55 protein-coding genes, 3 pseudogenes and 2 CRISPR repeat arrays (1 of these 60 running past the window's edge) are annotated in these 57,671 nt (G+C 38.4%); of the genes and pseudogenes, 26 read left to right on the forward strand and 32 right to left on the reverse strand.

Translation table 11 applies throughout. The features are described from left to right. From V514_RS0109805 to V514_RS0109815, 3 genes are all read right to left on the reverse strand, one after another. Window positions 1-363: EamA family transporter (locus V514_RS0109805; protein WP_407636649.1), on the reverse strand; the 363-nt coding region annotated here is incomplete at its 3' end. A 334-nt stretch (window positions 364-697) separates the two neighbouring features. After that, complete coding sequence (locus V514_RS0109810) at window positions 698-1,159, reverse strand: YrvL family regulatory protein (protein WP_029499778.1); 462 nt, start codon at window positions 1,157-1,159, stop codon at window positions 698-700. 126 nt (window positions 1,160-1,285) lie between these two features. Beyond that, window positions 1,286-2,413, reverse strand: coding sequence for an IS4 family transposase (locus V514_RS0109815; protein ID WP_029499779.1), 1,128 nt, complete (start codon window positions 2,411-2,413; stop codon window positions 1,286-1,288). Between the two features lie 253 nt (window positions 2,414-2,666). On the opposite strand from V514_RS0109815, the gene V514_RS0109820 reads away from it, so the two are divergent. Next, window positions 2,667-4,022 (forward strand): IS1182 family transposase, encoded by a 1,356-nt coding sequence (locus V514_RS0109820; RefSeq protein WP_029499780.1) that lies wholly within the window; start codon window positions 2,667-2,669, stop codon window positions 4,020-4,022. A gap of 577 nt (window positions 4,023-4,599) precedes the next feature. Here V514_RS0109820 and V514_RS0109830 read toward each other — a convergent pair. The 5 genes from V514_RS0109830 to V514_RS0109850 are packed head-to-tail and all read right to left on the reverse strand — an operon-like array spanning window position 4,600 to window position 9,942. Next, window positions 4,600-6,018 carry a phytoene desaturase family protein gene (locus tag V514_RS0109830; protein ID WP_029499781.1) on the reverse strand — a complete coding sequence of 473 codons (1,419 nt, stop codon included), beginning with the start codon at window positions 6,016-6,018 and terminating at the stop codon, window positions 4,600-4,602. Beyond that, a complete protein-coding gene (locus V514_RS0109835) occupies window positions 6,015-7,100 on the reverse strand; it encodes a glycosyltransferase (protein ID WP_029499782.1) in 1,086 nt (361 codons plus the stop codon). Before V514_RS0109835 ends, V514_RS0109830 begins: the two co-directional genes overlap by 4 nt. Next, window positions 7,094-7,696: a 1-acyl-sn-glycerol-3-phosphate acyltransferase gene (locus V514_RS0109840; RefSeq protein WP_029499783.1), complete on the reverse strand. Its 603-nt coding sequence runs from the start codon at window positions 7,694-7,696 to the stop codon at window positions 7,094-7,096. The genes V514_RS0109835 and V514_RS0109840 overlap by 7 nt, the downstream gene beginning before the upstream one ends. Further along, window positions 7,677-8,405 carry a carotenoid biosynthesis protein gene (locus V514_RS0109845; RefSeq protein WP_029499784.1) on the reverse strand — a complete coding sequence of 243 codons (729 nt, stop codon included), beginning with the start codon at window positions 8,403-8,405 and terminating at the stop codon, window positions 7,677-7,679. The genes V514_RS0109840 and V514_RS0109845 overlap by 20 nt, the downstream gene beginning before the upstream one ends. Continuing rightward, the gene (locus V514_RS0109850) at window positions 8,392-9,942 is read right to left on the reverse strand and encodes a phytoene desaturase family protein (RefSeq protein WP_029499785.1); all 1,551 of its coding nucleotides are present in this window, start codon (window positions 9,940-9,942) and stop codon (window positions 8,392-8,394) included. Before V514_RS0109850 ends, V514_RS0109845 begins: the two co-directional genes overlap by 14 nt. Window positions 9,943-10,115: 173 nt before the next feature. On the opposite strand from V514_RS0109850, the gene V514_RS0109855 reads away from it, so the two are divergent. After that, window positions 10,116-10,976, forward strand: coding sequence for a MerR family transcriptional regulator (locus V514_RS0109855; protein ID WP_029499786.1), 861 nt, complete (start codon window positions 10,116-10,118; stop codon window positions 10,974-10,976). 208 nt (window positions 10,977-11,184) lie between these two features. Here the strand turns inward: V514_RS0109855 and V514_RS0109860 are convergent. Both V514_RS0109860 and V514_RS20385 read right to left on the reverse strand, forming a co-directional pair. Continuing rightward, window positions 11,185-11,391: pseudogene (locus tag V514_RS0109860) on the reverse strand (hypothetical protein); the annotation flags it as partial. A gap of 11 nt (window positions 11,392-11,402) precedes the next feature. Beyond that, window positions 11,403-11,570: a hypothetical protein gene (locus tag V514_RS20385; RefSeq protein ID WP_161630187.1), complete on the reverse strand. Its 168-nt coding sequence runs from the start codon at window positions 11,568-11,570 to the stop codon at window positions 11,403-11,405. Window positions 11,571-11,989: 419 nt separating this feature from the next. Here V514_RS20385 and V514_RS18995 point away from each other — a divergent pair, with 419 nt between their 5' ends. Beyond that, window positions 11,990-12,190, forward strand: coding sequence for a hypothetical protein (locus V514_RS18995; protein WP_035944714.1), 201 nt, complete (start codon window positions 11,990-11,992; stop codon window positions 12,188-12,190). Window positions 12,191-12,220: 30 nt separating this feature from the next. Then, window positions 12,221-12,768: a CRISPR direct-repeat array (repeat unit 29 nt; unit sequence GTTTTATTTGAACATAGTGGGTTTTAAAG). A 903-nt stretch (window positions 12,769-13,671) separates the two neighbouring features. On the opposite strand, the gene V514_RS20210 is transcribed toward V514_RS18995, so the two are convergent. Continuing rightward, the gene (locus V514_RS20210; RefSeq protein WP_029499789.1) at window positions 13,672-15,057 is read right to left on the reverse strand and encodes an NAD-dependent succinate-semialdehyde dehydrogenase; all 1,386 of its coding nucleotides are present in this window, start codon (window positions 15,055-15,057) and stop codon (window positions 13,672-13,674) included. Between the two features lie 3 nt (window positions 15,058-15,060). Then, window positions 15,061-16,362, reverse strand: coding sequence for a 4-aminobutyrate--2-oxoglutarate transaminase (gene gabT, locus V514_RS20215; protein ID WP_029499790.1), 1,302 nt, complete (start codon window positions 16,360-16,362; stop codon window positions 15,061-15,063). Window positions 16,363-16,461: 99 nt separating this feature from the next. On the opposite strand from gabT, the gene gabR reads away from it, so the two are divergent. From gabR to V514_RS0109900, 3 genes are all read left to right on the forward strand, one after another. Next, window positions 16,462-17,874, forward strand: a complete 1,413-nt coding sequence (gene gabR, locus V514_RS0109890) for a MocR-like transcriptional regulator GabR (RefSeq protein ID WP_029499791.1) — start codon at window positions 16,462-16,464, stop codon at window positions 17,872-17,874. 244 nt (window positions 17,875-18,118) lie between these two features. Beyond that, window positions 18,119-19,048 carry a M23 family metallopeptidase gene (locus V514_RS19000; RefSeq protein WP_029499792.1) on the forward strand — a complete coding sequence of 310 codons (930 nt, stop codon included), beginning with the start codon at window positions 18,119-18,121 and terminating at the stop codon, window positions 19,046-19,048. A 37-nt stretch (window positions 19,049-19,085) separates the two neighbouring features. Then, a complete protein-coding gene (locus tag V514_RS0109900; protein ID WP_029499793.1) occupies window positions 19,086-19,499 on the forward strand; it encodes a hypothetical protein in 414 nt (137 codons plus the stop codon). Window positions 19,500-19,658: 159 nt separating this feature from the next. On the opposite strand, the gene V514_RS0109905 is transcribed toward V514_RS0109900, so the two are convergent. Further along, window positions 19,659-20,429 (reverse strand): sporulation protein, encoded by a 771-nt coding sequence (locus V514_RS0109905; RefSeq protein ID WP_029499794.1) that lies wholly within the window; start codon window positions 20,427-20,429, stop codon window positions 19,659-19,661. 97 nt (window positions 20,430-20,526) lie between these two features. Here V514_RS0109905 and V514_RS0109910 point away from each other — a divergent pair, with 97 nt between their 5' ends. The 4 genes from V514_RS0109910 (at window position 20,527) to V514_RS0109925 (ending at window position 24,235) form a co-directional block, all read left to right on the forward strand. Next, a complete protein-coding gene (locus V514_RS0109910; RefSeq protein ID WP_029499795.1) occupies window positions 20,527-20,970 on the forward strand; it encodes a GNAT family N-acetyltransferase in 444 nt (147 codons plus the stop codon). Between the two features lie 120 nt (window positions 20,971-21,090). Beyond that, window positions 21,091-21,903 (forward strand): hypothetical protein, encoded by an 813-nt coding sequence (locus tag V514_RS0109915; protein WP_029499796.1) that lies wholly within the window; start codon window positions 21,091-21,093, stop codon window positions 21,901-21,903. 401 nt (window positions 21,904-22,304) lie between these two features. Continuing rightward, window positions 22,305-22,691 (forward strand): DUF485 domain-containing protein, encoded by a 387-nt coding sequence (locus V514_RS19005; protein WP_029499797.1) that lies wholly within the window; start codon window positions 22,305-22,307, stop codon window positions 22,689-22,691. Then, complete coding sequence (locus V514_RS0109925; protein ID WP_029499798.1) at window positions 22,688-24,235, forward strand: solute symporter family protein; 1,548 nt, start codon at window positions 22,688-22,690, stop codon at window positions 24,233-24,235. Before V514_RS19005 ends, V514_RS0109925 begins: the two co-directional genes overlap by 4 nt. Before the next feature lie 44 nt (window positions 24,236-24,279). Here the strand turns inward: V514_RS0109925 and V514_RS0109930 are convergent, their stop codons facing one another. The 7 genes and pseudogenes from V514_RS0109930 to V514_RS0109955 all read right to left on the reverse strand — a co-directional run bounded on the left by V514_RS0109930 (window position 24,280) and on the right by V514_RS0109955 (window position 27,577). Next, window positions 24,280-25,695 (reverse strand): phospholipase D-like domain-containing protein, encoded by a 1,416-nt coding sequence (locus V514_RS0109930; RefSeq protein ID WP_029499799.1) that lies wholly within the window; start codon window positions 25,693-25,695, stop codon window positions 24,280-24,282. 151 nt (window positions 25,696-25,846) lie between these two features. After that, window positions 25,847-26,389: an SH3 domain-containing protein gene (locus V514_RS0109935; protein WP_029499800.1), complete on the reverse strand. Its 543-nt coding sequence runs from the start codon at window positions 26,387-26,389 to the stop codon at window positions 25,847-25,849. Between the two features lie 153 nt (window positions 26,390-26,542). Next, a complete protein-coding gene (locus V514_RS20905; RefSeq protein ID WP_029499801.1) occupies window positions 26,543-26,773 on the reverse strand; it encodes a DUF1697 domain-containing protein in 231 nt (76 codons plus the stop codon). After that, window positions 26,715-26,837 (reverse strand): annotated as a pseudogene (locus V514_RS20640) (GNAT family N-acetyltransferase); the annotation flags it as partial. The pseudogene V514_RS20640 and the gene V514_RS20905, both read right to left, overlap by 59 nt. Next, complete coding sequence (locus V514_RS20645; protein ID WP_235073254.1) at window positions 26,831-26,992, reverse strand: hypothetical protein; 162 nt, start codon at window positions 26,990-26,992, stop codon at window positions 26,831-26,833. The gene V514_RS20645 and the pseudogene V514_RS20640, both read right to left, overlap by 7 nt. Further along, window positions 26,993-27,235 (reverse strand): (4Fe-4S)-binding protein, encoded by a 243-nt coding sequence (locus V514_RS0109950; protein WP_029499802.1) that lies wholly within the window; start codon window positions 27,233-27,235, stop codon window positions 26,993-26,995. A 69-nt stretch (window positions 27,236-27,304) separates the two neighbouring features. Next, window positions 27,305-27,577 carry a GNAT family N-acetyltransferase gene (locus V514_RS0109955; RefSeq protein ID WP_029499803.1) on the reverse strand — a complete coding sequence of 91 codons (273 nt, stop codon included), beginning with the start codon at window positions 27,575-27,577 and terminating at the stop codon, window positions 27,305-27,307. Window positions 27,578-27,741: 164 nt separating this feature from the next. Here V514_RS0109955 and V514_RS0109960 point away from each other — a divergent pair, with 164 nt between their 5' ends. Both V514_RS0109960 and V514_RS0109965 read left to right on the forward strand, forming a co-directional pair. Continuing rightward, window positions 27,742-28,506, forward strand: coding sequence for an SH3 domain-containing protein (locus V514_RS0109960; protein ID WP_029499804.1), 765 nt, complete (start codon window positions 27,742-27,744; stop codon window positions 28,504-28,506). A 216-nt stretch (window positions 28,507-28,722) separates the two neighbouring features. Further along, window positions 28,723-29,646, forward strand: coding sequence for a DUF4097 family beta strand repeat-containing protein (locus V514_RS0109965; protein WP_029499805.1), 924 nt, complete (start codon window positions 28,723-28,725; stop codon window positions 29,644-29,646). A gap of 22 nt (window positions 29,647-29,668) precedes the next feature. Here V514_RS0109965 and V514_RS20845 read toward each other — a convergent pair. Further along, a pseudogene (locus V514_RS20845) lies at window positions 29,669-30,560 on the reverse strand (glutathionylspermidine synthase family protein). A gap of 136 nt (window positions 30,561-30,696) precedes the next feature. Here V514_RS20845 and V514_RS0109980 point away from each other — a divergent pair. The 3 genes from V514_RS0109980 (at window position 30,697) to V514_RS0109990 (ending at window position 33,198) form a co-directional block, all read left to right on the forward strand. Continuing rightward, window positions 30,697-31,551 (forward strand): hypothetical protein, encoded by an 855-nt coding sequence (locus tag V514_RS0109980; RefSeq protein ID WP_029499808.1) that lies wholly within the window; start codon window positions 30,697-30,699, stop codon window positions 31,549-31,551. Window positions 31,552-31,797: 246 nt separating this feature from the next. After that, on the forward strand, window positions 31,798-32,676 hold the full coding sequence (locus tag V514_RS0109985) for a hypothetical protein (protein WP_029499809.1): 879 nt from the start codon (window positions 31,798-31,800) through the stop codon (window positions 32,674-32,676). A gap of 93 nt (window positions 32,677-32,769) precedes the next feature. After that, window positions 32,770-33,198 (forward strand): GNAT family N-acetyltransferase, encoded by a 429-nt coding sequence (locus tag V514_RS0109990; RefSeq protein ID WP_029499810.1) that lies wholly within the window; start codon window positions 32,770-32,772, stop codon window positions 33,196-33,198. A gap of 176 nt (window positions 33,199-33,374) precedes the next feature. On the opposite strand, the gene V514_RS0109995 is transcribed toward V514_RS0109990, so the two are convergent. Next, a complete protein-coding gene (locus V514_RS0109995) occupies window positions 33,375-34,505 on the reverse strand; it encodes a hypothetical protein (protein ID WP_029499811.1) in 1,131 nt (376 codons plus the stop codon). A gap of 304 nt (window positions 34,506-34,809) precedes the next feature. Here V514_RS0109995 and V514_RS0110000 point away from each other — a divergent pair, with 304 nt between their 5' ends. The 5 genes from V514_RS0110000 to V514_RS0110020 all read left to right on the forward strand — a co-directional run bounded on the left by V514_RS0110000 (window position 34,810) and on the right by V514_RS0110020 (window position 37,745). Further along, window positions 34,810-35,214, forward strand: a complete 405-nt coding sequence (locus tag V514_RS0110000; protein WP_029499812.1) for a hypothetical protein — start codon at window positions 34,810-34,812, stop codon at window positions 35,212-35,214. A gap of 109 nt (window positions 35,215-35,323) precedes the next feature. Further along, entirely contained in the window at window positions 35,324-35,494 is a 171-nt protein-coding gene (locus tag V514_RS19990) for a helix-turn-helix domain-containing protein (RefSeq protein WP_035944722.1), read from the forward strand. A 33-nt stretch (window positions 35,495-35,527) separates the two neighbouring features. Then, the gene (locus tag V514_RS20910) at window positions 35,528-35,704 is read left to right on the forward strand and encodes an IS3 family transposase (protein ID WP_081715029.1); all 177 of its coding nucleotides are present in this window, start codon (window positions 35,528-35,530) and stop codon (window positions 35,702-35,704) included. A 283-nt stretch (window positions 35,705-35,987) separates the two neighbouring features. Beyond that, window positions 35,988-36,731 (forward strand): GNAT family N-acetyltransferase, encoded by a 744-nt coding sequence (locus V514_RS0110015; RefSeq protein WP_029499813.1) that lies wholly within the window; start codon window positions 35,988-35,990, stop codon window positions 36,729-36,731. Window positions 36,732-36,974: 243 nt separating this feature from the next. Further along, a complete protein-coding gene (locus tag V514_RS0110020) occupies window positions 36,975-37,745 on the forward strand; it encodes a hypothetical protein (RefSeq protein ID WP_161630189.1) in 771 nt (256 codons plus the stop codon). Window positions 37,746-37,851: 106 nt separating this feature from the next. Here V514_RS0110020 and V514_RS0110025 read toward each other — a convergent pair whose 3' ends face one another. The 4 genes from V514_RS0110025 to V514_RS0110040 all read right to left on the reverse strand — a co-directional run bounded on the left by V514_RS0110025 (window position 37,852) and on the right by V514_RS0110040 (window position 42,094). Next, window positions 37,852-38,397 (reverse strand): GNAT family N-acetyltransferase, encoded by a 546-nt coding sequence (locus V514_RS0110025; RefSeq protein WP_029499815.1) that lies wholly within the window; start codon window positions 38,395-38,397, stop codon window positions 37,852-37,854. 251 nt (window positions 38,398-38,648) lie between these two features. Further along, complete coding sequence (locus V514_RS0110030) at window positions 38,649-39,176, reverse strand: hypothetical protein (protein WP_029499816.1); 528 nt, start codon at window positions 39,174-39,176, stop codon at window positions 38,649-38,651. Between the two features lie 12 nt (window positions 39,177-39,188). Beyond that, the gene (locus V514_RS0110035; RefSeq protein ID WP_029499817.1) at window positions 39,189-40,379 is read right to left on the reverse strand and encodes a ParA family protein; all 1,191 of its coding nucleotides are present in this window, start codon (window positions 40,377-40,379) and stop codon (window positions 39,189-39,191) included. Window positions 40,380-40,579: 200 nt separating this feature from the next. Next, a complete protein-coding gene (locus V514_RS0110040; protein WP_029499818.1) occupies window positions 40,580-42,094 on the reverse strand; it encodes a primase C-terminal domain-containing protein in 1,515 nt (504 codons plus the stop codon). 752 nt (window positions 42,095-42,846) lie between these two features. Between V514_RS0110040 and V514_RS0110050 the strand changes: the two genes are divergently transcribed. Further along, window positions 42,847-44,700, forward strand: a complete 1,854-nt coding sequence (locus V514_RS0110050; protein ID WP_029499819.1) for a hypothetical protein — start codon at window positions 42,847-42,849, stop codon at window positions 44,698-44,700. A gap of 194 nt (window positions 44,701-44,894) precedes the next feature. On the opposite strand, the gene V514_RS0110055 is transcribed toward V514_RS0110050, so the two are convergent. From V514_RS0110055 to V514_RS0110080, 6 genes are all read right to left on the reverse strand, one after another. Beyond that, window positions 44,895-46,172 (reverse strand): ABC transporter permease, encoded by a 1,278-nt coding sequence (locus V514_RS0110055; protein ID WP_051392454.1) that lies wholly within the window; start codon window positions 46,170-46,172, stop codon window positions 44,895-44,897. Further along, a complete protein-coding gene (locus V514_RS0110060) occupies window positions 46,159-46,854 on the reverse strand; it encodes an ABC transporter ATP-binding protein (RefSeq protein WP_029499821.1) in 696 nt (231 codons plus the stop codon). The genes V514_RS0110055 and V514_RS0110060 overlap by 14 nt, the downstream gene beginning before the upstream one ends. Window positions 46,855-47,006: 152 nt before the next feature. Beyond that, entirely contained in the window at window positions 47,007-47,933 is a 927-nt protein-coding gene (locus V514_RS0110065) for an ABC transporter permease (RefSeq protein ID WP_029499822.1), read from the reverse strand. Continuing rightward, the gene (locus V514_RS0110070) at window positions 47,911-48,822 is read right to left on the reverse strand and encodes an ABC transporter ATP-binding protein (RefSeq protein WP_029499823.1); all 912 of its coding nucleotides are present in this window, start codon (window positions 48,820-48,822) and stop codon (window positions 47,911-47,913) included. The genes V514_RS0110065 and V514_RS0110070 overlap by 23 nt, the downstream gene beginning before the upstream one ends. Continuing rightward, window positions 48,823-49,521: an ATP-binding cassette domain-containing protein gene (locus V514_RS0110075; RefSeq protein ID WP_029499824.1), complete on the reverse strand. Its 699-nt coding sequence runs from the start codon at window positions 49,519-49,521 to the stop codon at window positions 48,823-48,825. It abuts the gene before it with no gap. 49 nt (window positions 49,522-49,570) lie between these two features. Beyond that, window positions 49,571-50,275, reverse strand: coding sequence for a hypothetical protein (locus V514_RS0110080; protein ID WP_152528963.1), 705 nt, complete (start codon window positions 50,273-50,275; stop codon window positions 49,571-49,573). A 381-nt stretch (window positions 50,276-50,656) separates the two neighbouring features. Here V514_RS0110080 and V514_RS0110085 point away from each other — a divergent pair, with 381 nt between their 5' ends. From V514_RS0110085 to V514_RS0110110, 5 genes are all read left to right on the forward strand, one after another. Next, a complete protein-coding gene (locus V514_RS0110085) occupies window positions 50,657-51,316 on the forward strand; it encodes an acetate uptake transporter (protein ID WP_029499826.1) in 660 nt (219 codons plus the stop codon). Window positions 51,317-51,486: 170 nt separating this feature from the next. After that, window positions 51,487-52,116 carry a stage II sporulation protein M gene (locus V514_RS0110090; protein ID WP_029499827.1) on the forward strand — a complete coding sequence of 210 codons (630 nt, stop codon included), beginning with the start codon at window positions 51,487-51,489 and terminating at the stop codon, window positions 52,114-52,116. Window positions 52,117-52,215: 99 nt separating this feature from the next. Continuing rightward, the gene (locus V514_RS0110095) at window positions 52,216-53,133 is read left to right on the forward strand and encodes an ABC transporter ATP-binding protein (protein WP_029499828.1); all 918 of its coding nucleotides are present in this window, start codon (window positions 52,216-52,218) and stop codon (window positions 53,131-53,133) included. Beyond that, window positions 53,108-54,337: an ABC transporter permease gene (locus V514_RS0110100; RefSeq protein ID WP_029499829.1), complete on the forward strand. Its 1,230-nt coding sequence runs from the start codon at window positions 53,108-53,110 to the stop codon at window positions 54,335-54,337. The genes V514_RS0110095 and V514_RS0110100 overlap by 26 nt, the downstream gene beginning before the upstream one ends. A gap of 1,027 nt (window positions 54,338-55,364) precedes the next feature. Next, window positions 55,365-56,682: direct repeats of the CRISPR family, unit length 33 nt; unit sequence GTCTCACTCTTCATTGAGTGAGTGGATTGAAAT. Between the two features lie 467 nt (window positions 56,683-57,149). Next, window positions 57,150-57,671 carry the beginning of a dynamin family protein gene (locus V514_RS0110110; protein WP_029499831.1) on the forward strand. It continues 1,566 nt past the right edge of the window, so 522 of the gene's 2,088 nt are visible here — the first part of the coding sequence; it begins with the start codon at window positions 57,150-57,152; its stop codon lies beyond the right edge, outside the window.

Below are 57,671 nucleotides of genomic sequence, written 5' to 3' on the forward strand. Positions count from 1 at the left end.
TAGTACGCCACCTATGTAGATTTTTTTCTGTAGCTCTGTTTTAAATACAATATTTAAAAAAATAGGCGTTATAATTGCTTTCAATGAGAAAATTAGTGTGACAAGTGCTGCTGTACTATAAATTGTTCCATAATAAAGTAATAAATAGCTGATTGCAAAATTACAAACGCCAAACCCAATAATCGTAAAGTAATTCATTTTTTCTTTCGTAAATTTCATCTTTTTAATTTTAAATAAAATATAGAAAAGAATAAATGCAATTGCAGAACGGTATAACAATGAAATTTCTAAAGGAGCTTCTGTCCCTTGTATTTTAACAGCAATAAAGTTAAGGCCCCATATTAGCATACAAACTATGTACATAAAATAATTCAATTAAATCAATTCCTTTATTAATAAAGTACTTTCTAAAATCTCGACCTTTGTTCCTGAATATTCAAATTATACTCCAATAATTGTTTAAATTAGATTGTTTTTATTAAAAAGATAATTTTATATTAATTAGCGAGCTTCTATCTATACAGTCTCATACAAAAAAACGTTCCCAAATCAAAGTTTGGGAATATACAAAGAAGTCATGAATCATTGATTTAATAATGATTCGTGGCTTTTCTAGTTAACATTATGATTTATGAAAGTACTCAAGAAAAAATGTTATCGGTAGTACAAAATGATACTAGTTTTGTATTGTAATTAATTATATATCTTTAAATTTTTTATCAAGATTATTATATTCTTTTGTGTCATAGTTAGGTGGTTCGGCATCATCTTGAATTGATAACCAACCAATTAAACCTGTTATAACTGAAAATACTAAGATACCAAATTGAGTTATAGATATAGAATCCATATATATATCTATTATGTTTAACAAAATAAAAGTACCTATAATATTTACCAAAAATCTCAAGAGACCTTTACTAGAATTAAGTATTTTAGTGGCCTTTAAGGCCTTCATTATAGATGAGAGAAATAAATTTAAAGGTATTTCTAAAAAACCATAAATTATTAAAAATAAAAATAAGTTACTTAGCGAATCATATTTTAATCCTAAAATTTTCAATGCTATAAACTCAAAAAAAGTAAACAAAATAATAATTGTGGATAATATGGATATGCATATAATAGATGTTTTTAACTTTTTAATTGATTTCCCCACCTTATTTAATAATTGAATTATAAATATTTATTTTCCCATTACCAAAGTATATGTCTTTTCCTGGATTTCCTATATCGATAGCGCCTCTGTTTAATATATCTTCTCACACGTGTTGATTAACCAAAATCACCCAATATCTAGTTGATAAAGTTCACGGTGGCATTCGACTATTTCTTTCAATCCAATTCGCCATTCAATCGGCAGGGTATCACAAAGAAGCTGGCGTGTGAAACCAGCGAAAGACAGGCGTTTACAGTGCTTTTTCTTGTGTCCTTCCGTTTGTAAAAATTTCAATAATACGTAGGCAATTAACGCCGCAAATAGTTGGCTATACACCGCATTTTCAGTCGTGCCAAATAAAACAGGCACATTTAAGTTCTGTTTGATCCAACGAAAGAACGATTCAATTGCCCAGCGCTCTTTATACATGCCAGCGATTTCTTCTGCTGTTACATCGCGAAGATTTGTCACAACACGCACAACATCTCCTTCGTAATCTGTAAATTCTACGATACGATGGCGTGCGACGGTTTGTTTTTGCGTTGTACCAAGGATACATGTAAAATCAGCGACTACATTGGAACCTGCGACAGGGGCTCTTTTTAACGATTTCTTTCGACTTACATGAATATTTTCCTTCAAACGAATGACGAAATCTTGTCCGGTTTGCGCGTAACGATCGACCTTATCCATTGAAAAATAAGCACGATCTGCCACGAGAATAAAACGCTTGTCCTCTAAGCTCACGCCAATCGGACCATCATGTTTTAAGCCCGTTGTTTCCACGACTTTCAAGGGCATCTCAGTCGTATTTGTGAAGCTAACGTGCAACTTGATGCCTGAGCGCTCACCATGATATAAAGCCCATGGTAAACGCGTTTTTCCAACGGTAATCGTTGTCGAATCAATCGCTAGTAAGTCTTTTTTAAGCTTTAATTTTCGTCGTGTCGCTCGGTTTAAACGTCTAACAATGACGTCAAAAATACGCTTCACAATATGGTGATTCAGCTCGCCTAAGCGTTTCGAAAGCGTAGAATAATCCACAGATTTCAAACCCTGTGCTGAAGCCACATCCGCTGCGTGACGTAACCTTTTCCATTCGAAAGCCGCTGCACCAACTAAATAAGCTAAAAGTGTAGGTACATCGCATTTACGAGCTGTATCTTCAAAACCATATTCAACAAGAATTTCGTTGATTTCTTCCTGTGAAATAAAGTTTTGAAGTAACATGAAAATCGTGGTATTCTTAGCCATGAGAGATTCCTCCTCGTAAATGTTGGTGTGGTAACTTACATTTTACATGGAATCTCTCTTTTTTATTGCATTTTATTGGTAAAAATTAGTTAATCAACAGACGTGATATCTTCTATTTCTTGTCTAGTTGAGTTAATTTCATAACTCCAATCCCTTGTCTCCCAAGGGTTTTAAAACAATAAAAAATGGGCACCTCCCCAAGATGGTATAATTTAAGTGACCAAACCAAAATTATCCAAGAGGTGAATGCCCTATGACTATTGTAAAACAAATGCGTCTATTTGACATCCATGAATTAATGGAAATGGAAAGTTCTCGTCGTTTCGATGCGATTTTAGCCACATTCGACTTACAACCGATCTTACAGCTATTTCGTAAAACGACGATGTATGGCGCACCACGAGAATTAAACTATGGTGCGATGGTGCAGTCACTTGTCATTCGGATTGTCGAACGTATTCCAACCGTGAAAGATTTGGTCAAACGGTTGAAGTATGACATTCTATTTCGTTTAGATTGTGGTTTTCTGCTCTCTGATTGTATTCCTTCAGAAGCCTCATATTCACGTATGGTCAGCGTGATTAGTGGTTCAGATGCCTTCGTTCAAATGAATGATAAGGTGATTCAAATAGCTTTCACAGAAGGTTTTTTAACGGATGAACATATCACAGAAGATGCCACACATTTCGAAGCACGCGACGCAGCGAAGCCGACAGAGAAAACGGAAAAAACACCGAAGAAACGCGGGCGCAAATCAAAGGAAGCGCGCGAAGCCTGGCTGTTAGAACAAGCTGAAATCGAGGCGAATCAATCGACCTACGAAAAGAAGATTGAAACGCAGCTCACTGTGCCAACTGCGACACTTTTACAAGAGATGCCGATTGAACCGCAGTGGGGCGTGAAGAAAAATAGTGACGGTAAAAACACGTTTTGGTTTGGCTATAAAGCGCATTTAGCTGTCTCCACGAAAAGTCAGTATATTGTCGCAGGCATGATGTCCTCTGGCAATTTAAGCGACAGTAAAGCCGCGATTCCATTACTCAAAAAGGTGGCAGAAGTCTTACCGAATCAGTTTACAACGGCTATTTTAGATAAAGGATACGACTATGAACCGATTTACCGTCAAATCTTAAATCAAGGGATGAACCCTGTGATTCCTTATGTGAAACGGCGTGAATCAGAACTACTTGGCTTTGACCAACACTTCCGTCCAACTTGTGTGAGAGAACATAGCTACTGTTACGATAGCTTTGACAAGAAGTATCAAAGTTTAAAATTCACACGCCCAAAGGAATGTGCAACCTGTCCATTACGTGACGATTCACTGTGTCAAAAAGTCTTTAAAATCAAGTGTGAAACCGACATTCGCAAGTATACGTATCCGGCAAGAGGCTCGGATTTATGGAAACAGCTTTATAAAGAACGCTCAGCTGTCGAACGTGTGAATGCCTATTTAAAAGAGTACTTTCAATTAGATAATGTCCGTCATCGTTCAGAAAAAAAAGCCAAGCTACACTTCCAAATGGTGATGTTTATTTATAATGCCTGCAAATTAGCAACAGATCGATTAAACGCGCAATTAAACGAACAACAACACACCGCAGCCTAATTTTTAAAAACGGAAATTTTGAAATAGGGTTCGTCTACGCTTTTGAAAAATGTGACTTATGAAATTGATTCATTTAAAAATGATTAAAAAACACCTATTCTTTCGGAACTAATTAAATTTTTGTGCACTTGAAACAAATGATAAAATATAATTTATTACATTTCTACCTAAAAGAAAGAGAAACGCTTCCTCAAGAACTGCCCTACAAAAATGAGACAGTGAAAAAAATTTCTTTTTAACTGAATTTGATAGACGCTTAAAAATGGGCTGTTCTCATCAATGCAACTCATCATCTTTCAACCATTTCATCCACTCATAAATTTGTGTTTCATTTTTAATCCCGCATCCATCCCTCATCTCTTTCGTCAGCACGTATGCTAACTTCATTTCAATCGCTTTTCTTTTAGTTTCATACGAAGCTACTTGTTTTTGCCCATGAAAAAACACCTCCAACGTTTTTATACGCCGAAAGTGTTTTTCTCTTTTTATGTTGTGTCCGTTCTTTAGGTTCGTTCTCCTCTACATTTGTATTTTTCATCTATCAAATGAGACAATTTACTTTTAAACACTTATTATATCAGTTTTTTATACAATTACTATTTTCTAAAATAATACGATTGGCTACTTCATACCCACCTTTTACAACAATTGGAGAGCCTCCGCCTGGATGCACAGTTCCCCCGACAAAGTATAAATTTTTTAACTGTCGGTCGCGATTAGCAGGTCTTAAAAAACTGCCACGTAAAGTGTTAGATGCTTGACCATAGATGGCTCCTTGCGCCACATTAAACGTCTGCGCGACGTAATCGGGGGGGATTACGTGTCGCCCGATGATTTGCGTCTCCTCAATCCCCCATATTTTTAGGGCACGTTCGACTTGATTTTTAGCTAAGGTCAAATCAATGGTTGTCGTCGCCGGGGCATTGATTAATACAAATAAGGCCGGTTTCTTTTGTTGATCCGCGGCAAAAGGATAGCAACTATACACGGTCGCCTCGTTTGGCAGCGTCCCTAATCGAAGCGCCTGAAATTCTGCTGGGTAATCTGAACTAAATTGTACGTTATGATAGTGAAGGGATACGGGCTCTTTTAGCGCGATTAATTCCACATAGGCAGACGTCGATAGTTCGTAGGTTACTTCATCTCGTCCCAATAACTGTTGCATCTTTGCATAATCGACATCGCTGATGACGATATCTGCGCCATAGCGTTGTTTTGTTGTCTCACAAAAGACAATACGCTGATCATCGATGGCTATTTTTTCAATAGACTCTTGTAAATGTAAGTGAACGTGCTGGCGCTTGAGTAATTTTTCAAATACATGCGCAATCATTGTAGCACCGCCTCGTAAATAATACGTCCCATCCACTAATTCAAAGTAGGCAATCAGTGCAAAGGTTGCTGGCGAAGCATATGGCGACGAGCCAATATAGGTCGCAAATCGGCCGAACAATTGGCGAACGGCTGGATGTGGGAAAAAAGATTTTAAAAAAGCATCCAATGTTTTCCATGGATGCGCTTGTAACAAACGATACGCAAGCGTTGGACTCACATAATCCTTTGCAGAGAAAAAGGTTTTTGTTAAAAATGCCTGCTCACTAATCTGAAAAAGGCGTGTCACTTCGGCCAAAAATGCTGGATAGTTTTGAGCACTCTTCTCGTCGATGACTGCAAGTTGTTGCTGCATTTTTTCGCGATTTGTCGTAAACGTCAGCTCATATTGAGCCCATTTATGATGCGTTGGATTTTGTAGCTTTTTAAATGGTAATTCTTTTTGGGCGTCACAAAACGGGGCAATGGTTTCCCAAAAATAGCGCGGCATCGTTAAGGTATTAGGTCCATAATCAAAATGGTGCGCTCCTAATTGAATGGCTTGCATTTTGCCACCTAACCAGTCATTTTTTTCAAATAAGTGAACCTCATAATACGGACTTAGCGTTAGTGCTGCTGCCATACCACCAAGCCCACCTCCTATCACAATGGCACGTTGTTTCATAACTTTCGTCCCTTCCAGTACATCGTTTTTTGCTGTGCTGTCTGCCACATCGTTACGCACATTAAGACACTATAGGCGAATGCACTTATAGGCATGAAAAAGCTCCATAGTGACTGTTGTTTTGCGGCATAATCGCTTAGCAGGCGCATAAGCGTAATCCCTATAAATGGTACGATATAACTCCATTGTTGTGTAATAATTCCGACAATTAAGCCGATAACAGGTCCAATAAAATAAATCATGTAAAACACAACGATAAACAGTCCTAACGTATACGAATGGTTGATTCCTCTGAAGCAATTTTTTTGAAACCCTCGCCACGTCTCCTTTGTATTATCATACATTGCACATGCTATAAAATCACTGACATTGTAAAGCATGGCTCGTTTACGATGTTTTTTTAACTCGCGAAATAAAGCAACATCTTCTACAACATGTTCTTTCACTGCCGCATGACCGCCGATTTCGTTATAAGCTGTGCGGCGAATCGCAATAAATGCTCCACTTGCTGCAGTTGCGGATGGCCACGTAGACGTATTTGCTAAATAAATCGGCAAGTGAAAATGAACAAAAAAATGAAGCAATGGTGTCAATAATTTTTCAAGCCAATTACGCATATAAAAACGTGGAAAGCCAGATAAAGCATCAATTGGCTTTTCAAACATATTGGCGATCGCATCTAACGTTTCATGATGCAATGTGACATCTGCATCAATCCAAACTAAAATATCGCCGGTTGCTCGGTCTGCAAGTTGTTGACAGGCATATGTTTTTCCGCGCCACGAGCCCTGTAATGCCGTTCCTTCTAAAAATTGAAATCGATGATCAAATGATAAACGCTGCTGTATAAGAAAAGCCGTTTGGTCGGTTGATTCGTCGTCATAAAAAAGAAACTGCGCCTTCTCATAAGTAACCCGATGCAGGGAGTCCATTAATGCCGGAATGTTTTTTGCTTCATTGCGGAGCGGAATCAATACGCTAATAGTTGGCTCACGGTGATTCCCTATTTTGATACGTTTTAGTGCCGCTAAATTAAGCATGAGCCATACCAGACCAATGATAAAAGGGAGCGCGATTACCATAATTGTACAAACCCTTTCATTTGGTTGTTGACTACAGCGTATTTTAACTGCTCCAACTCCTCTGTCATCACCTGCTCAATTGAAATAGGTTGTGTCTTTAAAGTGAGTCTGCAAGCGATTTCGCCCCGCAAACTGTCCGTAAAGGAATAATAAATAGAGACGACTAAAAGCGCATACGTTGGGAAGCGTGTCATAATGGTATCGATGCCACGCTGCAATGTAAGTGGCCGCCGTTCTTGGTGTTGTTCTACGCCTTGCGGGAAAAGCGCAAGCGTTTCGGTTTTGGCTAATTGTAGGAGCTGTTTATATTCAGACAGCTGAATGGGTTTTGAGATTGGCTGCACCCCTAATCCTTTAAAAAGAGGAACGGTTTTTAAACCGTGCGCACTCATCGCGACGACAGTATTTTTTGGCAAATACCCCTGTTGATACAACTCAAACAACACAAGCGCATCATAAAAACTACTATGATTGATGACAATGATGCATGGTTGTTTAATGATGCGCGCACTGACAGCCATCGTACGAAACATTCTCTTTAGCAGTAATTGTTGTCCGACGGAAAATAGCGCCATATTAAGTTTCTTTCGCTTCATTGTAAAATCTCCTTCCAAGCTGAAGTAGACAAAAGCCCGTGACGCTAACGATACAAGCTACATATAAATTGGCTAATAAAGCTAACCATAAAAATAAAATCACGATGGTCCAAAAAACGGTGGTCATTCGTCGAACGTGCTGTTTAGAAGGCCTATTTTTAATGCGTGGCAATAAAAGTTGCACAACAAACGCGACGAGAAACCACGCTAAAAAATTACTAAACGGAATACCATAGTAAGGGCTCGTACTTTCCCACAGCCAATATCCTTTTGCGACAAAGGCAACAGGATCGAGTACGGCGTCCAACAATACTACATAACAAGCAGCAAGCACAGCACTTACAAACCGCGACTGTATCGATAGCGTTAACGCATGACCCGCCATGATCATGACGACCCATGCAAAGCCAATGCCAATAGGCACACCGTAGAGGAGTGGTGGAAAGCGCTCGGTATAATCATAATGCCCAAAAAATATATCAAAATGCGCGCTCACTCCTTCGATAACGAACGTCGTTACGCCAATGAAGATGCTAATTACCATCCCCCTGACACGACCAAAAGTTGCCATTGCATATCCTGCTGCCACACAGCCTGCAAGCATTAAAAAAACACTATTTGCCCACTCAAGCCAACTCGGTATTAAATCGAAACCGACTAATATCATACCGACCGCAAACCAGATAATATAAAGCTTATAACAACGCATGGCTCAATTTCGTCACTGTATACTGTACATCAGTTGGCAATGGTTTAATTGGATATGTTTTTTTGCCATCGCGCGCTAGGATTAAATTAGCCGAAATGCGCGCCGATTCAATAATAATCGGCAAACCACTGCCAGGATGCGTGCCGCCACCTACTAACCAACAATTTTCGTAAGGGGCAAAGTGATTGTGCGGGCGGAATGTCATCATTTGATTTAATTGATGACCTAAATTAAAGGTTGCTCCTTGGTAAACATTCATTTTTTGTTCCCAATCAATGGGCGTAACAATTAATTCTTCTTCAATATGGGACGCTAAATCGGTTAACCCGAGACGCTTTTCTAATGTTTTAATGAGGAGTGTACGGTAATCCTCTTTGACATCATCCCAGGCAATTTCACTAAAATTATTAGGGACAGGGGCTAAGATATAGAGTGTAGATTTTCCTGGCGGAGCTAACGAGTCATCTGTCACTACCGGATTTTGGACATAAATCGACATATCGGTTGAGATTACTTTTGTTTTTGAAATTTGCTCCATATTTTTACGATAATCCTCAGCAAATAAAATCGTATGATGCTGCAAATCGTATTGCGTATCGATTCCTAAATAGAGCATAAAGGTTGAACACGAATACTGTTTCTTCTCGATTTTTTGCGGCGTCCACTGACGGTTTTTCGTATTTTTTAGTAGCTTTGTCATCGCATAACCCATATCAGCGTTAATGACAAGTTCATCACAATGCAACAATTCTCCATGTTCTAAGCGAATCCCTTCAATACGCTGTTTATGCTGGACGATTTCTTTAATCGGCGTATTTAAATGAATTGGCACGTTCATTTCCGCTAATACTGTAGCCATCGCTGTTGTTAATTGATGAATGCCGCCTTTTAGATGATAGATGCCATATGCCTGTTCAATATAGGACAAAATCGAAAATGCCCCTGGACAATTCCACGGAGACATTCCTAAATATTTTGATTGGAATGTAAACGCCAATTGGAGCTCTTCATCATCAAAATATTCTCCTAACTTATCCATTAATGATTTGCCTAGTTCTAGTTCTGGTAAGGCTTTTAATGCTTCTGGTGTAAACAAGTCTTTAATGCTGTCCATTTTTCGTTGTAACAACGGCGCCAATGCCTCTAATTTTTTATGCGTTTCTTGCAAGTAACGTGTATAACCCTGTTCATTCCCCGGAAACGTAGCAGCAATCGTCTCAATCATTTGGTCATAGTTGGACGTTACAGTAAACCGTTTATTGTGATAAACGAGTTCATAGAGTGGCGTTAACGCAACAGGTTCTACATAATCCTCCAATTTACGCCCAGTGAGTTCAAAGATTTCTCGAATTAAATACAGCATATTTAAAAAAGTAGGTCCCCGATCAAATGTATACTCACCAAGCTGGATAGCACTTGTACGGCCACCAACAAATGATTCTTTTTCAAAAATTTCCACCTCATACCCCGCATTCGCCAGTAGCATCGCCGTTGTCAGCCCACCGGGACCTGCCCCTATCACATAAATTTTTTTCACGTCGGTTCCTCCTCTTAATTATTCATACTCCAATGAATGATAATATCTAATTATTTAGACTTGTTAGTTAATTATCCTATACCGCTATTTTATTTATGTCAAACATTATTTTTAAAATATTGGACAAATAAAAAAATATCGTTATAATAGAGGCACCTAAAGGAGGAGATTGTATGAACAACGATTTAGCTTCTTTTACGATTGCAGATGTAGCAGCGATCACGGGCATTAAAAAAGACACTCTACGCAAATGGGAACAACGCTATGATTTTATCAATCCATTACGGCTCTCTAACGGTTATCGGCAATATTCCCAGCAACAAGTACAGTTTCTTTGCTTATTAAACAAACATCTTGCAGCAGGGATGTCATTAAAAAAAGCAATCGCTGAACTTGAACATACGCCAGTGGAGGCTACAGAAGCGCAGTCTTTTTTATTTCAACTGTTAGCTTACGGTGAACAATGCAACGAAAGAAAATTTTCCTATGTGTTGCATCAAGCACATCAAACATGTGGGTTATCTATCTATTTAACAGATATTGTCCAACCTTTTTTAAAAGAAGTTGGAAACAGATGGCAAACGAAGCAATGGTCAGAATATCAAGAAAAATTTGTCTCGACCTTCATTCAACATCACTTAATTACATTGCGCCATCAAATACCCGCTCCGCCTAATGCCAAGTTAGTTGTCGGTGCTTGCTTACCACATGAACAGCATGAACTTCCATTACACATTTTATTGCTTCAAATCTTATTGCGTGGCTACCGTATTTTTTTAATTGGCCAATCGCCTGCTCCTGGCACCATTGAAAATTTCGTTACAGAATTTCAGCCAGCCGTTGTACTGCTCTCTGCGACCACCACAATTCCGGTGCAACATAGCGACTATGTACAACGCTTAGACCGCTTTGCAGCAACGCAGCCTAATACCACTTTTTTTATTGGTGGACATGGAGTCGAATCACTAACAACGCCACTTCAGTCAATTTCCATCGCCCAATCGCTAGAAGAACTTTGGCAAGCATTAGCATAAAAAAACGCCGCTTCAGCAATCTGAAGCGGCGTTTTTCAAATTTTCCGTACTAACTCTAAACCATGCGCAATTGTGAAAAACAGCTCACCGGTGTCGATGGTTTTTCTTAGATGACGCTATAATTCTTTTAAAATAAACGATTTATACAATTGTATTACTTTACTTTTGTACTATTATTGCACGCAATCTTTTCGTACAAGCCTAGTTATTATCTTAATTGTATAATTGCTTCGTCACACCATTCTATAATGGTACGTGCGATTTTTTTACCAAATGTTATCGTCATTAATGCTCGCTTCTGCTGCGACGTCACCGTGCCCATATGCCAACTATGCTCGAGCAACTTATACGTTTCAAGTCGCTCATATTGAACATAGCGATATTTTTCGAGTTGTTGGATCATCGCTGCTGTATCCTCGTCATCACTTAAAAGATTCCTTTTTGCATTTTTTTATCATTTAATTTCATAGAAAAATCAGTTGTATGCGAAACCAGTTGTTCAGTCATTGCTTGTGTTGTTTGAATAATTGGCTGTAATTGATTGGCTTGCTCGGTTGTTGCCGCCGTTTGTGCTACTACATTTGTTTCAAACATTGTCGCCGTTTGCTGAAGTTCGGCACAAACGTCATTAAATGCTGCCGTTAAATTTCCTACTAATGCTTCGTCAGCCTCTTTTGTTTACTCTATTACACTAGAAATCCTGTCCAATATTTTTGAACTTGTATCGTCGTTTTGCGAGCAATAGCGAATACGCGTCAATATTTTTGTAGATTCAAGCTTTTTAGTTGCAGGTAATTTTTTACCTAGTAGTGCATTTAATAATGCTGTCATAATCGCTATTAAAATGAGGCGTTATTGACAATGCTGATTTCCCAAATTTTATTTAATCGAGTTAATTTCATAACTCCAAACCCTTGTCTCCCAAGGGTTTTAAAACAATAAAAAATGGGCACCTCCCCAAGATGGTATAATTTAAGTGACCAAACCAAAATTATCCAAGAGGTGAATGCCCTATGACTATTGTAAAACAAATGCGTCTATTTGACATCCATGAATTAATGGAAATGGAAAGTTCTCGTCGTTTCGATGCGATTTTAGCCACATTCGACTTACAACCGATCTTACAGCTATTTCGTAAAACGACGATGTATGGCGCACCACGAGAATTAAACTATGGTGCGATGGTGCAGTCACTTGTCATTCGGATTGTCTAGTGTATTATTAATGTATGATTCATGTTGCCGGTTTTATTTGAACATAGTGGGTTTTAAAGGCATTTGAAAAGAAAAAAGATGAAGCGCAAGGAATGTTTTATTTGAACATAGTGGGTTTTAAAGATTTATGATACACGCTATCCAGATAAACTAATCGCTGTTTTATTTGAACATAGTGGGTTTTAAAGGATAATACGCTTCCTTCGCTTGTGTTGTTGTCACCTGTTTTATTTGAACATAGTGGGTTTTAAAGCCTTTCAATCAAAATGTAAAGCATCATTGGCGGCTAGTTTTATTTGAACATAGTGGGTTTTAAAGTAATCTTTTTATCATCTGGGGAGGTATTTATATTTGCGTTTTATTTGAACATAGTGGGTTTTAAAGACTATCCGAGGGCTTTATATACGAGAACGGACTTTCGTTTTATTTGAACATAGTGGGTTTTAAAGGCACGTTGAGGACTAATAAAAGTAGCTTCAACATAGTTTTATTTGAACATAGTGGGTTTTAAAGAGCGTTATGTCGTGCAAGTAGGTTAGAGCATGCAGAGTTTTATCTGAACATAGTGGGTTTTAAAATACGTTATTATCCGCAGCACATCAGACTAACATCTTCACCAAATGAAATCTCAGCTTACATTTTATATAAACCCCTCGCTTCTAAATAATTTTTAAATTAGCTGCAGCTTCAATCAAATTCACATGAATGCTGCTTTTTATATTGCGATTTTTTCATAGACCATTCAAAATTTCAATTTCTTTTTTAAATCCCCTCTCACAAATTAGCTCTCACCCCAAGAAGCGTGTTTTCGATACGACATATTTCTGAATATGCGTCACGTTTAAGTAGATACGCCTAGAAAAAAGCGAATCATTTGCTGATTGTTGTCATTTTCTCAAATAACTACTACTTGTGTGGCGATAGTTACGACAACTTTGTAACGTGGCCTCCTCAAAAGCGGACAAAAAATGCCCGTTACGATTCATTTTTGACCCCATTTCTACCGATAACGGGCTTTTTCCGCACAAACACTTTGCTAGATCGAGTGCAGCGTGTCGCATTTTTATTTTTTTGAATAAATGACAGCATTTTTTCAAACGCGCATTTTTTCGTGCGAAAACCGACCGTCAGAGCGCCAAAATCGACCGCTTTTGGCCTATTTCGGGCAAAAACAGCACAAAATGATTTCTTAAAAATCGTAAGCATTTGTTTTTTTATCGTAAATAAAAATTTACGTTGACAGCTTTTTGCATGATGCTTACTAAAATCCCTTTTTTTCGTGCGTAAATAGACTTTGTTTGGCACTTATTTTCAATTATGTTGTATCCAAAACACGCTTCTTGGGCTCCTAGCTATTTTCTGATGAGCGATTCGTGATAAGGCATGTCAAATCGACTTGCCTTATCACGGCACAATCAAAAGAGCTATGCGTCCATTCGCATAGCTCTTTTACACACGCTGCTTAGGGGGCAAGCGTTTGATTATAATGACATTGATACATATTTTGTTTCTAAATATGGCTCAATGCCTTCTGTGCCGCCTTCGCGACCCATGCCCGATTCCTTCATACCACCGAACGGAGCATGTGCAGCTGAAATAATACCATCATTCCAGCCAACAATACCGTAATCTAAGTTTTCACTTAAATACGTGCCTGTTTTATAGCTTTCTGTGAAGAAGTACGTTGCCAGTCCGTATAATGAGTCATTCGCAATCGCGATTGCCTCATCCAGTTCCTTGAACGTCACAATAGGGATTACTGGACCAAACGTTTCTTCTGTCATGATTTTTGCATCAGCCGATACGTTCGTTAACACAGTTGGTTCCACGAAGTAGAAGCCTTGCTCTTCATCAATATGGTGACCGCCACCTACTGCAGCGTCAGCACCTTTTGATAAAGCATCATGAATTTGGTCTTGAATTTTGTCAAAGCCTTTGCGGTTAATAACCGGACCGACATTAACATCCGCTTCCATACCATTCCCCATCTTCAACTCTTTTACCTTTGCAACAAGGGCATCTGTAAATTTGTCAGCGATGTTTTCATGGACAATTAGACGGTTTGGTGAGACACATGTTTGACCAGCATTACGATATTTCGCAATAATTGTTTGTTCAACTGCTACAGCAATATTCGCATCCTCAGCTACGATGATCGGGGCATGACCACCAAGCTCCATTGTTGCGTGTTTCACTGTTTGTGCACATTGAGACAATAACAATTTGCCGACCGCAGTTGAGCCTGTGAATGTGATTTTACGCACCGCTTTATGCGATGTGAAAATTTCACCAACCATCGGCGCATCTGCTAGCACATATTGCACTGCATCTTGTGGGATACCAGCGCGGTGAGCAAGCTCAATTAAACGAATCGTTGTTAGCGGTGTTTCCTCTGCTGGCTTAACGATAAATGTACAGCCTGCTGCAAGTGCTGGTGCCGCTTTACGCGTCATCATCGCCGCCGGGAAATTCCACGGTGTAATCGCTGCAACAACACCGATTGGTTGACGTGATACCGACAAACGTTTGTTTGGTGCATGTGTTGGAATCGTGCGGCCGTAAACGCGCTTCGCTTCCTCTGCATACCAATCAATATAGCTTACCGCATAATCCACTTCACCAAGTGCTTCTGCAAGTGGCTTCCCGTTTTCAAGTGTAATTAATTCACCAAGTTCTTGACGATTTTCGCGAATCATTGCTGCCCAGGCGTCAAGCAATTTTGCGCGATCATACGCTGTTAGTGCTTTCCACGATGGGAACGCAAGCTGCGCCTTGTCGACTTTCGCTGTTACTTCTTCTTGTGTGCTCTTTTGAAGCGAGTGAATAATTTCACCCGTTGCTGGATTGCTAACATGTACTACACCCATGACCTACACTCCTTCTGCAAATGCTTTATCTAAAATCGCAAAACCTTTTTCAAGCTCTGCATCTGTAATTACAAGTGGTGTTAAGAAACGAATAACATTGCCTTTAATCCCTGCTGATAATAGTAATAAACCATTTTCATTCGCATATTTTGTAATGCGACCAACTGCTTCTTTATTTGGCGCTTTGCCATCTTTCACAAGCTCAACAGCAACCATTGCACCAAGGCGGCGGATATCGCCAATGAAGTCATATTGCGCGCGATATGTTTCAAGCTTCGCTTCGATTTTTTGACCGATTGCTTCTGCTTTCGCATTTAAGTTTTCTTGTTCTACGATATCAATAACCGCAAGTGCTGCTTCGCATGCTACTGGGCTACCAGAGTATGTGCCACCTAATTCGCCGACATCTGATGCTTCCATCATTTCTTTGCGGCCAACGACACCGCTTAATGGAAGACCTGCTGCCATTGATTTTGATACCGTCATTAAATCTGGTACAACATCAAATTGCTCGATAGCAAACGTCGTACCTGTACGACCGAAACCTGTTTGGATTTCGTCTGCTACGAATACGATATTGTTTTCTTGGCAGTACTGCGCAACCGCTTGTACGAATTTCTTCGGCGGTACGATGAAGCCACCCTCACCTTGTACTGGTTCCATCACAACACAAGCAACCATTTCTGGTGCGATCGTTGAGATGAAGAAATCATGGAATTGCTCAATGATGTGATCCACATATTCTTCTTCCGTTAAGCTTTCTGGCTTACGGTAAATGTATGGATACGGCGCTTTGTAAATTTCCGGAGCGAAAGGACCAAAACCTAGCTTGTACGGCTTCACTTTTGATGTCATACCCATCGTTAAGTTTGTACGACCGTGGTAGCCATTTGTAAACGCGACAACCGCTTGTTTACCTGTATATTTACGGGCGATTTTAACCGCATTTTCAACTGCTTCAGCACCTGAGTTTAGTAAAATCACTTGTTTATCATGTGTTCCCGGTGTGATTTCTACCAGTTTTTCAGCAAGCTTCATATAAGAATCGTACATAATCACGTTGAAGCCTGGGTGTAAAAATTTCTCTACTTGTGCTTGTACTGCTGATACTACTTTTGGATGGCTATGGCCAACATTTAGCGTACCAATGGCAGCGGCGAAATCGATCCATTCGTTTCCTTCTACATCGATAATTGTTGCGCCTTTTGCTTCTTTTGCAATCGCTGTACAGCCGTTACTAACACCTTTCACCACGTATTTTTGGCGTTTTTCATTTAGTTCATCAGTAAGATTTGTCGTAAGCATTGTTAAGTCCTCCCTTGTTTCTTTTTTTCCTATTATGACGGAATTTGGTACAATAAAAAGCACCAAGTTTTCAAAAAAAAGGTACCAGGGGTGAACAGTATGTTAATTCAATTAGATCATAAACAGCAAGGACGCTTCCTTTATCAGGAAATTTATCGTCAACTAAAGAAATTAATTTTAAATAACGAGCTCCGCGCCCACACAAAATTACCAGCCAAGCGCGAGTTTGCACAAATGCTTCATGTCAGTACGAACTCAATTGCCAATGCTTATGAGCAATTGCTCGCCGAGGGATATATTTATACAATTGAACGCGTTGGCTATTTTGTTGAGGAAATCGACCAATTTGATATTAATCCAAATGTCGCTACGTCATTCCCCGAACATTTACGTGAAAAGCCCGACCCACCAAAGACGTGGCTATCGCTGTCACATATGAATATTAATGCACGGCTATTTCCTATGCGTAAATGGCTCAACTGTGAGGCAAAGGTCTATGAGCGTCATATTGAAGAGCTTGGTGAAATGGCGCATACGCAAGGTCCCTATGTTCTTCGCAAAAACATTGCCGAACTAATTTATGCAACGCGTGGTGTCAAATGTGAGCCTGAACAAATTGTTATTCATGCAACAAGTCAAGGGTTACTTGAACGTCTCATTCGCATTTTGCCGGAAAACCCATCATTTGCAGTCGAAAATCCAGGCTACGCACGCTACTACAAACTATTAAAGCGCCATCATATTCAAGCGCATCTTGTACCGCTTGATGACTCCGGTATCGACGTCAATCATTTGGAACAGCTTGATGCACAACTCGTTATTGCAACGCCATCACATCAGTTCCCAACAGGCATCATTATGCCGATTTCTCGCCGCGTTGAATTATTAAACTGGGCTTCACGTGCAGATGATCGTTACATAATAGAAGATGATTATGATAGTGAATTTAAATATGAGACCAATAGTGTGCCGTCGCTGCAAAGTATGGACTATAATCATAAAGTCATTTATATGGGGACATTTTCAAAAACATTGTTGCCGGGTATTCGCATTAGTTATATGGTACTCCCGGTTAAATTACTCGAAGATTACCGCGACATGTTTCCGCTTGAAATCCAAGCAGTCAATACACTCGTCCTTTATACATTGAATGAATTTATTGAAAATGGCCAATATGAAAAGCATGTGCGCAAAACGACGAAACATTTTGAAGAAGTGCGGAGCTGTTTAGTCGATGAGTTAACGCGACAGCTTGGCGACCAAATTATTATTTCGGACATACCAGCTGGCCTGCATTTTTTAATCGAGGCAAAAAGTGCGCGCAGTTATGATGAAATTGAGCAGCAAGCAGTGGAACATAATCTTGAAGTGTATACGTTAAAACGTTTTTCGCTCAATCCATATCCACTCATTCGTGAAAATCGCTTTATTATTATTGGTTTTGCATATATCGATATTGCCGATATTCCCGAAGCCGTGCGCCGACTTGCATATGTATTATTTGATGAATAGCATGACAAAAAGAGGATGGGACATACGTGTACCAACACCCTCTCAGATGAGCATCAAAAAAACCGGAATCGCGACACAGCGCGGTTCCGGTTTTTTGTGGCGAACGCTAAAAAGGAACAGGAACTGTTTTGTAAAAGCCTCTTTTAATAGGCCGCTCTTTGCCTTTTTTCAAGAATCGTGAAACTTTTCACATAGTTAAGCCGTATTAATTAGTACTAGTCTGTCCAGCAAAGGAGCGACAACGATGCAACCTCAGCAACTTACAACTTACATAAAAGACGGCCAATTTTGTGCCATTTATAATGCGACGATTCCTGAATATCGCGCGTCCTATTCATTTGAACAATTTTCAGCTCTTATGCAAAAAATTCAGCACGATACATACGAACTTCATTATACGATTGCGCTACCGCCACTACGAAAATATGTATGGCTCGATGACAAGCGTAACAATGCGATTGGCGCGATTTTTGATTCTAAGGGCCGCATCCATTTTTTAACGATGAAACCATGCTTAAAATTTCCTGAAGCAGATATCACTTTTTCAAAAACATTCTTTGAACTGCCTGTACGTGGTAAATGGCAAGTAGCACAAGGCGGCACGAACGAATTAATCAACTATCACTATCCCTTTTCGAGTCAACGCTATGCCATCGACTTAAAACGTTTGAAAAATAACCTATATTTTGAAAATATAGGTAATATGTGTGAAGATTATTATGCGTTTAACGAAGAAGTTTATGCGCCGGCAGCTGGCAAAGTAATAGCTATTGAAGACAATATTAGCGATCAATCGCCCGGTGAACGCAATGAGCTCAGTACATTTGGCAATTATATTATTTTGAAACATGCACACAACGAATATAGTTTATTAGCACATTTACAACAAAATTCAATTTGTGTTGAACAAGGGGATTCGGTGCAGCTCGGCGAATTAATAGCATATAGTGGTAATTCCGGTGACACAACAGCGCCGCATGTGCATTTTCAAGTCATGGATAGTGCGGATTTGAAGAAAGCGACATCCTTACGTATTCGCTTCAAAAACAATGATATGCCGATTCAAGGTGATATGGTTATCGGCACTATTACACCGGTAACGCGTGCTGAACCACGAGAAAAATTACGTTTTGGTAGTCTGCGCGCAATTTTACAATTGTTTAATCGTAGTTAATAATAATTGTATAATTTAATACATGGTGGTGATAGCAATGAAAAAATGGTTTATCTTAATCATGCCATTTCTAATGCTTGCTGGCTGTACGCAACAAGTACAGAAAAATATGAATGTTAATCTTATCGTTGAGCGCTATGATACGGTGCAACAAGATTATGTACCTTTTATGACGTTTAAAGAACAGCAGCAAATAAGCGACGGGCTAACATTACTGCATGAGTTGGCATGGACAACGACAACTCCTCCGAACACGACGCCGAACTATCGCTTTTACATTGTCGCAGAAGACCCTTCAGTCACTGACATCAAAGCGGTGATGTATGAGGTGTGGTTTGATGATCTTACGGCAACAGCCATTTTAGCGAATGACTCGCGCAAGGAAACCGTCTATCTCGATCATGCGAAAGTCAATGAAATATACGATTTATTAATGAACTCGGCTAAGTAATGCCACAACAAAAAGAGGCTTTTACAAAACAGTTCCTGTTCCTTTTTTAGCGTTCGCCACAAAAAACCGAAACCGCGCCACAGCGCGATTCCGGTTTTTTTGATGCTCATCTGAGAGAGTGTTGGTACACGTATGTCCCAGCCTCTTTTTAATCGCCTATTATAAATACTCTTGAATTAAGCAACGTAAATCTTGTTCTAATGTTGGTAAATCTTGTTCAGTAAACGTACGGCTAACAAATGCTTCATCCATTTCAAATGCTTCTGATAAGAAACTTGTGAACCCGCGCACTTTGCGGTCTACTTGGAACAATACTTCGACTTTATGTGACGTTTGATTAATAAATACTACTTCTAATTCATCTAAGTAACCGCGGAATGGACCACTTGTTGGCACAAATTCATATTCTTGTACGAACGAGTGACGCGTATTCATACGAATGCCGGCTTTTTCACATTCTACTTCACGCAAGCGGAATCCTAAATTTTTCACGGCCTGAATGACGGCGTTTGCAATACGTGTTGGGCGAATAGCCACTGCATCTTTATCATTCGGGTCAACAGCATTTTTAATATCTAAGCCTGTATTTAACCATGCGCGTGTGCGGCCAACTGTTGCCGGTGCATCAAATGGTAAGTTAAATGAAAATGGCAATGATTTTTCTTCGCCAGCTTGAATCGTAAATGGTTCGGTAATTTTTTTCTGAAAAACGGTTGCCGTATCTTCATACTCTTTATCACCTGTTTTATTCGTAAAATTAATATTTAACGATAAATAAATCGCATCGATACGTTGCTCGACATTGCCCCCTTTAATATGCACATTCCCTTGCACTAAATCGCCTGCTGTATAGGTGTCATGAGCTAAAACGGTATCAACCGTCGCTGCTCCTATCCCAAAACTTGCTAACGCTTTATTAAAAATCGACATGTTTTTTCCTCCTACAAAATCGTCTTTCTTTACTATACGGATGAATCTTTGAAACGTTTCAAAAATTACTATATAATGCGACAAAGAGGTGAATTTTTTGAATATTTTGCAACTAACACCAGAGCATGCCGAAGAGGCTGCTACATTATTAGATGCTTACCGTGTCACATTTGGACAAAAAAGTGATATCGGACTTGCTCGTTGGTTTATACATGAACGCCTAGAACACGATGAATCGATTGTTTTTTTAGCGTGGCTAGACGACAAGGCAGTTGGTTTTGTGCAGCTGTATCCGATTTTTTCAACGATTGGCTTAAAGCGCGCTTATATTTTAAATGACTTATATGTGACAGAATCAGCTCGGAAACATGGTGCTGCAACGCAATTGATTGAAGCATGTTATGCCTACGCCGAAGCACATCATGCTCGTTTCATCGCGCTAGAAACGGGCGCTGACAATGTGCGTGCCCAACAACTATATGAAAAAATGGGCTTGGCGCAAGAACAAGACGTGCAACATTTTATCAAATATTTTGACTAATTATCTATTTTTTTAGAATCGTAGTAACAGACGATTCTTTTTTAAATGGATTAAACCTTAACAACTCACGCATTTCAGAGTAAAATAGAACTATATTTGGACAGCTAGAAGGAGTGTAGTATGGAAGAATTTATAAACATTATAACGATCACGGCCTCGCAACTATTTCAACTACTAGGTGTCATTTTTTTCTTCGGTTTTGTATTGAAGTGGCTTGGCGAACAGTCATTGGCTCATTATACATATGGTAGTAAACTCTTTAACTTTATGTCGCTTATCGGTACACCTGTCCATGAATTTGGGCATTTTATTATGTGCAAAGTTTTCCGTTATCATGTCGATGAAGTGGTCTGGTATCAAAAACCAAATAGCAATGGTACGCTTGGCTATGTTAATTTTTCATACAATCCAGGAAGTGTCTATCAGCGTATCGGCAAGTTTTTTGTTGGTGTTGGTCCATTATTTTCGGGTCCTCTAGCTATTTTTTTGTTGCTTTACGTGCTGCTCCCAGATGCTTATGATGCTATTTCAGCACAGATTGGGACGATTTCAACGCATTGGAGCTTCGAAACATTTGAACAAATTTTACAATTAAGTTGGACATTTCTTGTCGCATTATTTAATGTCGACCATGCGTTAAGTTGGCAATTTTATGTTTTTTTAGTTCTTGCATGCTCGATTGCTGTACATATTCGTTTGAGTAAACCCGATTTAGAAAGTGCCACAAGTGGTATTATTGCCATCACCATTTTATTGTTGCTATTGAATGTCATCTCAGAGTTTTTACATTTATCATTATCTGACCATGTTGTGACATATGTCGCTCACTTTAATGCTTTTTACATTTCCATTATGATTGTCATTACCGTGATTTCTTTACTGTTCTTTATGACGAGCGTTATTTGGGGCGCAGTAAAAAATCGCACATCTTAACATTTTTTTAACAAAAGTAGGCACTACAGCGAACAATGTAGTGCCTACTTTTTTCTGTATTGCAGACTAAATAAAATAGCCTTTAATAGATTGAATTCAAGGCTATTGCCTAGTTTATCGTCACATTTCCTATGCTATTTTTCTCAATATGACTTTAATTTTTTTACTTTTTCAGCAATTTACTTTTAAAGAAAATGATAAGATTTTTGCATCAAAACACTATAGCCACAGTGGTTTCGCAAGTTAAAAAATACGTTTTTTGTAGAGTTTAGTTATCACGAAGTAGAAATTTTTATTTTTTTCGATAAAAAATGTTGCTTTTTGTAAAACTTTGAAATATCATTACATCAAGAGGACGTCACAAATCCTTCACAACAATAGAAAAAAAGGGGGGCAACATTATGGAACAAAATTTAGACCGTCAACTTCTAAAAGAAGAACAAGACAGCAAACAGGCGGTAGCTGGGCAAAAAAGTTTTACGGAACAAGAGTATGTTAATATTTCTGAAAGTTCGGAATTTAAAACGCTTTCAAAACGTAAACTAGGCTTCATCGTGCCGATGAGTGTTCTGTTCTTCGTTATCTACTTCACACTGCCATTATTATCATCGTTCACTGACGTACTAGACGGAAAAGCAATTGGCGATATTACGTGGATTTGGGTGTATTCATTAGTCATCTTCATTATGGTATGGACATTCACAATCATCTATGTAAAAAAAGCTGCTTCATTTGATAAAGATGCAGAAGCGATCAACGACAAGGCAAAGGCTGGTGAGTATAAATGAGTGTAATCGGGATTTCTTTCTTCGTCGCAATCGTAGGGTTAACACTTTTTGTGACATACTTAGCTTCAAAGAAAAACAATTCAGCAGCTGACTTCTATACAGCAGGCGGCGGCTTAACAGGCTGGCAAAATGGTATCGCTATCGCAGGTGACTACCTATCAGCCGCTTCATTCTTAGGTATCGCGGGTGCCATCGCATTATTCGGTTTTGATGGCTTCTTCTATAGCTTAGGATACTTAGTAGCATACTTAGTCGTACTTTACATCGTGGCAGAGCCATTACGTAACCTTGGTAAATTTACATTAGCAGATATGATTACTGCACGTTTTAACCAAAAGAAAATCCGTGCAACGGCAGCTGTTAGCTCAATCGTTATCGTGTTATTCTACATGATTGCACAGCTTGTAGGTGCCGGCGCATTAATTCAATTATTATTAGGTATCGACTACAAATACGCGGTTATTTTAGTAGGTATCATGATGACAATCTACGTATTATGGGGTGGAATGGGCGCAACAAGTTGGGTTCAAATTATTAAAGCCGTATTACTAATGATTGGTACCGTTATTATCTCTGTTTTAGTTTTAGCAAAATTCAACTTCAACATTCTTGAAATGTTCGCAACTGTATCTGAAACAAATGGCAATGGCGGCGCATATTTACAAGCTGGTCTGAAGTACACAAATGGTATTGATACAATGTCAATGATGATTGCATTAGTACTTGGTACAGCTGGTTTACCGCACATCTTAATGCGTTTCTTCACTGTAAAAGATGCAAAAACTGCGCGTTCTTCAATCAACTGGGCAACTTGGATCGTAGGTTTATTCTACATCTTAACAATCTTCTTAGGCTTCGGTGCTGCGGCATTCGTAGGCTCTGAAAAAATCTTAGCTGCAAACCCTGCAGGTAACATGGCTGCTCCATTATTAGCGCAAGCTTTAGGTGGCGACATCTTAATGTCATTCATCTCTGCAGTAGCATTCGCAACAATCTTAGCTGTAGTAGCTGGTCTTGTATTATCAGGTGCTTCTGCATTCGCACACGATATTTACGGCCAAGTTATTAAAAAAGGGAACATTACAGAAAAACAACAAATGGTTGCAGCTCGCTGGGCATCTGTTGGTGTATCGGTATTCTCAATCATCTTAGCGTTATTCTCTCAAACATTAAACGTAGCATTCTTAGTATCACTTGCATTCTGTATCGCCGCATCTGCGAACTTACCAGTAATTATTTACACAATTTACTACAAAAAGTTCAACACAACGGGTGCGATGTCAGCAATGTTATTCGGTTTAATCTCTGCACTTGTATTAGTAGCAATGAGCCCGAACGTATGGGCACCAGAAGCGGGTAAAGCTATCTTCGTCGGCGACCCACTATTCCCATTAACAAACCCAGCCATTATCTCGGTACCACTTGGCTTCCTAGCTGGTTGGATTGGCTCAATGATTGGTGAAAAAGCAAATGCTCGTAAATACGCAGAAGTTAAAGTTAATGCAACAACAGGCTTAAATGTCAGTGATTCAGTAGATCACTAATCAAAAAAGAGGCTTTGGGGATTTCCCCAAGCCTCTTTTTTTGATTAAAATGTCGATAACCCCGTAAATTCTTGAATACGGTACAATACAGTTTTCCATAAAGAACGGTCTGCAAATTCCTCGTAATCAACGGTATATATGCCGTCTTGATTTGTCCACAGGCGCTCGAAATAGGCATTCATATCACGCGCTGTCTCTTTTTCTTTTGGCATCATCATATATAAATCCGTTTCTAAATTATAGTCATCGATATTACGACGTGTAAAGTTGGCCGAGCCACCAATTGCTGTAAATGTATCTGCTTGATTAAGGATTAAAAACTTACTATGATATTGCTCCCCATGCGTGTCATACCAACGCACTGTAATATTGTCCTCTTTCATTAGCTCATGTGCTACAGGTCGATTTGGCACACCATTTTTCTTTATACCAAATGCATCACGGTTCGCATCTAAAATCAGTTGAATATTGACACCGCGCTTGGCAGCATCTTTTAATGCCTGAACCATGTCACGTTCTGCAATGTAGAACACCCCCATTTTCAAGCTGTCCCCATCCTTTGCCTGCTCAATTGTTTGAATTAAAGCTTGTTGGATTTTTCCTTCTGTAACTAGCTTCACATCAATATCTCCGGCTGGCTCATCCGCCGCAAATACAATATTTTCTGGGAGTTTTTTATCCGACATATGCAAGATGGCATTTTCTGATTCATAAATATCCTTCACAATAGCTCCCTTTACAACAAAGCCAATATTGGAGTGAAGGCTACTACCATCATGCGAAACATTTGCAGATAGAACCATCGCTTCTTGTTCATTTAATACAATTTTTCGGTGGTTCGCTTTAAAGTTTACTAAATCTAAATAGGCCCCCACAGACATTTTATCGCCATCTGGGTTAAATAAATTCGGTAAAAATCCATTTGTTGAGACCGGCCACCATTGTAGGTAAGCGCGCCATACACTTGAATAAAGCGGATTAGAATCTCGTAACGGTGTTAAATTCGTTGTTAGGACATCAATATTTTGCGCTGCTAAATCCTGAAAGAATTGTGGATGAATCGAGCCATAGCCAGAGTTTACATTGTCTGTAATAACCTGAATGGGCATATCCGGCTGCTCTTTACGTTTTTTGATAAGCGCATTTGTTAACTGCTCTGCGCGATTGTCATACGTCGCTTTTTGATGATCATAATCATTATTATATAAAAATAAATCAATAACTAGAACTTCTTTCGCCTCATCAATTATTTGAAGCGTACGTTCAAAAAGTTGCTGTTCCATTACAGCTTTATCATTTTTTTGGTACGTAATATCTGTTAAAAATTCTACATTATCTACTTTGTGGAGCTTCCCATCAACGGACATCCCCTGTGGTAAATCTTTTTGTGTATGCCAGTTCCACGCGAATAGCGGAATCAATATGAGGATACACAAAATCACCTTCATTCGTTTCTTCATTCTTTTCCCCCTTTGAATCATCTTTTATAATATACCATTATTACCAGCTACTAATGGAAAAATTTACGGTTAACCAAAAACCCCCTTGGCAAAGTAAAAAAACGCAACCAATTCGGCTGCGTCTTATTTTGCTTAAGATTGTATTTTAATATTAGGTAAAATCGTGTTCGCCATCTACATATTTAGATGAAACATAACCGACTTTACCTTTATATAGCACTTGATACCAATTCACATAGCTATTTGTAATATAAATTTCTTGGTTATTTTTATATTTACCGATTGCTTTCGCTTTTGTGCTTTTAGAAGCACGCACATTTAAGTTAACGCCCTTGCTTGTGTTTGCATACCCTATGCCCACAACAACCGGTACATTTTTAACATATGTTTTGCTTACGTAACGTTTTTTACCTTTATACAGCACTTGATACCAATTTTTGCTATAGCTCTTAATTACTTTTACTTCATCATTTAGTTGATATTGTCCAACTACCTTACTTTTCGTGCTTGCACTTGCACGAATGTTTAGCTTCGCACCTTTTTCAAGGTTTGCATATTTTGTTGTTGTTTTAATTGTTGCTGCCTGTGCTGTTGTAGCGGTTACTGCAGAAGTTGCAATTACAGCAGCCAATGTTAATTTCCCTAAATTTTTCATGCAATAGTCACCCTTCCATTTTTTTGTAACTAACTTCATTATATTCTTTCCTTATTAATATGACAAACATAAAATTACCATTTTTAGTTAAATTTAAATATTTTTTAGAGAAATTTTATTTTTATAATCATAAAAATAAGTCTATTAGCATGATTTTAAAATGTCTCTCTACTTAGGATTATTTTTCAATAATTAGGTAAAAACGTCATGAAATCCCCGCGCTTCACGTGCTATTTTCAGCGCCTTCATCTGAACCTTTCGCTTACTACTAACATTAGCGCCGCGCAGTAATAACACATAATCTAGGCGCCACCCTCCTATTAAAAAAGCGGGAACCGCTAATCGATTCCCGCTTTTCACCGTATTATTTTTTGTACCAAACATCTGCATACTGTTCATGTTCAAGAAAACGCTTTTTCGCATATGGGCACACTGGCATAATTTTCAAACCATCCTGGCGCGCCTTTTCAACAACGCGGTCTACAAGCTGCTGTGCAACCCCTTGGCCTGAAAGCTCTTCGCGTACACCCGTATGGAGAAGACATAATAATCCTTACCTGCAGGACGTTTAAAATCAATCTCTGCTAACCTATTATCCGCGTCGCCGACATAAAAACGGCCTTGTTCATTTAATTCAACCACTTAAGCATCTCCTTTACGAATATAGTGAAGTGCTCCCGATGGACAGGTATCAATAACGCGTGCTACTTCGTCAGCACTGGCATTATCAGCCATGATCCACGGCTTACGTTTCGTATCAAACACCTCGCCATTACCGTTTACACAGTTGGCAGAATGCGCGCAAATGGACGTGTTAAAAAAAACATCAATATTCTCGCCTGAATATTTACGATAGCCTTTATCTAATAATTGCTGTTCATTCATGTTTTTCGCCCCCCTCTACTAAGATGTACTCGTCTGGTGAAGAGTACATTTCTCCATGATAGCATACTATTATTTGCGCCAAACATCTGCATATTCAGGTATACGCTCAAATTGACCTTTCGCAAATGGACATAACGGAATAATTGTTTTCTGATCAGCACGCGCTTTATCAACAACTGCTTTTACAAGTTGATTCGCAACGCCTTGCCCACGCAATTTATCATCGACAAATGTATGATCGATAATAAAAAATTCATCGTTTGGTTGGGTAAAGGTAATCTCCGCTACCGTTTCTCCTTGATCCTCTAGATAGAAACGCCCTTGTTCTTTTGAAAACTCCATCGCACTTCTCCTCCCTATGATCATTTATACGCTATCTCTATTCCCGCTTTTGATAAATTTCACACGTCACTTGAAACTATCTACCATTATTATCCGTCTATATCATATAAAGTAGCGACGGGCCGCCTCGGAATTTCGATATGCACTTCAAGGGAGGACTCACGATGAAAAAAGCGTCATTATTAAAATTTGGCCTTGCGACAACATTGAGCGCATCGGCTTTTACACTCAGCACCTTACCACTCGTCTCTCATGCCGAAACAGCGGTCAAAACAACGACAATGTATACAAATCATGGTGTTAATGCACGAACTGCTCCATCAGTGAAATCAAAAGTACTTGGTGTTATCGCAAAAAACACGAAAATTCAAGTCATCGAAAAAACAAACAAATATTGGTATAAAATTGTTTATAAAAAAGACCAGATTGCGTATGTTAGCGCCGATTATGTCAGTGCAAAACCCGTCGTTGTCGTACCACCTGTTGTTGAAAAAGGCTATGTGCAGCATACAAATGGTGTCAACCTCAATGTCCGTGCAAAAGCAGCAACGAGCAGCAACATTATCGGCTCACTCAAACCTGGTGGCACCGTTTATTTAACGAAAAAATATTCTACATTGCCAAAAGAAACATGGTATGAAGTCGTTTATAACAATCAATTAGGCTATGTCAATGCCAAATATGTCGGCTTTGCTAAGCCACTCCCTACAAAAATCGTTAAAAAAGGGAAAGTCCAAAATACGTTTTTAAATGTCCGAAAAACAGCGTCATCAAACAGCAAAGTACTTGGCACATTAAAACCACATACTACAGTAAAATTTGCGAAACATTATACAACAACATCGAAAGACCCTTGGTTAAAAATTTATTATAAAGGCGGCACAGCTTACATTTCAGCTAAATATGTCGATTGGGTACTGCCAAAATAACGTCCTCTAGAGTCTGGGACATACGTGTAAAAACCTCATCTCATATGAGCATAAGAAAAACTGGAATCGCGCTGTGGCGCGGTTCCGTTTTTTCGTGGCGAACGCTAAAAAAGGAATATGATATGTTTTGTCCTAGCCTCTATTTTTTGTTAATTTGCAAAATTCCGTCTTTTTACATACACTTAAAGAAATAGCTGAATAAGGAAGTGACTAGTTATGCGGAAAACAGTAGGCCTTGGCATCGGCGCTATTCTTTTACTTGTCCTTGTTGGCATCTATGCTTTGTCATTTTTCAATAAAGGCCAGACCATTGCTTTGTCAGATGCTGTAATTAAAACCGTCAAAGTAGATGTTTCAAGCGCAGATGTCTTTATTGAGACAACCTCTACCGGACACGTCGAAGTAGAGACCACCGAAACGCGTTCATCGAAATTTATCATTCACGAAAATCCAGCAAATACGCTAACCATTCGCGAACAAACAACAGGTTTTTTCTCATGGATTTCATTTGGTAACGTACCAGAAGTGCATATTCGCTTACCTAAAGAACAATATGACGCGCTGCAAGTTGAAGCTTCAAGCGGTGATGTCGCGCTGAAAAATGTGGCTGCCACATCGATACATGTCAAAACGTCAAGCGGCGATATTGAAGGCGATGATTTAACAGCCAAAAATTATGACTTCAAAGCGTCGAGTGGTGATATGGCACTGGACCAACTCGGAAAAATCGCCAAAGAAGCGACCTTCCGCGCCTCAAGTGGTGAGTTATCGCTCGATACATTAACCACTGATGCGTTGTTTGTCGAGCGCACAAGTGGCGATGTATCAATGGATGATATCGCCTTAGGTTCCGGTAAAAGCGTCGTGAAAACATCGAGTGGCGATATTGATATAACGCCGATGTTTAGCGACGAAACAACCTTATCACTCGAATCATCAAGTGGTGATCAAACTTTTGATAATCAGCAAAATAACGCTTTCAACTTCACAATTCAAACATCAAGCGGTGACATCCGCGTCCCATCTAATTATGACCTAACAACAAATACCGATAATAAAGCCGTTGGGACGACTCCAACTGCTGCTCCTAATACAGTGTCAATTACAGCGTCGAGTGGCGACATAAAAATAACCGATTAAAACATGAAAAAAAGCCAAAATCCTATCGTGGATTCGGGCTTTTTTCAAGTCCTGTTGGTAAATAATAAGACAAATTATTCGTAATACGGCCCCCAACACGATACCCACATGCCGATGCTTTCCCTTTTACTAAAAAGCTCCCGACTAGTAACTGTCCTTGTTGTAACCCTTTTTCACTGTTAAAATCCATCGTTGGTTGAGCAAGCCACTGTTGATAAATCGGGATATACTGTGCATACGAACGCATTTTTTCTGCCTCGACAAGCGTATCACCATCAAAAATTTCAACCGTATCACCTTCTCGACCAAATACAGGCTTTTTCACATAACGTCGCTGCTGTTCAATAAATGGCGTCGCGTCAACATACGTCGGTAAAAAATGGATGACGTTGCTCATACAATGCCCAAATAATCGCTTGTACGGCTTTATTTTGTAACAGAAATGCAGATGGTGGATTAATGAGCGCTACTTTTTGTTGTGCTACTAATTCAAGAAGCCACTGACCAATCGGGTTCCCTTGTTGGTCCACATCGTCAATCAAACTCTCAATCGGAAATGTTTGTCGATACAACACATCAATTTTTTGACCATATGCATCAAATAGGCCAACGCCTCGTTCAATTTGTAACTGCTCGAGTGGGATAAACGGTGCGTCAACAGCCGTCGCTAAATACCGCACCGTTTCACGATCCTCGGTATTTTCTGCATGCGCTGTAAATACAACATAATAATAGCCACCATAATGACGTGATGTTGTTTCATCACATTCCCACACACCAAGCTCGTCATTCCAGTCCCAATCGCGACAAGCTTGGTCTTTTGGCTTTGGCGGTAATTCTTTGCCACACCCCGCTAAGCCAAGCGACATCGCCGTTGTTGAAATACCAAGCATAATTTTCGTCGTTTTTTTCATTGTCACACCTCCCGCAATTTGTATGTTTATGTGACATCATACGAAAAAGATTCATCAATATACTGTCACTTTTCACTCTATTTGTAACACATTCAATGTTGGTATACTAGACGTAGACAAAAAAGGGGGAATTTCGATGTGGCAAAAAACCGCACATCTTAAGCAAATAGACATTCATGGTACGCGCTATACACTAACGCAAATCGTCGCAAGCGATACTTTTTTTATCAAAGATCGGCGCATAGAAAAAGGTACGCTTGGTGGCTGGGTGGATGACAACAGCGTCATTGCACCAACATTTTTTTGCGATACGACTACACTCATTCTTGATAGCACAATTGACGGCAACCTCTATGTACAACAAAGTACACTTCTTTCAAGCCATATACATGCACAAGGATTGATTACACAAGCGCAGCTTTATTTTTGCACAATCAAATCAGCGCACGTGCATATTCAAGGAAATCTTGAACTCACAGCCGTGCGGACATCGGGTGATTATTTTACATTACATAGTAGTGGTAAATTACATGACTGTGCGTTTAACGGAAACGTTCATCTTACTACTGCAACGATTGCTGTGGCTTCATCAGAATGGCATGGGCAACAATTAACAGTAACGGGCTCGCTTCACCTGCAGCAAAGTCACCTTCTCGTCAAGCAATTAATCGCTAGCCACCTTACGCTAAAACGCTGTCAGTGGCAACTGCATCATGTGACGATTCAGGACAGTGAACTTATAAAGTGTGAGCTGCAAGGCGTGAACTATACGCTCCGCGATGCTCATTGGTCGGACTGTGATATTGCCATTCAAACGCTGCATTTAACGACTAGTGACTTAGAAGACGTGATTATTTTTTCACCACTTGGTCATTTACAACTAGTGGCTCCATTGATTTTTGGGGCGGATTTTTCAGTTCATGTCGAAAAAATTGACGTAGCACTCAAGTCAACAGAAAGTATCCAATTAACAAAAGAATTATTGTTTTAAATGTTTATTTTAAAGCGTTTTATACAATTGTTTTTTTATCCTTTTATACGATTTAACCGGCAACTACTTAAAATCACCTGTCCATTTCCTACACAATTTACCATTTTCGCTGAATTTCGTTTACTATACCATTCATAGGGAATGAGTAACATGTGATGCCCTTTTAAGCAAGGTTGAATTCCTTCTAATGCCTCAAGAAATTTTGTGACAACGTGCTATACTATCGAGCAGAGGAGCTGAAATTTTATGAAAAAAATGATTCTTTATAGTTTCGCACTACTATTGTTTATTGCACTTCCTACATTCGATGCAAATGCTGCAGCAAGTACGGCAAAAGGTGACGCCGCACTCGCACAATTAAAGCAGCGTCATGGGCAATTTGTGAATATCGTTCCATCACACGTATCTGATACAGAATCGGAAAAAGTAATTATTAAATATCGCGTTAAAAATGGGCAAATTTATGCACCACACGCGGGCAATACTACAACGTATAAAAAAGTGGCACAAGATGCGGCGCTTCACAAACGTTTATGGCAAGATTTTATTACAACTGTACCTGCTAGCAAACGCCAGCAAGTAACGACTTTTACGGTGTTCACTGATGGTCATAATAACGACCAAGCATTCGTACAACCAAATGACAGCTCATGGAAAACATGGACGCTAGCCGTTGACTACAAAGATGCACTCGACCAGCCGAATAATTTTTATGCAACGCTCGTTCATGAGTCGGCACATCTTGTATCATTTAATGGCAAACAAACGAATAATGCAGGCGCCAATTGCCCAAACTTCAGTTCAAATGGCGTATGTATGAATAAAGATTCTCATCTAAATCGTTTCTATCAATTATTTTGGCAAGGTCCGATTCACAATGATTGGGTAAAATCAGGCAAACAAGCTAATAAATTGTATTTAAAATACCCATCATCATTTGTAGATCAATATGCGGCAGCTTCTCCAGAAGAAGACTTCGCAGAATCATTTATGTACTTCGTATTTAGCGAACGCCCTACGGCAGCACAAACACGCGCTGAACAAAAAATCGCCTTCTTCTATAAATATGATTCGATGATTCATTTCCGAAATGCGATCTTAACAAAACTCAATCGCTATTATTAATTACCAACAGCCATCTCTTTCAAAAGATGGCTGTTTTCGATAAAATTATAGTTATACAATTGTATAATTCATTAATTTAGAAAGGATTTTCACATGATTCAACAAACTACAACGTACCCCTGGGCGCTCCTACTCCGTGCTGACCCTGAAAAAACGATTATTGAACACTATCTGTACGACAGCCATTGTTTTGTGCTCGATACAATCGGTGTCATCGTCTTAAAGCAAGTGGCCCCACAAACGCTCGAAATTATGAATATTGCCGTTGATGAAGCTTATGAACAACAAGGCTATGGCAAGCAATTACTCGCGTTTGCGATTGATTATGCGCGCACACATCACTACAGTCAGCTAGATGTGCGCACCGGTAATTCGAGTATTTCACAGCTAGCTTTTTATCAAAAAGCAGGATTTCGCATCGTCGATATTATTACAGATTATTTCACAACTCATTATGATGAGCCGATTTTTGAACATGGTATCCAATGTCAAGATCAGCTTAAACTATCGATTTCACTTTGAATTATACAATTATTATTTTATGAAAACATACAAAAAGGAGACTGGGACAAAACAGTTCATTTTTCTTTTTTAGCGTTCGCCACGAAAAACCGGAACCGCGCCACAGCGCGATTCCGGTTTTTCTGATGCTCATCTGAGAGGCTGTTGTTACACGTATGTCCCAGCCTAATTTTTCATTAATCTTGTAATACTTTTTCTAGCTCTTTATATTGTTCATCTGTTAAATATGGTTTGTATTGTTCAAGCGCTTGTTTGCGTTGTGCTTCAGACATTGCTGATTTTGACGATTTCGCTTGTTTTAACAATGTTTTAAATTGCTCATCACTCATCGCCGCAGTGCCGGTAGAATTAGTCCCTGTTGCAGCGCCCATTGCTTCATCGATTTGTTCCTGCGTCGCAATTTGATCTTTTGTTGGCAACGTTACCGCTTTCGCTTTATCCGAAGGTGTTGTCGAAATTGTAAATTTCACTGCATCGATATTATTTTTTGCGGATGCAATATCAACGTCATACGTTTGTTTTTTTGATTTTGAATCGATAACTGTTTGAATATTAATTTTATCTAGTTCTTTTACCATGTCACCAATATTTGCATTAAATTGCTCATAATCTGGATTATCTTTCGCTAATTTCGCTTGAATAGCATCAATTTTTTCAATGTCTTTTTTATTCATCGTAAATGATAATTTGCCATCTTTTTCTTCAAAGCGTTTATCATCGACATCATTTTTTAAATAGTTCATAAATTCTTTTTGGAAATCTTTTTGATAAGCTAGCGCTTGTTTCATATCTAAATCTTCAACATCTGCCGTTACTGTTGAATCCGATGCCGCAGCGCTTTCTTTCGCAAACTCTTTCATGTCGATATACTTACCATCTAATTCTTTTAATTTTGATGTATCTACAGCAGCAGAACTACCGCTAAACGATTGTGTAAGCTCCATAACAGACGTTAAGAAGGCTGTTGATAAATACATTGCCTTATCATCACCAATAATGTTAAATGGAATTTCTTGCCCCATCGCATCTATTTTTAAATCAACCGCATATTTCGTATCATCTGGCATCGAATACGAGCCACTAATTTTCATATCATTTAACTGGCTTTTCACCATATTAATAATTGCTGTTGTTTGACTATCGCCACCTGACACTGCGATATCTTTAAATTTCATATCGAATGTCCCTGCTTTGGCATCAGCGGCATCCTCGAATGCACCAATATATTCATCCTTTGGTGATTGTCCACACGCAGCAAGTAATCCCCCTGCTAACGCGATACTTGCAAGCTTCCCCATTGTCTTCATTATGCCCAACTCCTTAATCACTTATATAATTTCCTATTCCTATTTTGCTAACTTTATAAACAGATTTCATGAAAAATAAGCACATTGATGATAATTTTTACGCACTTTACATGTCTTTTTTCTTATAATGATTATGAGTAAAAAGTATTTTATACTTATTGCTTAGGTTTATATTTGTCTTAAAGCGGTTATAACTTATTAATGTTACATAACAGTTATTTAAATAGTCTGACTATACACTTAGCAATGTTTAAATTTCTCGAAAAATGGTAAAATATAAGTTATAACGAAAGAGGCGATTAGTTTGAAACGTATTATTCGACATGCAACATTTGACGACGCAGATCAAATTGCGGCAATCCATACGGTCTGTAAAGCGGCATTAACAAGACCGATGACGAACCCAAATATTCAGCGTGCTAACACTGTAACATCAAGTAGTACGCCCATTCGCTTTGAATATGATATCGCCTTGTGGAAAATTTATTTACACGACCCAAGTTACAAAGTAATGGTTTTGCAAGATCGGATTGTTATCGGTTTTATAGTTGCACATCAACCGCCCCATACCGATACATGGCTTGTCGCAGAGTCTGTTATATTACAGGAATATGCAAAGCCACATGACCGCGAAATGCTCTACGCATCATTAATGAAGGAAATTTATCCTGCAGTTAATCATCCACTACAATTGGTGGAATCATTATAATACTAGCTTTAAAAGGAATCACAACGACGAACTGACCGAAAAATCTGAGACAACATAAAAAGAAAAAGACACGTTCAAAGGCATATACAATCTTTGGAGGTGTTTTTTGATGGGCAAAAAACAAACATATTCATACGAAACAAAAATGAAAGCCATTGAGATGAAGTTGGCAAATGTGCCAGTGAATGAAATTATGAAGGTATGTGAGATTAAAAATAATACGCAAATTTATCAATGGGTTAAGTGGTATCAAGAAGGAGAGGTGCATCGGTTACAATAGCCTCTTGGGAAACAATATAGCTATGGTATTGAAATGTTCCATGCCAGCTTAAAGTGTGAAACGTTTTATGTTGAAGGGCTTTTGAGAACAACAAATGAGGTTGTCGTTCATACTGTTCAAGCATACATCAACGCCTATAATCATACTCGAATTTTGGCAACGTTAAACCACCATTCTCCAGTTATGTACCGAAAAAAGATGGTGAAATAAGAATTTGACGGCGACGCCTAGGGGAAAAGCATGAGCAGAAGACCCCACAGAGAGCTTGCGAGCGAGGAGGCTTCGGTCATGCCCCAGGAAAGCGTCCGTCAAATTCAGCTGAAAGAACGTGTCTTTCTCTTTGTCTCACTTTCATGGGTCAGTTCCACGATGTGGTTCCTTTTTTGTGTTATATTGGAATTATTAAGAGAACATTCGCTAAATTTTGATGTTGGAAAATGAGGCAGTTTGCTACATTACATTGAGCGGATCGCCATGAAAGAAGGGACTAAACATGAATTTTGATGATACATATATTGACGCGCCGCTTTATGCTGAAGATGCACTAGTTAAACACTTTTATGATGCGGCGTTGCCTTCGCGCTATGGTAGCAATTTCATGGTTTTTAAACACATGCCTTCGCTTGAAGAGTTTAAGCATTATGAACAGCAACAAAAAGCGTTTCATACGCTGCATAACATGACACATCGCCGCTTTTTGTTTCCAGAAAATGAAGCGTTCACAACCGATGTGGCACAGTATATAACAGCGCAGCACTATGACGTAGGGTCACTCGAACTATATGCGATGCTACCAATCGAATTTCATGGGCGTCTAAATGAAGAGGTCGTCGTGCAATACGTTGATAACACGTTATTTGATGCTTATTTAGCATTTCAATATACGATTGATTTAGAACACGGCGAGGCATTTGCGGCTGAAAAACAGCAGTTATTCAAACAGCAATTTTACGAATCGCATGTGATGTTTGTCGCCGCACTCATTGATGGTGTCATCGTTGGGACATTAACACTGTTTGAAACACCAGATACGATTGAACTTGATAGTTTCGTTGTAGCACATGCCTTCCAGCGGCGTGGTATCGGCTCAACGATGCAACATTTCGTCATGACCAACCATACAACGCAAACGATTTTGTTAGTTGCAGATGGTGATGATACACCACGCGAAATGTATCAAAAGCAAGGTTATCATTACTGTGCAGCACGCCATGAAATTTTAATTGTGTTGTCATAATGATACAAAAAGCAAATGATATATTTTAGCAAAATAGCGCGTAAAACCCAAAAAAATCACCATATTCAACATAAAAAAAATTCAATTTACCTAAAAAAAACGTGTTATTAGAAACTGCATGCTTAAAACAAATAATAGCTGGTGCTTTACTTTCATTTTCATAAGTCTCTATAATAGAGTATATGTCAATATTTTGTCACAATTTAAAACTGAAGGTGTGTATCTATGATTCTAACGGAAACTATGCTTAAAGACGTCTCGTCGAAATTCCGCGCCGCGCACTATCATGAAGCCCTCCTGTTAATTGACGACTATTTGTTGATGGCGCAAGAGACGAATGATATTGAAGCGCAGTGCTATCTTTATTATATTGCACTAAATATCGATGCCCATTTGGCGAATGATGCGAATTTACAACGGCGCTTTACACATTATGAATCTATCATTCAAAAATGTGATAGCGTGCTAGAGCATTTAAAATTTGAGCATGCGACAGCGATGATCCAAATGAAAATCCATCACGATTACGAACACGCGAAAAAAACATTGTTGCGTTTGCTATCACAGATGGAAAACCATAACTTTGAACAACTTTATCCAAATATTTATATTTCGATTTATGCGCATCTAATGGAATGTTTTATGCATTTAGAAGAAATCAATCACGTTTTAAAATATTATAATATTATTGACCGTATTTACGTGCAAAAATTATTGCATTTAGATGCGGCCACGTATTTTGCATTACACAGTGTGCTTGCACAAAGCTATATTGAGCAAAAACAGTTAATTACAGCTGAGATGATTATTGAAGATTGCTTGACGCTGCCACAAATTGAACAAAATTTAAAATCAAAAGGCACATTCCTTATTTTAAACTCTGCACTTTATGCGCTGCGCAATGATTTCAAAACATCGAATCAATTGTATGAAGAGGCGATGTTACTCGTGTCACCAAATGTAAGTCGCCATATTCTAAATGAATTATCGTCTATTTTCATCCATTATCTATAATCTAATAAAAAACCTCATTTAAAACGTTTTTACGGCGTTTTAAATGAGGTTTAATGTTTTTATTATAAATCATATAAAATACTGTTAGAAAGCCTTTAAGTATGGTTTAAACGATTTTATCATTGAATCTCGCATACAATGTAACATCGTGAAATATCCCATCTAAATAAAAATGTTGTTTTGCAATGCCTTCAATGTTCATATGTAGTTTTTGTAACACGCGATGCGTTGGGTAATGCTCAATAAAGCATTTCGCCAATAACTTATGTAAATTTAAGTGTTCAAAGGCAAAATCAACAACACAATCAGCAGCTTCCGTTGTAAAGCCTTGCCCCCAATAATCTTCTGCAAGTAAAAAACTTATTTGTGCGTTGCGATGAATGACATTGATATCGCTTAAATGGATGCTACCAATCAACGTATCGGTTTGTCGTAAATAAATTCCCCAGATGTACAATTTATCTTGTTGGTGAAGCATCGTTGTAATATAGTCTTGCGTATCATGAATCAAATAATGACCGCCTAATGGCTGATATGAATTTGTGTTTGAAGAAGCTTGATAATGAATGCGCTGTTGTTCATCTAGCGTAATCGGTTTAATGTGTAAACGTGTCGTTTGAAAAATAGGATAGTCTGTTGTAATCGTTTTCATCAATTGTGAGCTCCCTCCTTACTCATTACATGTATTATAAATGAATTAGGCTAAATATACTACTCGTTATTTCATTTTTTCTATACTTTATACTTAGTTTGTAACTAAAAAATGAAGCTTTTACAAAACAGTTCCTGTTCCTTTTTTAGCGTTCGCCACAAAAAACCGGAACCGCGCCACAACGCGATTCCGGTTTTTTTTATGCTCATCTGAGAGGCTGTTGTTACACGTCTATCCCAGCCTCATTTTCTTTAATCCATTGTCATAAAACGATCGACATAGTCTAGAAATTGACTCGTACCATCGTAATCACGATAAACATCAACCATCATTTGTGCTAATTCGCGTATCGTTAATTTATAGATGCGTGCATTGTGACGAATCATACGATAAATGTTTGGATAAATATGAATGGCACGCGATGTCGTTGTTGCTTTCGCGATTTCTTCGGCATGGGGGCGATATTTTTCAATCGTTTCCTCGGCTTTATGATCTTCAAAAAAAAGCGTTAATACAGCAACCATCATATTGAACTTTACATCATGATCCTCCGCAATTTCGGCGATTTCATCTTTTGTATCAGGTGATACGCCAATTGGACGTCGCACATCGGATGTATAACGAGGACGTTCGGCATGATAATTTAAATTCGGAATTTCACGCTTCGTCATTTTTTTCGTCAATGTATTTTGTGTCGATGAAACCTCATCCTCTTTTTTCGGTTGAGGCTTTACCTTATTCATATTCAATGATGTGTTTGGTTTTAACCAATCAGCCATGAATGGCACCTCCTAAACAATCTCTAAAGCTTTACGATGCTTACGAATTAATCGTTGCATCGCACTAATACTATATGGTGTCGGTTCTTTTGCTAGCCATTTTTCAAATTGTGTAAATTGTTGTTTAAATAGTGTCTCATCGTCTTTAGACGCTGTAAATAAACGAATGATATGCGTTTGTAACGTTTTACGTGGATCGCTTGATTTGTAACCACGTAAGCGCAATGTTTCGATATTTTGTAAACCATGCGCTTCAATGGCTTCTTTCAAGCGGAACAATTGCTCATCGGTAAAGTATTGTTGCAGCGGCATCAAAATTTCCTGTGTCGCCACGCGTACAGTGTCCTCAGGTAATGCTTGCATACGAATTAACAACTCTTGCGTCACTTCTTCAAACATTTGCAGGAAGTCATGATTTTTTGCGGTATCTTCGAAAAATAAGGCCGGCATCCGTTCATGTTCACGTACAACATCTGCTCGACGTATTTTTGAATCAAAGATTAATTCACCAAAGAAATCTTGAGCTGCATCCGCAACATATTTTTCTTCTTGCAGATTTTGCGTTACAAAATACATCACGACACCAAGATTTTGTGCGACATCATAGTCTGGTAAAAACTGTTGTGCACGTAAGCTATGCTCATTACACATATCAAAAAATGGTTGTAATTTACGGAATGCTTTTTTTTCAGTCGACATAATACCAACATAAAAATCCGATGCAATAATGACATTTGTTACGAGATGACCAGCGCTTGGTGGAATATCAAATAAAATAAAATCGTAATCCTGTTCAATTGATTCTAACACATTGCGAATATATGTCGTTCCTTGAATTGATTCCGTTGTTTTCATACGCGATAAGAATGTTGAAAATTCCTCTAATAATGAATTCGCAGGAATAAACGATAAGGAATCAGTTACAGGTACAATCGCTTTGCGAATGGCATCTGCATTATTGTTTTTTGCATAATCTTGAATCGCATCATAAATCGTAAACATGGAACCATGCTGACCTTGTTCCATACCTAAATCAATATTGAAATAGTCACAAAAGAAATCTGTAGAATCTCCCTGATGGTCACAATCGATTACAAGAACGCGTTGATCATATTGTGTTGCTAATATATAAGCGGTCATGTCTGTAATCGTTGTTTTACCAACGCCACCTTTAACATTACCGAAAAAGAGTTTAATCGCCATAATTGCACCTTCCTATGTACATTTGTATAATTTCTTAACTATTCGTAAGTTGTATAAACCTTACTAAAATAAAGCTATACAGCTCATTATAAGACTATACATAGTATAACATGTTTTCAAAAATCAATGTGCTACCAGGTTAAATATTTGTCTAACATGTTCCACGTGAAACATCGGAAGGTAATGGTCTTAAAATATGTTTAGGCACTGTGGACCAATACAGCATGAGGGGACCTTCGCCTTCGTTCGATGAGTGGTGTTGCGTCATCAATAAAGGTCGTTAAGAGTGCCACAACAGCTGGTGCTACAAAATGAGTTAGTTGTGGTAAGACAAATTGTACAAAAGTTGATGGACGTTTATTTGCGATAAATGTTTTGACTAAATGAATTTTGAATAATGCTGTAGTGGCAAATTGTGTAATTGCGCTGCGTCCTGTGCCACTCACTTTGCGAATAATTGCTGTTGATTGGTTGAGCAATTTATTCAACGTACTTTTAGCAATGCCGAGTGCTTGGCATAATTCACGTTGGGACATTTGAATAAATGGTGTTTCAACAGATGTACGTGTTTCAATAAACGCAATGATATCAGCCTCCCATTCATCAAGATGTGAACGGACGCGATCTTTGCGTTCTTTTTTATGTTTATACCAGCCGCCTGTTGCTAACTGAGGCAATTCAATAGAGGCATCGACATATTCGATTAACAGCTGTTCAATATATGCTTTTTGCGGGCCATTATATTTGCCTGAGTAGGCAGAGCGACAAATTGTGCGCACTTCGCTATCTTTCAGCGGTGTTTGCAGCATTGAATTCCATTCATCAAGCAAATTATACGTTTTATCAAATGGCCATTGGTCTTGATAGCAAGCAAGTGCCAACGTGAAAATTGCATTGTTACGGCCAAATTGACCTTTATGACCACGAATGTTGCTCGTTTGAATAATGGCTTTAAACCACGGTTGTTCAGTGACGCGTAAATTATTCACTTTTGGACCACAAGTGTAGAGTGGACGGTTTGCATTATCGTCTTGGCGCATTGACCAGTCAATTAATGACGCGATGTTATAAATGTGCTCTAATTGGCAAAAACGAATATTATGTTTTGTTGGCGTACGGAAGAAACCGAAATCATTGCAATATTCATCGGCATCAATGTTCGCCAAGCTACGTTTAATATTTTGTGAGATACGTTTCGCGATATGTATGCCATGCGCTTTATTCTCTGATGATAAATAAAATGGCGTTTCAAGCATAAAGTATAGTTGATAGCCGCGTGTCGATTCAACAATTAACGTTGGCATACCGATACTATCATCCATTGTTGTAAGTAAAATTTCTTCGACTGAATGTTTTTTCGTATCAATATCAACGACAAAAGTATTGATTTGCAATAAATGCTCATTGCTAAAGCCAGTCACATGTGTACGCGCTTCATTCGTATAGTGATAAGAGACATATGGATTCGGTGTAAAGTGCGATAGTGATTCACTATGAACAAGCAGTGATTCAAGCGATGTTAAAATCATACCCTTTACGCCACCAATTGAAGCAAAATCTTCTTTTTGGCGTACCGCAAAAATCCCACCCTGAATTGTTGTTTGTTCAGCGCGGTTTGCTAGTTCTTGTAATGTCTGTGATGCTGTTGAATTCTTTTGTTTATATCGATGAATCGATGAGCGGAATAACTGCTCATAAATTGCTGCCATGTTCATAGTTGTTCACCTCCGACTTCAGTATAATAAATAAAATCGTAGTGAATAATGAATAATGGTTTTTTGAATAATGCCTTGAGCCTTAGAGACACAAGGGTTTGAAGGCACTTTTTTCTGGTGAAAAAGAGGCCTTATCCGACACTTGTGGGCCACTTTTTGAGTGAATTGAATAATTTCTGTGGATAGTTCACTGTTAAAGAACCCTTGATATACAACGTTTTCGGTGTTATCCACAGAAAATCGAGCGACACTTGTGGCGAGCGACACTTGTGGCGAGCGACACTTGTGGGCCAAAAATGAATAATCTAAAATGCTGTGAATAACTGATATAACGGTATTGTTAATTTTTACCAATCAATTCGAGCGACACTTGTGGGCCAAAAAAAATTTTGAGCGACACTTGTGGGCCAAAAATGAATGACTCTCGCGCCATTCGAGCGACACTTGTGGGCCAAAAATGAATAATTGAATCAATTCGAGCAACTTTTGTGGTCTTAAAATGAATAATTAGTGATTTGAGCGACATATGTGGGCCGAAAATGAATAAAATGGAGTTTTTGATAGGCATTCATGGTGAAGTCATGAATGTTGAATGGTTATCGAGCGACACTTGTGGTTAACAATTGAATAACTGAATTGCCTATTAAAATGTCAATCGAGCGACATTCGTGGCTCATTTATGAATAATTACATGAATATGAATAATTTTGCTATACTACAACTAATGAAATGATTCAGAAAGGCGGTACATCATGAATTATGAACAGTTGCCACCAACGTTATTAATCAAAAAAGATTGGAAACCGCTAGCAATTTGCGAAATCGTACAGCCATACTTTGTAGCTGCATATCCAGAGCAAGTCATTGAATGGTCGGAAGATGCTTATATGCTCAGTGTCGACGATGAATATGAAACATCGGCAAGTTTTATGAAGCTGTTAAAAGTCGTGAATGAGGACTTTTTTGAATTACAGCCATACAATAAGGCAACATTGATTGAACGCGTTGAAAAAAATATTGAATATGTGCGTATGAAAATTGAACCGCTCTTAAAACAGAGTGATTCAGCACCACAAAAGCCGCTCAAAAAAGAAGTCGTTCCAAATAAAGTGAACGAACCACCGAAAAAAATCAAAAAAGAGCCACAAAAGTCGCTCGTTGAATCAACAATTAAAAATTTTGCAGATCCGCTTGTTCAAAAGGCGGTCGAAATGATTCAAAAAGAAGAAATACCAGCAGATCTTGTGCATATTGAATTGGAACAACCAATTGAGCGCATTATTGAAAAGGAACACCTTTATTCAAATTCAAGCTCGACATTCCAAATCTTGCGTGATTTAGTCACAAAGCCAGATTTTACGAAAAATGAAAATGGCACGTATTCGAAAGACATTCTTGGCATGGATGGGAGTTTGCAAGGTCAGGCTGAAATTCGAACGAATGAGGAAATTCAACGCCTTCCTGCTGATACGGTCGAAAAAAAGAAAGTGTGGTTCTCGTTGATGGAGTCGGCGATTACGTCACTTGATGAATTATCGGCTGATTTATTCGATTTGATTTCGTATTTATGGATGGTCAGCTCAAAAAATTCAGAGGGCTTTATTCATTTTGAAAGTGATGAAGCACTGAAGTTAAAATATGCCGACCCCTATCGTCAAAATTTTAAAACGCGTGAACGTGAACGCTTTGCGATTATGCAACGTGTGGCGGCGCTATCGAGTGTATGGATTGCTGTTGAAAACGATGATTTCATTATCGTCAATGAAGCAAATCTTGAAGACCGTACTGAATATGATTTAACGAACTTCCAACCGATGTTCCAAATCGGTTCACTTGAAATGGCTTATGATAAGAAAACTGGGAAGGCGAAAGGGATTTATTCATTAACGATTAAACCATCGTCACTGCTTGCATATTATTTAACCGACAACACACAAGCCTTCGGATATTTAGACTACAAAGTATTTCAGTACAATTATTATCAAAAACGTCCGCATAAACGCCTTGTACGCTTTTTGAATTATGAATGGAAAGTGCGCAATGAAGATTTACTTGAGCCGTTTACAGTTGAAGCATTGAATCATGCGATGGATTTGAATCCGCGTTACACTGGCTCAAAAAGTCGTGAGAAGCTTGAAACGGTGCTCGATGAATTGATGCAAGACTCGGTTATTAAATCATGGTATTATGAAACGCAATTTACTGATGCTGAAGTTGCAGACCAACGTTATTGGTATAAAAATGAATGGCCGCAAGTGCAGGTCGTGATTTTACCACCAGATGTTGTTGTCGAAGAAAATCGTAAGTTACTTATTCCACAGACGATTTCGCATGAAGTGTATAGCGAGGCGAAGCAGGAAAAAGAACGCCGTACGTTGTCACCAGATATGTTGAAGGAGATTAAAGATGTCCGCAATATTCCATTGTCGGTTATTGCCGAAGAAGCAAATGTATCGTATAGTGCGGTCCAACGTTATTTAAAGACGGGCAAATTGCCGAAGAAACAAGAAACGGTGCAACAATTAGAGCGGTGGGTCAATGAATGGTATGTATTAACGCAAGAGGCAGAAATTATTAAAGAAATCGAAATGATAGAAAACAAATAATTGCTTGAACGTGTGAGTAGCGCTAGTGTGAAAACCGTTTAAGCTTTTTTACATTTATCAAATTATACAATTATTAAAATAAACGGTAGTAAATAAATCACTATATAATAGGAAGAAACTCAATAATTACAATTGTATAATTCTATAGTTTGAATAAAAAATCCGTATTCCAGAGCTTGGAATACGGATTGTTATTATTGTCGTAAGGCATCAATCACATCGATATTTGTTGCTTTTCGAGCTGGGCGCCAACCACTAATAATCGCCACACTAATACTGATTGCCGATGCAATCAACACAAGTTCAAATGGAATCGCTGAAAAAATCAAGTCGACTTCGCGATAAGCTTTGTCGCCGGTCGCCATTTCAAGTGCGATTGGAATGAGCCAGTTCACCGCAATGCTAATGACGTAGGACACAACAATAGCGATGATGGTTCCTAAAATGCCGATATAAGCACTTTCCATAACGAATAATTTTTGAATTAATTTCGGGTTTGTCCCAATTGCTTTCATAACGCCGATTTCGCGCGTACGTTCGGTGACAGCCATCGTCATCGTATTAAAAATCCCAATGGACGCAATTAAAATGGCAATTGTGCCAATGAAAATTAAACCGGCCTTTAATGCCGTAAACAGGATATTGATTTCTTCTAGTTGTTCGGTCACTGAATAAACGGATAAGTCCATTGCTTTTAATGTTGCTAAAATCTCTTTTACTGCTTCTAAATCACTCGCATAGACGCGGAATGTCGCATATGAAAAGTCTTGCTGCTTGTTATCGGTGACGTGTTCATAATTTGTTTTTAATGTGGCTAACATAGACAGTGGCATCATGACACGCTCATCGATATCCCATTCACGCGACGGTTTTTTCGTAATACCAACGATTGTCATTTCTTTCGTCAAGACGTTTTTTTTATCGACCGTATACGTGAACGTTAATTTTTTACCGAGTAATTTGCCACTGTAGCCTTCTTTTTTCGTTTGTTCATCATCGTTATCAAGCGCTTGTTGCTGCGCTTTTGTTAAGAGCGTTTGCGCAAATTGATAGCCGACTACGATTTCATTATCATGTTTTGGCAAGGTGCCTTGTGCTAATTTTTCATTCGTTTTGGCTAATTGTTCAAAATCGACAAATTGTGTATAAGGCGTCGATGAACGCTCATCTAATGTGAATTTTGCCGTACCTTCTGCCATAATCTCAGCACGTTCAACGAGTGCATTTACATTTGGAATTGCTTTGATTTTTTGTTTATCAAGTTTATCCTCACTATAAATTTCGATTTCAGTAATGGCATTATCAGATAATAATTCCTTTTTCATTGAAGTTTGTAACCCAAATGCAATCGATGCCAGCACAATTAAAAACGCGCAGCCCATCGCTGTAGCTAAGATAGTCATAAAGACGCGTAAACGATTACGCTTCACATGCTGACGTACAAAATCAATCTGGTCTTTAAAGCGCATCATTCGTCGCCTCCTTTAAATCACCATCATGCATCGTGTAAATGCGGTTTGCGATACGAGCGACTTCATCATCGTGTGTAATAATGACAAACGTAATACCAAGCTCGGCATTGAGTTGTTGGATTAGCGTTAAAATTTCGCGTTCCGTTTCAGAATCTAAGCTACCTGTCGGTTCATCAGCTAAAATAATTGGCGGATTGCCTACTAAGGCACGACCAATCGATACGCGTTGCTGCTGACCGCCCGATAATTCATTTGGATAATGATCTTTCACATGAGCGATATCTAGGCGTTTTAATAATTGCTGAATCAATTGCTGGCGCTTTCGAGGCTCGACACCGGCAATTTTTAATGGCAATTCAATATTTTCATATGTAGTAAGACTTGGCATTAATTGAAAATTTTGAAAAATGAAGCCGAGATGTTGTAAACGAAAAGCAGCGAGTGAGCGCTCATTTAATGTCGTCAAATCTGTATTTTGAATATGAATCGAGCCAGATACGGGTTTTAAAAATCCGGCAATCGTATTAAGTAATGTCGATTTACCTGAACCACTTTTCCCGACAATCGACACAATTTCCGCGGCGTCAATCTGTAGTGACACATCTTTTAGTACGTCGATCAGTTGCTCATTATCTTTTTTCCCAATTCGAAATGTATGTGATACATGTTGTAGCGTAATCATACAAATCCCTCCTGTTCTCTACACAGTATAAAAACAATTTCTTAAGAAACTAGCAGGAAAAGTATGAAGAAATTATGAAGATGACTAAGAATTATACAATTATTATTTTATGAAAATATAAAAAGAAGGCACTTGAGTACCTTCCTTTTACGTTATGCAGTAATATCCGATTTTATAAATGTGATGAATGCAATCGCTAAGAAAATGAACGCATAAATAACTTGAATTGTTAATGCAAATGGTAGCGTTACATCTAAAATCCCTTGCCCGTGATAAATGCCTTCTAAATCTTGCACCGCAAACCAAATAAATTTAATAAAATCATATTTGACTAAAAACATCGTAATCGTTGTTGACAGCAATGCAATAAAAATACTTAAACCGATTGCTAAACTACTTGAACGGAACACGACACCAAGCATAAAGGCAAAAATCATGCTCATTAATACGGCAATAAATTGGAAGCTAAACGACATGAAAATTTCTTTCCAAATATTCACTGTTGAAATAACGCCATTCTCAATGATTAAATTGGCGCCACTCGCATTGCCGAAAAATAACATGGCTACAACATAATTTAACGCTAGTGTAATAATCGACAATAACACCGCAAATTCAATGACTGTGAACAGCTTTGATGCTAAAATTTTTGCCCGTGATACGGGGCGTGTTAAGAGCATTTTAATCGTCCCTTTTGTGAATTCAGTTGAGACAATGCCACCTGCAATGATGACGACAAATAATAAAACAAACATCATAAAGTAAGGCGCTGTTTGCATATGACCTTGTATACTTGAAGGATTAAGCGGCGCAACATTGTTAGCTAAGCGATATTCGGAAATAGCGATTTGATTGGCCAATTCTTTTTTCGTGACGGCATCAACACCTTCGTCATTGATCATTTCTTTATTGATAGCAATATTACTTTGCTCATCGCTTTTCCAACTGCTTGGGTCACTAGCAATCGAATTAGATAACATGCCATAACCGATAATTGCTAACACGAGGAGTGCTACCATTACCCAGGTCCCTTTTTTAGCCCACAGTTTCATGCGTTCATTTTGAATGAGTTGGAACATGCATGCCACCTCCCGTCACTTGTAAAAATTGATCTTCGAGTGATTCATGATATGGTTCAACGCGATAGATAGCAATGCCTTGTTCTACAAGTTGTGCAATAAGCGTTGGAACGTGTTGGCGTTCGATATCTACAATCGTAAAGTTTTCTAATTGTTTAAATGTATAATTGTATGAAGTTAATATTTCTAAGGCTTCTGAAGCTATTTCAAAACGATAACGACTTTGTTGTGTTGCACGAATATCACGTGTTTCGATAATTTCACCGCGTTGAATAATAATGATATGATCACACATTAATTCAATTTCAGCTAATAAGTGACTCGATACAAGGACCGCAACATGTTCTTCATCGGCTAGTTTGCGAAGTAATAAACGCAATTCGCGAATACCGGCTGGGTCGAGGCCGTTTGTTGGTTCATCTAAAATTAAAAATTTTGGTTTATGCAAGAGTGCCTGTGCAAGACCGAGGCGCTGACGCATACCAAGTGAATAGGTTGCTACTTTTTCGTGGATGCGGTCTGTTAAACCGACTTGTTCGATAATGCGAGCAAGCTCATCTTTCGATACTTTATCGTGCATGCGCGCAAAATGAAGTAAGTTTTTATAGCCAGATAAGTAACCATAGAGTTCTGGATTTTCAACAATTACGCCAACAGGTCGAATTGCCTCACTAAAATTTTGTTGCATCGAAATGCCACCGATTTCAACTTCTCCACTTGTTGGTTTCATGAGTCCGGTCATGATACGAATTGTCGTCGTTTTACCAGCACCATTAGGTCCGATAAATCCGGTAATTTGTCCAGGCATTAAATCAAAATTAATTGCCTGAATAATTTGTTTGCCTCGAATCGTCTTTGAAACATTTTTGACGCGTACGAATGGCTCCATTTAGTCCACCCTCTCATATTGTGATTTCATCCAGCTAACTGCGTTCTGTTGCCATTCTTTGCGAATGGCATCCATCGCTTCATACGATAATAATTGCCCGTTATGAAGCAGCAACAAGCCGTCGATAATACGCTCGACTTCACTTAATTCGTGCGTCGATAATACAATCGTTTGTTGCGTACGGTCTGTAAATTCAATTAAGCCGTCAATTAATTGATCGCGCACGATTGGATCAAGTCCGCTGAATGGTTCGTCGAGTAAATAATACGTTGTATTGCGTGCGAGTACAACTACCATTTTTAAGCGTCCTCGTTGTCCTTTCGATAAATCTTTTACAAGTTTTGAGCCGTCTACTTTTAAAAATTCAGCGATTTTATATGCTTTATTTAAGCAAAAATCATCAAATACCGTATCATAAAATTCAAAAACTTGGTCGCCAGTGCGTTTTAAGAAGAAGTTATTTGTATCGGGCATATAGCTAACATCTTTTGAAATCGTATTATCTACTGTTTGCTGATTGTATAAAACGTTGCCGGTAGTCGGCTGCATTGTACCTGCAAGCAAGCGCAACAGTGTCGATTTGCCACTGCCATTTTCACCTGCTAGCGCAATGATTTTGCCGATAGGTAGCGTAAATGATAGATTTGACAACACTATTTTTGAACCATAGGCATAACTTAAATTTTGTATCGTATACACGTAAAATTCCTCCTTATCGAGACGCTAAACATCGTCATACGTTGCATGGTTATTTCAACATACTCCGTTTTGTCCATGTAAGTCCAACAAAAAAGAACAGCACCGAGAATATAAAAATAAAGGCATCTTCGACAATATAGACATTCGTATAAAAATCTTCAATGTTTAAAAAGCGTTCACTATCAACTTTTTCAAATTTAAAAATGCCGTTATAAGTTGGTCCAATTTCAATAAAGTTTTTATAGAGTGTAGACTGTTCAAGTTGATAGAGTAGCATCATCATGCCGATAAACAATACAAAAAAGATAGCGTATCCCCATTTCCCGATATATTTTGTGCAAAGATGCCACAGTGGGAACAGGATGAGTGATAAAGCTAATGTCGTTAAAATTGCATAAAGAATAACGAAAAACATTAGTGATAGTACAGCTGTGATGAGTTGTAATGAATATGCATCATCATGTAGTAGCGCAAATAGCATCGATGCAATTACGCCAATAAGTACGAGTGTGCTAGTAAACAGTTCAACTAACAGGCGACTGCAAATGATTTGCCATAGTGGAATCGGTAAATAAAAAGCGATATCACGTTCGGTATAGAGGCGCTGTAATTCACTTAATGTGTGGAATAGTGTTTGGAGTAAAATCAAAAATAATGCTACTAAGCTAATAATGAATGCAATTTCAGCAATCGCGAGTTGCTGAATAACAAAATGATGCATTAAAAAAGGCAAGAGCCAAATTAGAATTAACATAGAGAATAGAAAAGACATGGTATAGGAAAGATTTTTCGACCATTGTTCTCGTACAATTTCTAAAAAAATCAAAAATGTCACCTCGCAATTTGTTGTCTCTAATTCAATCATATAACAACTGTATTAGTATAAGAAACAAAAAATTATTAAAATAGTATTTTATTGTCAATTCATGTCCTTCTGTTATAGTACACAAAATAGCTCGCTCGGAATATTATTTTCTGTTTAGAAACGTTATTTTCTTTTTCGGGTAAGTAAAATCTTAATAAATGTCGCAAAATCGCTTATTTGTGTCAAAAATATGTATTATTTAATGAAAACGGTTAATATTTGGTTTAGAAAGAAAAAAACAGCACGAAACAGCAGTAGGGGGGACTACATATGAAAAATGTAACAACAGTACGCATGCCGCTTGCAGATCCATCAGGAATTGGTTTATTTGGTTTAGCGATTGTCACATTCGTAGCATCATCACAAAAATTAGGTTGGACAGAAGGATTAGGATTTGTCTTACCATGGGCGATTTTTCTTGGGGGCTTTGCGCAATTATACGCATCAATTATCGATGCTAAATTAAATAATACATTTGGTGCGACAGCATTTGGCGCATACGGTTTTTTCTGGTTAGCAGTTGGTGGAAGCTGGATGGCACAAGCTGGTTTACTTGGCGAATCATTTGCAGCAGTTGATCCAAAACAATTAGGCTTTGTTTATTTAGGTTACTTAATCTTTACGATCTTTATGACAATCGGTGCAATGGAAACAAACAAAGTATTATTCTTTATCTTCTTTATGATTAACTTCCTATTCTTAGGTTTATCGCTTAGCTCATTTGGTATTATGGAGCACGGCATGCATGAAGTAGCAGCTTGGTCTGAATTCATCATCGCTATTGTTAGCTTATACGGTGCAGGAGCTAACGTGTTAAACAAACACTTTGGTTTTGCATTCTTACCATTAGGCAAACCATTTGGCTTGATTACGCGTGAACGCTACGTTGCCAAACATGGCGAGCAAGCAGAAGAAGCATCATCTCACTAATTTCTATCAGGTCGGTATCGCATGTGCGATGCCGATTTTTTTGTTAGACAGCAAGCAATGAGTGTTTTCTATATAATAGAAGAAAGGAGGGGTTTTTTAGTTAAACAACTACCGAAGTGCTGGTACTTTAAATAGTTTAATTGTATAAAATAATAAATTTATAAAAAGGCGTGATAACAATTATTAAAAGCACTTATAAAGAGTTGAAAACGCATTATGGTAAAGCGATTAGCCAATTTGGGATTATTGGTGTCATTATTGCTGTAGCGACTTATGTCGGCCTAACAATTAGTAACGTCGACGTTATGAAAATTATGGAACAAATTATGGATATGCTTGGTGGTCGTGAAGCGGTTGAAGAATTATCTAAGCAATCAAGCCATGAAACATTTTGGCATATTTTTTCAAACAACTGGATGGTTTGTGCACAAGTGCTGCTGCTTGCGCTGATTCCACTGCCGTTTTACATCATCACATTTGCGGTTAATAGTGCGATGATCGGGATGGTAGCGTATATTATGTATGGTACAGGACAAGGCATTTTCAAAAGTTTTGTGCTTGGCATTTTACCGCATGGCATTATCGAGTTACCGATGATTATTATTGCGATTGCCATTGCGATGAAAGTGAATAATGCGATTTATAAATGGATTTTCTCGAAATTCCAAAATCGCCAAATCGGGACAGAACTCAACAAGGCTGTGCGCCAGCTAATTTTCGTCTTAACACCAGGGATGCTTATAGCAGGACTTATTGAGAGTTACATTACGCCACTATTGTTGGCATGGGGTTACCGATAACAGAAAGAAGGGACTTTTATCATAAAGTCCCTTTTTTTGTGTGATTATAAAGGGTATAGTGAAATAGAGCATGTTATTTTTTGAAGGAGGTATAAGACGATGACATTAGTACTGTCGAATGTCACAAAGAAATACCGTGACTTTATCGCAGTGGACCAGATTGATTTTACGATTAATCGCGGTGAGATTTTTGGTCTAATCGGGCAAAATGGTGCCGGTAAGACGACGACATTCCGTATGATTTTAAATTTGCAAGAGACAACCGAAGGCGAAATTTTATGGAATGGCAAATCGGTTAACCAATTAAATCGTGATTTTCTTGGTTATTTACCAGAGGAGCGTGGCATTTATCCACAAATGAAAGTAGAGGAGCAGCTTTACTTTTTCGGCGAGCTACATGGTAAAAAGAAAAAGGACTTAAAGCCGAAAATTGACTACTGGCTTGAGCGTTTTGAGCTAGAGGAAAAGCGGAAGGATAAGGCCGAAACGTTATCAAAGGGGAATCAGCAAAAGGTGCAGCTGATTGCAAGCTTTATTCACGAGCCTCAATTTTTAATTTTAGATGAACCGTTTAGTGGATTAGATCCAGTGAATCGTGAATTATTAATGTCTGCGATTGTTGAGCTCCGTGACAAAGGCGTGACGATTTTATTTTCGAGTCATCAGATGGACAATGTCGAGGAATTATGCGACCGCCTATGTATTTTAAAGCGCGGGAAGTCACTATTTTCCGGAGATTTACAGCAATTGAAACAACAATATGGCAAAGTTAATCTCCGCATTCGTACAACTATGACAAAATCGGAGCTTGCGGCACTTGATGGTGTAGAGCGCGTCCAGCAAACGAATGATGGCTATACACTACGTTTAAAAGATGAAACATATGGCCCGGCATTGTTTAAACGTATCGGACAGGGGCAGTATATCGAAAAATTTAGTATGGATTATTTATCACTTGATGAAATCTTTAAATTGAAAGTAGGTGGCACAGATGGACAGAACGCTGCTGCTCATTAAGCAAAACTACTTGCAAAAAGTGAAGGCAAAATCGTTTATTTTCATGACGCTACTTTATATGGCGGTGATTTTAGTGGCGGTCAATTGGTCATCGGTTAAAGATATCTTTTCAGGCGATGACAATGTGACGATTGCACTAATTGACGAAACGAAACAGTTAGGTGCGACATTCCCAGAAAAGGGTGATGTGCATTTTAAAGCGACGAGTGAAACGAAAAAGGCGCTTGAAAAAAAGGTCAAGGATGGCGATTATGACGGTGCGCTTATTTTAACAGGTAAGGATAAAAAATTAAGTGCGCAGTTTATTACGTACGAAGCACCCTCACTGACAACGCAGCAAACCGTCGAAACGTATGTTGATACGGCGAGTAAATTGTATGGCATTCAGCAGTTGAATTTATCGGCAGCAGAAGCGGAAACATTACTGAGCGCACAAACCGTTATTGACGAAGTGTCGCTAAAAAAAGATGACAGTAGTAAAAGTTCAGAAGCGAAAATGATTGGCATTGGCGTGTCATATGTGATGGGCTTTTTAATTTATTTATTTGTTATCACATATTCATCGATGATTACAACTGATATTGCATCGGAAAAAGGTTCACGCGTACTCGAAGTGTTGATGGCATCAATTCGTCCGAATCAACATTTGATGGGTAAAATTATTTCGGTATTTTTAATCGGCTTTACGCAAATTGTCATTCTCGTTGTGACAGCACTCGTTGGTCTCAAATTAGCGAAGGCAGATTTATGGTCATCAGTAGCGGATATGGCGAAAGATTTATCAGGCGCCTACATTTGGATTGTTGTCGCGTTTTTCTTATTAACATTATTATTATACTTAACGCTTGGCGCATTAATGGGCTCGCTCGTATCGAAAGTCGAAGAAGCGGGTCAAGCGACTATGCCTCTAATGATGCTCATGATGGCTGGTTTTTTCAGTCTAATCTATGGTATGACCAACCCCGATACCGTACTCGTTAAAATTTTATCGTTCGTACCGTTTACATCGGGCATGTTGATGCCACTACGCTATAGCTCGACGGATTTAAGTTTGAGTATGGCACTCATTTCGTTGGCGATTTTATTTGTAACATTGGCCGTGGTGTTTGTCGCGACCGTAGCACTTTATCGCCGCAGTGTGCTGACATATAGCACGGGTAGCTTGTGGACGAAATTTAAAAACGTTTGGAAATTTACAACGTAAAGAGGAAAGGAATCGCAGAAGCGGTTCCTTTTTATATTTGTATAATTTGATAATGTTATAAAATATTTTGATGTAGAGGAATTCTGTTGCTGATATGGAATGGCTAATGGTGAGGTGAATGATTTCGAAGCGGCTCTTTATTTTTCACACGCACATTCACGAATCGCTCATCAGAAAATAGCTAGGAGCCCAAGAAGCGTGTTTTGGATACAACATAATTGAAAATAAGTGCCAAACAAAGTCTATTTACGCACGAAAAAAAGGGATTTTAGTAAGCATCATGCAAAAAGCTGTCAACGTAAATTTTTATTTACGATAAAAAAACAAATGCTTGCAATTTTTAAGAAATCATTTTGTGCTGTTTTTGCCCGAAACAGGCCAAAAGCGGTCGATTTTGGCGCTCTGACGGTCGGTTTTCGCACGAAAAATTGCGCGTTTGAAAAAATGCTGTCATTTATTCAAAAAAATAAAAAATGCGACACGCTGCACTCGATCTAGCAAAGTGTTTGTGCGGAAAAAGCCCGTTATCGGTAGAAATGGGGTCAAAAATGAATCGTAACGGGCATTTTTTGTCCGCTTTTGAGGAGGCCACGTTACAAAGTTGTCGTAACTATCGCCACACAAGTAGTAGTTATTTGAGAAAATGACAACAATCAGCAAATGATTCGCTTTTTTCTAGGCGTATCTACTTAAACGTGACGCATATTCAGAAATATGTCGTATCGAAAACACGCTTCTTGAGGTGAGAGCTAATTTGTGAGAGGGGATTCGATTTTTAAATGTTACTTAGTGGAGGACTCATATTGCGAAAGCCATTTCTTCGGAAGAGGTTAGGAAAAAGAAGGCGTACATTGTATAATAGGTAAAAAGGTGCGAATAGGAAGCGCTCATAAAATCCCTAGTGTATTCGCACCCGTTTTTTAACTGTTTAAAGAAAGCAATCATGTTTGTTCTCTTTAAATAGAAAAAGTTTAGAAAGAAATAGTGAATTCATGATAAATTCAGCTGAATTTATTAAGCGTTCGCCGTCTCACTCTTTATTGAGTGAGTGGATTGAAATACTGGCGGCTATCATGTATCGATTCAAAAATCACAGTCTCACTCTTTATTGAGTGAGTGGATTGAAATTGCTTTTGCAGTTGTGCCGCAAGCATATTGTTCGTCTCACTCTTTATTGAGTGAGTGGATTGAAATCAAAAATAACACTAGCGGTTATCCAGGTGTAGGGTCTCACTCTTTATTGAGTGAGTGGATTGAAATTTTAGTGTCCCATTACCGACACCAAGGTTAGCTAGTCTCACTCTTTATTGAGTGAGTGGATTGAAATACTTCTGTGATTGGCGATTGCATTGTTAACGGTTGTCTCACTCTTTATTGAGTGAGTGGATTGAAATTGGATGTTCAATATAGGCTGGTGAAATTGTGCGTTTGTCTCACTCTTTATTGAGTGAGTGGATTGAAATACCCGACCATGCAATGCATGAATCTTGATTTTCGAGTCTCACTCTTTATTGAGTGAGTGGATTGAAATTCAACATCAAAGAATTATAATAGGTTTATCCTACCGTCTCACTCTTTATTGAGTGAGTGGATTGAAATAACTTTGATGACGTTTTTGCATAATGTGTCAACGTGGTCTCACTCTTCATTGAGTGAGTGGATTGAAATAGCAACCAGTCCGCTATCTAAGCCGCGCTCTGTTGTCTCACTCTTCATTGAGTGAGTGGATTGAAATCGAAGACAGGATTGTTGCAAAACACCGTTTTAAACAAGTCTCACTCTTCATTGAGTGAGTGGATTGAAATCATTGGAAATTTTCGGAAAGCAAAACTCTATCTTGTCTCACTCTTCATTGAGTGAGTGGATTGAAATAAGTAACTTCGCGCCGAGCGGGGCCATTCCGACTCCGTCTCACTCTTCATTGAGTGAGTGGATTGAAATCTCCATCGTGTAAATTGCTTTTCGTTCGAATTGTTGGTCTCACTCTTCATTGAGTGAGTGGATTGAAATGACATCTTCCTTGCTGTTGACGAAAAACGGCTCTAGTCTCACTCTTCATTGAGTGAGTGGATTGAAATATTAATAAATGAATAATAGGTAAGAGCATACTAGCGTCTCACTCTTCATTGAGTGAGTGGATTGAAATTAATACTACAGGTGTACCATCTTCGAGCACTAAAGTCTCACTCTTCATTGAGTGAGTGGATTGAAATTGCTTCAACTTTTGTTGTATCTGCATTTCTTTTGTCTCACTCTTCATTGAGTGAGTGGATTGAAATCACGTATTGTAGACTTGCTCGATTTGCGCCCGTGTCTCACTCTTCATTGAGTGAGTGGATTGAAATTTGATTCGATATAGCTTTGAAAATCTTTATATTATTGTCTCACTCTTTATTGAGTGACACGATTTATCAATGATTCGTGGCTTTTATAGTTAATATTACGATTCATAAAAGTACCCAAGAAAAAGTGTTATCGGTATGTAATAGCAGGATTGATTTTAATATAAAAAATAATTGCAGAAATTAATTATCTTTAAAAAATTTTTCGAATAATTTAAAATCAACACCGTAGTATTTTTTATACGGTGTCTTTTTTTCGCTCTTTTCGTCCGGAAGAACCTGTTTTTTTACAATAATATAGGACTGTTTGTTTTATTGGACATAGATAAACATACAATGGAAAAGTAAATTTAAAATATATTATTAATAAATAATGATATATAATTATTTCTGGTAAATAAAATTAGTCTTATGTAATTATAAAAATAATTCATTGATGAGTTCTTATATATAAGGAGATTTTTATTCAAATGAAAAAAATTATATCAAAAAAGCGTTTAAAGGGAATCATCCAGTCGTATATGGAGCGATATGATGAGGATCCCTTTTGGGGTGGTGAATTACAGTTTTTACAAGAGCGACTTCAAAAGATGGAGAGTAGCATCGCGGTTGTTGGGCAGTTTTCAGTTGGGAAATCGGCATTATTAAATGCGTTACTAGGTGAAAAATTACTTGCGACTAAAAAGTTAGAATCTACAAAAATATTGACGCGTATTCGCCACTGCTCGCAGATGGCTGATGCAAAGATTGTATTAACGTTTCAAAATCAATCAACGCAAAGTATTCCATTGACTAATGTTCAAGATTTGGAAAAATATACGACGTTTCAAGGGGATGCGGCATTTACAGATGAGTTGCGTTTTGTTGATTTATATTGGCCGGTGTCATTTTTAAATGAAGAATTGATTTTAATTGATACACCAGGAGCTAATTCCATTACGACAAGTGCCTTTCAAACAACGACTGAGCAGTTGCGTGAATCATCGGCAATT

The sequence above is a fragment of the Kurthia huakuii LAM0618 genome (assembly GCF_000505545.1).
In the GTDB taxonomy this organism is placed as follows: Bacteria; Bacillota; Bacilli; order Bacillales_A; family Planococcaceae; genus Kurthia; species Kurthia huakuii.

Excerpts from the sequence above, each read along its gene's own strand:
- V514_RS0109815 (WP_029499779.1), bottom strand. The coding sequence starts at position 2,413 with ATGGCTAAGAATACCACGATTTTCATGTTACTTCAAAACTTTATTTCA.
- V514_RS0109820 (WP_029499780.1), top strand. The coding sequence starts at position 2,667 with ATGACTATTGTAAAACAAATGCGTCTATTTGACATCCATGAATTAATG.
- V514_RS0109830 (WP_029499781.1), bottom strand. The coding sequence starts at position 6,018 with ATGAAACAACGTGCCATTGTGATAGGAGGTGGGCTTGGTGGTATGGCA.
- V514_RS0109835 (WP_029499782.1), bottom strand. The coding sequence starts at position 7,100 with ATGGTAATCGCGCTCCCTTTTATCATTGGTCTGGTATGGCTCATGCTT.
- V514_RS0109840 (WP_029499783.1), bottom strand. The coding sequence starts at position 7,696 with ATGAAGCGAAAGAAACTTAATATGGCGCTATTTTCCGTCGGACAACAA.
- V514_RS0109845 (WP_029499784.1), bottom strand. The coding sequence starts at position 8,405 with ATGCGTTGTTATAAGCTTTATATTATCTGGTTTGCGGTCGGTATGATA.
- V514_RS0109855 (WP_029499786.1), top strand. The coding sequence starts at position 10,116 with ATGAACAACGATTTAGCTTCTTTTACGATTGCAGATGTAGCAGCGATC.
- V514_RS20385 (WP_161630187.1), bottom strand. The coding sequence starts at position 11,570 with ATGTTTGAAACAAATGTAGTAGCACAAACGGCGGCAACAACCGAGCAA.
- V514_RS18995 (WP_035944714.1), top strand. The coding sequence starts at position 11,990 with ATGACTATTGTAAAACAAATGCGTCTATTTGACATCCATGAATTAATG.
- V514_RS20210 (WP_029499789.1), bottom strand. The coding sequence starts at position 15,057 with ATGGGTGTAGTACATGTTAGCAATCCAGCAACGGGTGAAATTATTCAC.
- gabT (WP_029499790.1), bottom strand. The coding sequence starts at position 16,362 with ATGCTTACGACAAATCTTACTGATGAACTAAATGAAAAACGCCAAAAA.
- gabR (WP_029499791.1), top strand. The coding sequence starts at position 16,462 with ATGTTAATTCAATTAGATCATAAACAGCAAGGACGCTTCCTTTATCAG.
- V514_RS19000 (WP_029499792.1), top strand. The coding sequence starts at position 18,119 with ATGCAACCTCAGCAACTTACAACTTACATAAAAGACGGCCAATTTTGT.
- V514_RS0109900 (WP_029499793.1), top strand. The coding sequence starts at position 19,086 with ATGAAAAAATGGTTTATCTTAATCATGCCATTTCTAATGCTTGCTGGC.
- V514_RS0109905 (WP_029499794.1), bottom strand. The coding sequence starts at position 20,429 with ATGTCGATTTTTAATAAAGCGTTAGCAAGTTTTGGGATAGGAGCAGCG.
- V514_RS0109915 (WP_029499796.1), top strand. The coding sequence starts at position 21,091 with ATGGAAGAATTTATAAACATTATAACGATCACGGCCTCGCAACTATTT.
- V514_RS19005 (WP_029499797.1), top strand. The coding sequence starts at position 22,305 with ATGGAACAAAATTTAGACCGTCAACTTCTAAAAGAAGAACAAGACAGC.
- V514_RS0109925 (WP_029499798.1), top strand. The coding sequence starts at position 22,688 with ATGAGTGTAATCGGGATTTCTTTCTTCGTCGCAATCGTAGGGTTAACA.
- V514_RS0109930 (WP_029499799.1), bottom strand. The coding sequence starts at position 25,695 with ATGAAGAAACGAATGAAGGTGATTTTGTGTATCCTCATATTGATTCCG.
- V514_RS0109935 (WP_029499800.1), bottom strand. The coding sequence starts at position 26,389 with ATGAAGTTAGTTACAAAAAAATGGAAGGGTGACTATTGCATGAAAAAT.
- V514_RS20905 (WP_029499801.1), bottom strand. The coding sequence starts at position 26,773 with ATGCGAAAAAGCGTTTTCTTGAACATGAACAGTATGCAGATGTTTGGT.
- V514_RS0109950 (WP_029499802.1), bottom strand. The coding sequence starts at position 27,235 with ATGAATGAACAGCAATTATTAGATAAAGGCTATCGTAAATATTCAGGC.
- V514_RS0109955 (WP_029499803.1), bottom strand. The coding sequence starts at position 27,577 with ATGGAGTTTTCAAAAGAACAAGGGCGTTTCTATCTAGAGGATCAAGGA.
- V514_RS0109960 (WP_029499804.1), top strand. The coding sequence starts at position 27,742 with ATGAAAAAAGCGTCATTATTAAAATTTGGCCTTGCGACAACATTGAGC.
- V514_RS0109965 (WP_029499805.1), top strand. The coding sequence starts at position 28,723 with ATGCGGAAAACAGTAGGCCTTGGCATCGGCGCTATTCTTTTACTTGTC.
- V514_RS0109980 (WP_029499808.1), top strand. The coding sequence starts at position 30,697 with ATGTGGCAAAAAACCGCACATCTTAAGCAAATAGACATTCATGGTACG.
- V514_RS0109985 (WP_029499809.1), top strand. The coding sequence starts at position 31,798 with ATGAAAAAAATGATTCTTTATAGTTTCGCACTACTATTGTTTATTGCA.
- V514_RS0109990 (WP_029499810.1), top strand. The coding sequence starts at position 32,770 with ATGATTCAACAAACTACAACGTACCCCTGGGCGCTCCTACTCCGTGCT.
- V514_RS0109995 (WP_029499811.1), bottom strand. The coding sequence starts at position 34,505 with ATGAAGACAATGGGGAAGCTTGCAAGTATCGCGTTAGCAGGGGGATTA.
- V514_RS19990 (WP_035944722.1), top strand. The coding sequence starts at position 35,324 with ATGGGCAAAAAACAAACATATTCATACGAAACAAAAATGAAAGCCATT.
- V514_RS20910 (WP_081715029.1), top strand. The coding sequence starts at position 35,528 with ATGTTCCATGCCAGCTTAAAGTGTGAAACGTTTTATGTTGAAGGGCTT.
- V514_RS0110015 (WP_029499813.1), top strand. The coding sequence starts at position 35,988 with ATGAATTTTGATGATACATATATTGACGCGCCGCTTTATGCTGAAGAT.
- V514_RS0110020 (WP_161630189.1), top strand. The coding sequence starts at position 36,975 with ATGCTTAAAGACGTCTCGTCGAAATTCCGCGCCGCGCACTATCATGAA.
- V514_RS0110025 (WP_029499815.1), bottom strand. The coding sequence starts at position 38,397 with ATGAAAACGATTACAACAGACTATCCTATTTTTCAAACGACACGTTTA.
- V514_RS0110030 (WP_029499816.1), bottom strand. The coding sequence starts at position 39,176 with ATGGCTGATTGGTTAAAACCAAACACATCATTGAATATGAATAAGGTA.
- V514_RS0110035 (WP_029499817.1), bottom strand. The coding sequence starts at position 40,379 with ATGGCGATTAAACTCTTTTTCGGTAATGTTAAAGGTGGCGTTGGTAAA.
- V514_RS0110040 (WP_029499818.1), bottom strand. The coding sequence starts at position 42,094 with ATGAACATGGCAGCAATTTATGAGCAGTTATTCCGCTCATCGATTCAT.
- V514_RS0110050 (WP_029499819.1), top strand. The coding sequence starts at position 42,847 with ATGAATTATGAACAGTTGCCACCAACGTTATTAATCAAAAAAGATTGG.
- V514_RS0110055 (WP_051392454.1), bottom strand. The coding sequence starts at position 46,172 with ATGATGCGCTTTAAAGACCAGATTGATTTTGTACGTCAGCATGTGAAG.
- V514_RS0110060 (WP_029499821.1), bottom strand. The coding sequence starts at position 46,854 with ATGATTACGCTACAACATGTATCACATACATTTCGAATTGGGAAAAAA.
- V514_RS0110065 (WP_029499822.1), bottom strand. The coding sequence starts at position 47,933 with ATGTTCCAACTCATTCAAAATGAACGCATGAAACTGTGGGCTAAAAAA.
- V514_RS0110070 (WP_029499823.1), bottom strand. The coding sequence starts at position 48,822 with ATGGAGCCATTCGTACGCGTCAAAAATGTTTCAAAGACGATTCGAGGC.
- V514_RS0110080 (WP_152528963.1), bottom strand. The coding sequence starts at position 50,275 with ATGTTAATTCTAATTTGGCTCTTGCCTTTTTTAATGCATCATTTTGTT.
- V514_RS0110085 (WP_029499826.1), top strand. The coding sequence starts at position 50,657 with ATGAAAAATGTAACAACAGTACGCATGCCGCTTGCAGATCCATCAGGA.
- V514_RS0110095 (WP_029499828.1), top strand. The coding sequence starts at position 52,216 with ATGACATTAGTACTGTCGAATGTCACAAAGAAATACCGTGACTTTATC.
- V514_RS0110100 (WP_029499829.1), top strand. The coding sequence starts at position 53,108 with ATGGACAGAACGCTGCTGCTCATTAAGCAAAACTACTTGCAAAAAGTG.